Genomic DNA, 57,671 nt, shown 5'->3' with positions numbered 1-57,671 from the left:
CGGTCCTGCCGGTCACGGTGAGGTGGGCGTCCTCGGCAAAGATCCCCTGGCCAGCGGTATGCAGCAAGCCATCCGTCAACGGCTGCTGGCGAAGGCCCTCGGCTGGTCGTGTCTAGGGCCGCCGGTGGTAGTGGTTGCGGCGGGGGACCTGTTGGGGGTCGAGCCAGGCGGGTGGGATGAATTCGGGGTGGCCGTCGCCTGCCAACCGCACTGTCCAGTCGTTGTGGTGGAGGTGTCGGTGGTGGTGGCCGCAGAGCAGGACGGCGTTGGTCAGGGTGGTGGTGCCGCCGTCGGCCCAGTGGTGGATGTGGTGGGCGTCGCACCAGCGGGGTGGGCGGTCGCAGCCGGGGAAGGCGCAGCCGCGGTCGCGTAGGACGAGGGCGCGTCGCAGGGGGCCGGTGATGAGGCGGCGTTGCCGGCCGACGTCGAGGACCTGGCCGGTGCCGCCGAGGACGGCCGGGAGGATCGCGGCGTCGCAGGCGAGTCGGCGCACCGTGTCGGGGGTGAGGCGCGGGCCGGTGTCGAGTGCGCCGACACCCAACTGACGGGTCAGCTCGTCGTAGCCGGTGGTGACGACGATCTGGGCGTGGTCGCCGCCGCTGTCGGGCAGCTCACCCGTGCGCAGGGCGAGTCGGCACACGTCGGCGAGGGCGTCATGGCGGCGTTGGCCGGCGCAGCGGGTGTCGTCGGGCCCGGTGGGTGCGCTGAGGGGGTCGATGGCGGCGCGGAGCAGTGCCGCGGCTTCCGCGTCGAGGGTGCCGGTGAGTCGCAGCCGGCCGTCGGTCTGCTCGGAGAGGGTGAGGGTTCGGTCGCGGGCTGCCCGGGCAGCCTCGGCGTCCAGTGCGGCGTGGGCGGCGGCGTCGGCGATGTCGGGGGCGACGTGGTCGAGGATGCGGGCGCCGAGTTTGCGCATCAGGATGGGGTCGAACTGGCCGGCCCAGTCGGTGAGCACGCCGACGGCCTTGTCGGCGACCTCCGGCCCGGCGGCCGTCTGCACAGCAGTGACGGTGTCGACGATGACTCGGGCCTGCTCCACGCTGACCGCGCCGGTCGCCAGAGCCTCCCGCACGGCGGCCGGGGCCGCGTCGACGCGAGCCGCGAGATCGACCAGCCGGCGCGCGGCGGGGACTGTCAACCGCAGTCGCTCGCGCAGCCACACCGCGGTGCTGGACGCGCCCTGCGTCAGTGCGGTGCCGCGACCGTCCAACTCGCGCACCAACGCCAGCGTGACGGCGGCGAGGCGTTGCTCGACGCGGTGCGCGGCGTCGAGCGCGGCGATCAGCTCGTCTTCGGTGAGGGCCCAGGCGGCGTCGTCGACGCAGGCGGCGACCGCGTCGTCTGCCTGCGCCAACTCCTCGACCATGACGACATGCTAGAACAGGTGTACGACAATTTCCCCGGTCATGATCGACCGCTGGGCTCGGTGGTCAAGGCCGAGTAGGAGCCGGTCGACGGCCCCGGCAAGGCCAACGCCGACGCGGCCGACGCCGCCGACGCCGACGACGCGGACACGGACGACGCCGCGGACGCCCGACGACGCCGCGGCCGACGCCGACGACGCCGCGGAAGCCCGACGACGCCGCGGCCGACGCCGACGACGCCGCGGAAGCCCGCCGACGACGCGGACGCCGCCGACGCCGCGGACGACGCCGACCACAAGTGCGACGACGACAGCTCCTACGCCCACCGACACCAACCCGCCGCGCCCCGACCGGGTCCGCCATCCTCGCCGGGGCGCGGCGGTGTTGTCGCAGGACGCGCGGCGGTGTGGGGGAGCGGGCCTACCGCGTCAGGCGTCGGGCTGCGGCTGGCCGGCAACGCCCTCGGCACCGGAGCGGGGCTCGAGAATCACCACCGCGGTTTCGGACGGGCGCAGGGCCGCGAAGGCGTCCAGGTTGGTGTCGATGTCGCGCCAGCGGGCCCACAGACGGGTCCGCTCGTCCCCGGTCGCGGCGCGCCCACGGACCAGCCGCCGCCCGTCCACCAGGTCGACTGTCGCCTCCGGATGGGTCCGCAGGTTGAGCCACCAGGCGGGTTCACCCTCGCCCCAGCCGTTCATCGCCAACGTGAACAGGTTCGGCCCATCCTCCAGGTACGCGACGATGACACCGCGTTGCTGACCGGTACGGCGACCGGTCGTGGTCAGTCGCAGGGTGCCCCAACGGTCCGGGCGGGGCCGCCAGAGCCCGACTCGGCCGCGAAACACCCGGTAGAGCCCTCGGTGCACCGACCAGGCCGTCCGGATGAACCAGCGCGGCGGCAGCCTCGGCTTCCTTGCGCGATCCTCGATCGACACGACGACCTCCCACACGAGCGTGGCGATGGTACGAACAGCATGCCAGCCGCGCCCCCGGCGCGGAATGGCGCGCGCGGTGATCGTGGGAGCCAAGTCGCGAGGTATTCGGTACGGTTGTCGGGCACTGTGTGGAAGTAGTCGAGATCCTGGCTGAGTGGTGGGAGTGGGTGGTGGCTGTGTGGGCGGCAGGTAAGGTCATTCGGTTCGACGAGGCACGTGGTTACGGTTTCATCGCGCCGGCGAAAGGTGGCGAGGACATTTTCGTCCACGCCAACGACTTCGGCGAGCAGCGGCATCTGGTGCATCCCGGCATGCGTGTCGAGTACGAGGTGGAGGCCGGCGACCGTGGTCTGAAGGTGGCGGCGCTGCGGATCGTCGAGTCGGTCGCGGTCGCCCGGCCGGAACGGGCACCGGACGTGGTGCCGACGCGGACCGGGCAGACCGGGGAGGATGACGGGATGTGCGACGTCCTGTCGCCGCGCGAGTTCACCTACGAGGTGACGGAGTTGCTGATCGAGCGGGTGCCGACGCTGACCGGTTCCCAGATCTCCGCGATCCGGCAGTCTCTGGTCGACCACGCCAGATCGCACGGTTGGGTCGAGAGCTGAGCCGCTGGCCCGTTCGGTTCACCGGTGCCGTGCTGTCGTCATCGGCGTTCGGGTGCGAACGGCACCCGTAGGTCGATGCCCCGACGGGTCACGGCCAGGGCCTCACCGATGAAGCTGATGCCGATGGTGAGTTGGATCGGACGGGCCGGCGCCTGCATCCCGAGATGGTCGGCGAGCAGGCCGTAGCCGAGCATCGCGACGAGCGTGCCGGCGATGGCCGCGAAGGTGCGAAGGCGGTAGCGCTGCCAGAGGAAGCCGCGCTTCTCGTAGACGACGACGAGCGAGCCGCGTAGGTAGCCGAGGACGAGGCCCAGTGCGCAGCCACCGACGAGCCAGGCGTAGTCGACGGTGCGCAGGCCGTCGGTCCTGAGCAGGATGTAGAGGCCGATGGCGGTGAGGATGACCGGCGGTGCCCATAGATCGCGCTTGTTGAGGGGTTCGCCGACCAGCCGTTTCACCACGAGGACGATCAGCGCCAGGACGATGATCGCCGCCAGGACCCAGCCGTTCACTGTCGTACCTCCCGTATTTGGCACCGTCGTGCCAAATTATCATGGCATGAACGTGCTATAAAAACCCCATGCCAAAGATTGTCGATCCCGAGCAACGTCGTCGCGTGGTGGCCGACGCCGTGCACGCGGTCGTCGCGCGCGACGGCCTGGAGGCGGCCACGTTGCGCAATGTGGCCGACGAGGCGGGGTTGGCCATCGGATCGGTTCGGCACTACTTCACCGACCACGACGAGCTGATGATCTTCGCCGTCCAGGAGCTTGGCCGCCGCGTCGGCGAGCGGGTCTGGGCGCACGCCGAGTGCCTGCTCGGCGACTCCGCCGGCAGCCGCGCGGATCGACGCCGCCGCACCGAGGAACTCCTGGCCGAATTTCTGCCGCTCGACGACCTCAGACGCGACGAGATGCTCCTGCGGCACACGTTCACCGCGGCGGCCCGCACTCGTCAGTCGTTGCTCGTCCACGCCGAGGCGATGCAGCAGGCCCTGGACGAGTTGGTTCAGCGCACGTTGCGGGGCGCGCAGGCGGCCGGCGGTCTACCCGCGGACCTCGACGTGGAGGTGGAGAGTGTCCGCCTGCGTGCTCTGCTCGACGGGCTGGGGCTGCAGGCCGTGATGTTCCCACGGCGTTTCCCGCCGGGCCTGTTGCGCGAGGTTCTGCGCCGTCACCTGGACTCGCTCGTCGCCGCGCCGGACGGCGCGGCCGGGTAGGGTCCGCCTCACCTTGCCGGATCGCCGCCCGGACTCCGCCTCGGCTCGACCGCCCTTATGAAACGGGCCTCAGGCGTCTCTGCGCAGGTAGGCCTCGGCCAACTGACGCAGGCGGGTCCGGTCGAAGCTGCGCCCGTGGCCGGGATGGACGATGGACACGTCGAGGTCGGCGAGGAGCTCCATGCTGCGTCGGTAGTCGGCCACATCGGAGTTCGGCAGGTCGTCGATCAGCGCGCCCTCGTAGATGATGTCGCCGGAATACAAGGTCCCGGTGCGTTCCTCCAGCAGGGCGATGCTGCCCGGTGTGTGGCCGGGAAGGTGCAGCACGGTGAGTGTTCGCCCGCCCAGGTCGACGTGGTCGCCGTCGTCGAGCAGGCGGTGCAGGGTCATGGGTGCGATGCGGTAGTCGACCGGGTCGTAGTCGGGATCGGGCAGGGCGTCGATCATCAGCTCCGGGACGGGTGCGCCCGCCGCGTCGATCCCGAGCTTGTCGAAGAGTTCCGCGCCGTACAGGCTCGCCGGTACGCCCGCCGCCAGGAGGTCCGCCTCGGCGGGGTGCGCGGCCCGGTCCGCGAACTCGGCCGCCCCGCCGACGTGATCCAGGTGCGCGTGGGTGAGCAGGACCATCGGATCGCGCGCGAACATGGCCGGGATCGCCTCCCGGAGGGCGACGACCCCGAGCCCGGCATCGATCACCAGGTCCCGATCGTCGCCGCGCAGCCACCAGAAGTTCGCCGACAGGAGTTCGTTGACGTGCGGTTCCGAGAGCCGGGTGACGCCGCTACCGGCCTCGGCTCGGGTGTACCAGTCGACCATGTCGGCAAGTGTGCCAGCGCGGGATCCCGTTTTCGTGCCCGCCGGTTCGGCCACCCCGCCGACCGGCGGCTGCCCTGCGCCGTGTCGTCAGCGTCGAGGCGGGGTCGCGTACGGGGGACGGCTCAGGGCGCCGCGCGGGCGGCGCCCTGAGCGTCTGCGTCAGCCGATGCGGAACTGCTCGCCGTAGACGGCGAACGCCAGCGGCGTGTTCAGGTTGAGGTTGCCGTTGTTGAGGAACACCCGCTGGGCCGTGTCGACGCGGGACGTGTCCGAGTGGGCTTCCTCCTTCTTCATCTCGATGACCCGCTCGTCGAGGAACGCGTTGAGCCAGGTCCGCTCGTCGCCGCCCTGCGCCGGGGGCTTCGCGCGCGCGAGGGCGCGGCTGCGGATCTGGCGCATGCCCTCGTACCCGTGCATCACCGCCGCGTCGTAGTAGGCGAACTGACCGAGTGCCCGGACCTGGTCGTTCTTGCCGTCGCGTACCGACGGGTTGAAGTAGACCCGGTCCCGCTCGGCCTCCTGCGCGGCGCGGAACACCGAGTCGTTGGCCGCGGTCCGCCAGTCGCGGGGGAAGTTGGGGTCCAGACCCGCGTGCGAGGGGGTGCCGTCGACGGCGCGCAGCGCCGGCAGGTATCCGGCCAGCACGTTGCCGGGCTTGGTGCGCGTGTACGCCTCGACCAGCTCGAGCATGTCGCCGGTGCCGGAGCAGAAGCCGATGATGCCGGCGGTGTAGCCGCGGCCGTCGCCGATGTCCTCGATGTAGGAGAACTGCGCACGCCAGTCGAGCGAGGAGTTCTCCGCGGCCGAGACGAGCTGCATGGCGACGTCCTTCTTCGCCGGGTCGTCGAGGTTGGCGCCGGCCGGAACGGTGGCGGTGGGCGTGGGGCCGGGTGTGCCACCGCCGGGCAGCGTCCACTGCTGGTTCGTGGTGCCGCCGCAGGTCCAGATCTGCAACCGGGCGCCGTTGGCGGTGCTCCGGTCGGTCACGTCGAGGCACTTGCCCGAGGCGGTGTTGACCAGGGCGCCGTTGCTGGCCGTCCACTTCTGCGCGCCGGTGTTGTTGCAGTCGTACAACTGGATCTTGGCGCCGTTGGCTGTCGACGCGGCGGTGACGTCCAGGCACTTGCCGAGCGCGCGGATCGAGGCGTCGGTGTTGCCGACCGTCCAGGTCTGGGCCGTGCTGCCGTTGCAGTCGTAGAGCTGGACCGGCGTGCCGTTCGCCGGATTGGCCCCGGCGACGTCAACGCACTTGCCGCCCAGGCCGGTGATCGGGCCGGCGGTCGCGGCGCTGGCCGACGGCAGGCCGTAGCCGACCGCCGCGACGCCGGTCAGCAGGGTGCCCACGACGTAGGCGGCTGTTCTCTTGCGGACCATTGTGTTCCTCGGGGAAGGGGCGGCATGCCGCCGGCCGGTCGGTGCCCGGCGCGACGATCGGCCCCGGCGGGCACCGCGAGCATCTGGAAACTGTATTAACAGATATCAGTGCGTCGCGGTGCCGTCAATCGACGACAGCGGGCCGTGACGACGCGTGTTCATCTCGTCGTCGTCGGGCGTTGTGCGCGAGGACGGCTACCGGGGTGCGCGGTCGCCGGGGCGCCCAGTTAGATGGCGTGAGCAGTGCCGCGTCCCGGGCGGAACGACCCGGGACGGCACCGATACGCAAGGAGCAGTCCATGGCAGTCCACCTTCGCCGTACCCGGTCTCTGTGGGTCACGGCCGCCGCCGTGCTCGCCGTGGCGGCGTTGTCCGCCTGCGGTAGCGCCGACGCCGCCGACCCGGTCGCCGCGCCCAGCGCCGGCGCGCCGACCGAGGCCGCGCCGACGGGCGCCGTGCGCCCGGCGATCAAGGGCAAGTTGCGCGGGTACGGCACGGTGCGGCAGCTCAGCGAGGCCGCGGACCTGGTGGTCCGGGGTGAGGTCGAGGCGACCGGGTTCCGGGTGGACGAGGTGCTGCGCGCGGCGAACGGAACGTCCGTCGGGGCCGGGACGCGGATCACGCTCGCCAGCCTGGATCGCGGCGTGGCGGACATGGCCCAGATGTCCACGCTCACCGCGGGTCAGGTCGTGGTGCTCTATCTCGCCAAGGACCCGGCGGCCCCGACGTTCCGCACGCTCAGCGGTGACTTCGGGGTGTTCGACGTGGCCGGGGCCGGTGACGACGCGGTCGTGGTGTCCCGCTCGCAGGCCATGGCCGTCAGCGGCCTGGTCGACGAGGACCCGGCCGCGTCCGGCCACGGCTTCCGCACCACCCTCGGCCAGGTTCGCGCCGTCGCTACCCAGGTGAAGTAGGACGACGGGACGGGAACGCGGACGGCACCCCCGGCGGTGCCGTCCGCGTGCTCACCGCTCCCGGTAGGTGGCCAGGTCGAAGTCGGCGTACACCCCGTCGCCGCCGAGATCCTGCACCCAAAGGCCGACGAACGCTCCGGTGAAGCCCCACGCGGCCGGCTCACCGTCGATGATCAGTGCGGCGTGCTCGTCGGACAGGATCGTCGCGTCCAGGTCGACCGGGAGGCGCTGCCACCCGGCGCCCAGGTCGTAGTCGAAGCCCACCACCGGCCCGTCGAACACCGCCCGCAGACCGACCCGGGTGACGCCGCTGGCGTCGACGGTCAGCTCCGGGTGCGGGGTGCGCCGCCCGTTGTCGGAGCTGAGCAGCTCCACCACCGTCCGCCCGTCGTCGGCGCGGGTCAGGTAGAGGTGGTGCCAGTTGAGGGTGTTGTAGTAGGCGGTGATCCCGGCGAGCTGACGGTGGTCGACCGGGTCGAACTCCACAACCGTCTCCAGCGAGCAGTGCGTCGCTTCGACGCGGCGCGCGACCAGGCTGGGGGCCTGTCGGCCGACGGGCGACTGCCCGCCGTGCACCCGCAGGTACGACGGCCGCGACCGCAGGTCGATCCAGTCGTCGGTGGCGGGCCGGCGCAGCGTCGACCAGCACAGACCCAGCTCGGGGGCGTCGAAGTGGTCGGTGTCGGGCTCCGCCGGCCACGGGTGCGCGGGCAGGTCCGGCGCGACGACCTCCTCCGCGGGCACCCCGCCCGGGATCCGGGGCCAGTCATCCGCCGGCCACTCGACCCGCTGGATCGCCGTCTCCCGGCCCAGCACGCAGCTGCCCAGCGGTGAGTAGGGGCGACCCACCAGATGGGCCAGATACCACTCGCCGTCCTGGGTGCGCACCAGGCTGCCGTGACCGGCCTTCTGCAACCGCAGGTCGGGCCGACCCACCGAGCTGAGCAGCGGGCCGGACGGGTCCACCTCGTACGGCCCGAACAGCTCCCGGGACCGCGCCACGGTGACCTGGTGCTCCCAGCTGGTGCCGCCCTCGGCGGTGATCAGCCAGTACCACCCGTCGTGGCGGTACAGGTGCGGGCCCTCGGTGACCCCGACCGGGGTGCCGGTGAACAGGATGCGGGGCCGGCCGACCAGGCGGCGCGCGGCCCGGTCGTACTGCTGGATCTCGATGCCGCCGAAACGGTCCCGGCCGGGTCGCCAGTCCGCGCTCATGCTCAGCAGCCAGGTGGTGCCGTCGTCGTCGTGGAACAGGGCGGCGTCGAAACCGCGCCCGTGCAGTTTCACCGGGTCCGACCACGGCCCGGCGATGTCCTCGGCGGTGACCAGGAAGTTCTGGGGATCCCAGTAGCCGCTGGCGAAGCTGGCCACGTCGCTGTAGACGAGGTGGAACTGACCGTCGTGGTACGTCAGGTCGGGCGCCCACACGCCGTTGGAGTCACCGCAGCCGCGCAGGTCGAGCAGGCGGCGGTCGGTGATGATCCCGCCCAGGGTGCGCCAGTTCACGAGATCACGCGAATGGTGCACACGCACGCCCGGATACCACTCGAAGGTCGAGGTGGCCAGGTAGTAGTCATCGTCGACGCGCAGGATCGACGGATCCGGATGGAATCCGGCGAGGACAGGGTTGCGGATCGACCGGGCAGCGGTCACCACGTTAGCGATGTCGGTCGACACGAGGGCTCCTCTGGACGACTGTCTGGAACTTCCGGAAACTTGCGGTCCCGGATCACTGGAAGTCCTGCCTACGCTAGCCGGTCTTTTCGCAATAGGACAGAGGTCTTGACCGCTGCGGCCACAGCTCGTAGCGTGCCGGCCATCGACCGGTAATACCGGCGAAGCAATGAAAGTTCCGGAGATCCATAAGTCCCACCCGCCGGCTCGGCCGGCGTCCGAGCACCCCGTGAGTCCCCGAAGGGATGGATCATGACTACGCACCTTTCCCGCCGAACGCTGCTCGGCCTCGCCGGTGCCGGCGCCGGCGCCTACCTGCTGAGCGCCTGCAGCGGCGACGAGAAGTCCAGCGACCCCAACGCGCCGCAGACCATCAACTGGTGGCACATCCAGAACACCGAGCCGATGCTTCCGGTCTGGGCGGCGCTGGCCACCGAGTACAAGGCCGCGCACTCGAACGTCACCATCGACATCCAGCCCCTGGAGAACGAGGCGTTCAAGGCCAAGCTCACCACCGCCACCCAGGCGGGTGACCCGCCGGACCTCTTCCAGTCGTGGGGTGGTGGCGTGCTCAAGCAGCAGGTCGACGCGGGCCTGGTCAAGGACCTCACCGACGACGTGAAGGACCTGGTCGGTGGCATCCTGCCGGCTGCCATGGGGCCGTACACGATCGACGGCAAGATCTACGGCATCCCGTTCGACATCGGCATGGTCGGGTTCTGGTACAACAAGGAACTCTTCACCCGCGCCGGCATCACCGAGTCGCCCACAACCTGGGCAGCGCTGCTCGACGCGGTCCGGAAGCTCAAGACCGCCGGCGTCACCCCGGTCGCCATCGCCGGCAAGGACAAGTGGCCGGCCCACTTCTACTGGTCCTACCTGGCCATGCGCATCGGTGGCGTCGGCGCGCTGCAGAAGGCCGTCGACGACAAGAACTTCGACACCCCCGAACTGGTCGCCGCGGGTGAGCGGCTCAAGGAACTCGTCGACCTGCAGCCCTTCCAGAAGGGTTTCCTCGGCGCCGAGTACGGCTCTCCGGACGGGCAGGCCGCCACCATGGGCAACGGCGGCGCGGCCATGGAACTGATGGGTCAGTGGGCGCCGGCGGTGCAGGCCTCAAGCTCGACCAGCAAGAAGGGCCTCGGCGACAAGCTCGGCTTCTTCCCGTTCCCCGCGGTGGACGGCGGTAAGGGCACCTCCACCGAGGTCTTCGGCGGCGGCAACGGTTTCGCCGTCGGCAAGGACGCGCCGGCGGCCACCATCGACTTCCTGAAGTTCCTGCTCAGCGTCGACAACCAGAAGAAGTCCGCGCAGACCGGCGCGGTACTGCCCACGGTGAAGGACGCCACCTCGGCGATCAGCGACCCCAACAACAAGGTCGTCGCGGAGACGCTGGCCAAGAACACCGGCTTCCAGCTCTACCTCGACCAGGCGTACGCGCCCGCGCTCGGGCAGCAGATCAACGACAGCGTCGCCGAGATCATCGCCGGCAAGAAGGCCCCCTCGGCGATCCTCAAGGACATCACGCAGGTGGCAAAGACCGCCTGACCGTGACCCGTCAACCATCCGTAGCCGGCCGTAGAACCCGAGTGGAGTAGGCATGACCAGGCCATCGACCGTGTCGGACACGAGGCGCGGCGACACGGCGACCGATCCGCCGGCATCGGGGCCGGGCACCGCGCGCAAGCGCGGCCGCCAGCCCCGGCCGGGCCGGGGTGGCGTCCTCACCGTGTTCCTGGCGCCCGCCCTGGCGCTGTTCGTGCTCCTTGTCCTCGCCCCCATCGTGGTGGCCGGCTATGCCAGCCTCTTCAAGTGGAACGGCTTCGGGCTGCCGGAGAACTTCATCGGGTTGGACAACTACACACGTGCCTTCGGCGACCCGACGTTCCGCGGCGACCTGTGGCGTGGCCTGGTGTTGGTGGTGCTGTCCCTGGTCGTGCAGCTGCCGGTCGCGCTGGCCCTGGCCATGCTGCTCAACCAGCCACTGCGCGGGCGGGCCGTCTACCGGCTGATCTTCTTCGCCCCGTACGTGCTCTCCGAGGTCACCACGGCCGTCCTGTTCACCCTGGTGTTCTCTCCGAACCGAGGGTTGGGCGAGGGCGTCGCCCGGTGGTTGGGTGCCGACGCGGGCACCGTCTTCGCCGACCCGGACACCGTGCTGTACGCCGTCTTCCTGGTGGTGTCCTGGAAGTACTTCGGCCTCTACATGATGCTCTTCCTGGCCGCCCGTCAGGGCATCCCCAAGGAGTTGTCCGAGGCCGCGGTCACCGACGGCGCCAGCGCCTGGCAGGCGTTCCGGCACGTCACCCTGCCCCTGCTCGGCCCGACGATCCGGATCAGCATCTTCCTGTCGGTCATCGGCACCATCCAACTCTTCGACATGGTCTGGGTGCTCACCGGCGGCGGGCCGATCCACTCCTCGGAGACGCTGGCCGTCACTATGTACCAGTTCGGCTTCCGTCGCTTCGAGGTCGGCTACGCGAGTGCCATCAGCATCGTGATGTTCCTGTTGAGCCTCGTCTTCGCCCTGTTCTACCAACGCATCGTGCTGCGTCGTGACACGGCGGGCGCGGTCACCACCCAGGGAGGCCAGCGATGACCGCCACGGCGAGTCGCGCCCAGCGGACCCGCAGCGTCGTGCTGCACCTCGTCTGCATCGCCGTCGGTGTGCTCATCGTCGTGCCGGTGTACTTCGGCGTGCTCGGTGGCTTCAAGGACAACGGCCAGCTGTCCACCAACCCGCTGGGCTGGCCCGATCCCTGGGTGGGAAACTACCTCGAGATCCTCGGCGAGGGCGTGTTCTGGCGGCAGCTCGGCAACAGTGTGCTGATCGCCGTCAGCAGCACAGTCATCGTCGTCGGCGCGGCGGCGATGGCCGCGTTCGTCTTCGCACGCTATGCGTTCCGGGGCCGCGAGTTCCTGGTGACCCTCTTCGCGATCGGTCTGATGTTCCCGTTCGCGGTGGCCATCCTGCCGCTGTTCGTCCTGCTGCGCGGCATGGGCCTGCTGGACAATCCGCTCGGCGTCATCCTGCCCCAGGCCGCCTTCGGGCTGCCGATCACCATCATCATCCTGCGCCAGTTCTTCCGCACCATCCCGGCCGAGGTGGAGGAGGCAGCCGTCCTGGACGGCTGCAGTTCCTTCGGGTTCTTCTGGCGGGTCCTGCTGCCGATGGCCCGTCCCGCCCTGGCCACCGTCTCGGTGCTGGCGATCGTGACCAGTTGGAACAACTTCATGTTGCCGCTCGTCGTCTTCAGCGACCAGAGCTGGTGGACGCTCCCCGTCGGGGTCCAGGCCTTCCAGGGCCAGTACGCCGACGACACCGCGCGGGTGCTCGCGTACGTCGTGCTGTCCATGCTGCCGGCCCTGGGCTTCTACGCCGTGGCCGAACGGCAGCTCATCGGGGGCCTCACCGGCAGCGTCAAGGGATGACACCGCACCACCGCGAGCAGACCTGAAGCCTGCCTGCCAGACGAAGGAGCGACCGTGGGCGCGGAGAACGGCCGGAACGTCACCATCGCGATGATCGCGCGGCTGGCCGGTGTCTCGGTGCCCACGGTCTCCCGGGTCATCAACGGGCGATCCGACGTCGCTCCGGACACCCGGGCGCGCGTCGAGGCGCTGCTCAACCGGCACGGCTACCGCCGCCGCTCGCCGGCCCGGCGTACCGACGCCGCTCTCATCGACCTGGTCTTCAACGACCTGGACAGCCCGTGGGCCGTGGAGATCATTCGCGGCGTGGAGGACGTCGGCCAGACCAGCGGCGTCGGCACCGTCGTGTCGGCCATCCACTGGCGCATCTCCTCGGCGAAGCAGTGGCTCGACAACATGCGTACGCGCTCCACCGAGGGCATCATCTTCGTGACCTCGATGGTGAACCCGCCGTTGCAGGCCGAGCTGCGTCGCCTGCACCTGCCCGTGGTCATCATCGACCCGGCCGGCGTCGACCCGCAGGAGTCACCCACCATCGGCGCCACCAACTGGGCCGGCAGCCTGAGTGCCAACCAGTACCTGATCAGCCTGGGCCACCGCCGCATCGGCTTCATCGCCGGGCCGCCGCACCTGATGTGCAGCCGGGCCCGGATGGACGGCTACCGGGCTGCCCTCGGCGCCGCCGACATCCCCCTCGACGACAGCCTGATCCGTCCCGGCAACTTCTACCACGAGGCCGGATTCAGCGCCGGTACCCAACTGCTGGCCCTGCCCGACCCGCCCACCGCCATCTTCGCCTCCAGCGACCAGATGGCGCTGGGCGTCTACGAGGCGGTCCGCAAACGCGGGCTGCGGGTGCCCGACGACATCAGCGTGGTTGGCTTCGACGACCTGCCGGAGGTCAGGTGGTGCTCACCGCCGCTGACCACCGTGCGTCAGCCCCTGGCCGAGATGGGCATGCTGGCCGCCCGGACCGTGTTGCGCCTCGCCGGCGGGGAGAAGACCGAGAGCCCTCGGGTCGAACTGGCCACCGAGCTGATCGTGCGCGACAGTGCCGCACCACCGCGACGGCCGGTGTCGAAGGGGCAGCCCGGGTCGTGAGGCCGGCAAGGCTTCCCTCACGTGGCCGTCACCTGCTGCGTCTCGACGACCGACCCCTCCATTAGCACTGACCATCATCTATGGACATACGCGTCCTGTGAGCGCTAACGTGACGGACAGTCGCCGATTCTCCACTGGCTCCGGGGCGATCGTGAGCGCTGTGACTCCTGGTCCGGAGACGCCGACGGCGGCGTGGGGCGGGTGGATTGCGGCCGACGCGTGTCGGCCTCGGCGTGCGCGGCGAAGCGTCGCCCCGGCCCTCCCCGGGAATCGTCGGTCCCGGCCACGTGGTCGGGGCGCGTCTGGTAGTCCCGCTGTTCAGAGTCCGGGCCCGAGCAGCGGGACTCCAACCGCGCCGTGCGCCGCACCCCCGCGCTGAGCACCACAGCCTCGCGCCCTCGACGCCGCCAACAGCGGCTTGCGCCACCAGTGCGGCGCTCCTCGGACAACCAATGGCCCGGCTCGGGATCCCTCCCGCGCCGGGCCACCGACCGATCAGGCGACAAACGGGGTACGCCCCCGTCGGTCACCGCGTCAACTTCTGCTCCACCGCTGGGAGTTCGTGCCGTTGCAGGTCGAGAGGACCAGCTGGGCGCCGTTGGCGGTGCCGCCGGCGTTCGGCGCGAGGCACAGGCCGGACTGGACGCCGGTGACCGTACCGTCGGAGTTGATGTTCCACTGCTGGTTGGTGCCGCCGTTGCAGTCCCAGATGATCGCCCGGGTGCCCGACGTGGTCCCCGCGCCCTCGGCATCCAGGCACTTCGTGCCGTACACCTGGAGTTGTCGCGCGGCGGTCGGCGTCCACTGCTGGTTGGTGCCGCCGTTGCAGTCCCACAGCGCCACCTGGGTGCCGTTCGTCTGCGACCTCGCCGGGACGTCCAGGCAGCGACCGGCGTTGACGTTACGCAGCGGTGCGGCCGTGCCGCCCGGTGGCGGTGTGGTCGGGTTCGGCGGCGGTGTGGTGGGGTTCGGCGGTGGTGTGGTGGGGCTCGTGCCGTCCAGACCGAGGAACCGGACGGCCTGCGCGGCGTCGAACGGGATGGAGTGGCCGTACCCCTGGAAGCTGATGGCTTCGACCGGCGCCGTGCCGCCGGTGCCCCCGTACCGGGTGCGGGTGGCGCTGGCCTGCGGGGAGTCGGTGTAGGCGGGGGTCTGCGAGACGCCCTGGACGTTCGTCCATTGCTTGATCTGCTCGCCGAAGTTGACGTAGCTCAGCGTGGTGTCCGTGGTGCCGTGCCAGATCTGCATCCGGGGACGTTTGCCGGTGTAGCCGGGGTAGGCGTTGCGCACCAGATCGCCCCACTGTTGCGGGGTCCGGACGATGCGCCCGCCGGAGCACTCGCTGTTCCACTCGGCGCCGTTCGTGGTGGCGAAGCAGCCGAACGGAACCCCGGAGGAGCTGAACCCGGCGTTGAACAGGTCCGGGTAGAGGCCGGCCATGACGTTCGTCATCATCGCGCCGGAGGAGAACCCGCCCACGGCGATCCGGTTGGCGTCGATGGGGTAGCGGCCCCGGACGTAGTCGACCATGGACTTGAGGCCGATGGGGTCGCTGCCGCCGTCGCGCCGCAGCGCCTGGGGGGAGGAGACGTCCCAACACTTGCTGCTGCGGGTCACCGACGGGTAGATCACGATGAAGCCGTAGCGGTCGGCGAGGGTGCTGAGCCCGAAACTGGAGTGCACCGCCGGGCCGCTGCCGGTGCAGTAGTGCAGGGCGAGCAGGAGAGCCGGCTGGGCCGCGACCCGGTCCGGCACGTAGAGGTGCATCTGGAGGTTCGTCGGGTTGGTGCCGAAGTTCGTCACCTGGGTGAGCGTCGCGGCCGACGCCGGGGTGGCGGCCGTGACCACGGCCGTCATCGTCGCCAGGGCCGTCGCGAGCGCGGCGGCCAGCAGTGCGATCCTTGATCTCATCGGCGCTTCCTCTGGTACGGGGTCGGGGACTCGGCGGCAGCCCGGGTGCGGACGCGCGTCGTCCGCCGCACGTGGTCGGCGGCCGCTGTCGAATCCTGATGCGACGCCCGCTTGCCCGGCCGGACGCCGTGACGCCGAGGCCGATCAGCGAGGGCTCTCCCGCGAGCCGCGAACGCCGTTCGCCTCGACATCGACTGTGAGCGATAACATGCCGTTCGTCAAGTTGTAACGTATGACGTCAGTCGATCGGTCGGAGGCCTGTTTTTCGGTGGGGCGGGAGTGCCACAATGGCGGTGGTGCTCTGGCGGCTACCGCTCGGGCCCGGGGGAGGGCCTTCCGCAGAAAGCGGACGGTGGGCACGAACCCGGAGGCCGTTCATGGATCTTGTGACGCACTCTGACGCCATCTCCGGCCTGGTCGATCTGCTGGGCGCCGCACTCCAGTTGACCGCCGCGGTCGTCACCCTGCTGGCCGCCGGCACGGTGCGTCGACGCCGTGGTGGCCGGGGCGACGACGAGGACGCATCGTGAGATCTCCGATCCGACCGCGACATCGGTGCGTCGACGACAGGCCGTGCGCCGGGCCATGTCCGTTCAACGACGCTTGCCGGTCGTCAGTCGTCGGCCCCGCCCGACGGCCGCACAACTGTCAGGTCGGGCTCGCCGGCGATCGGTTCGAGGGCGTGCACGATCCGTAGACTGCCGGCGGCCGCGGCGTCCTCGTCCGTGAGCACCAGACCACTGCTGCCATCGGTGCTGACCAGCCGCCACCTGTCGGGGTAGAGGCTTCCGTCGTCGACCACCGCCCGGACCCCGAATGCGCGGGCCAGGGTGACCGCCAGCTCCACCTCGTCCTGACCTGTGGCATCGGCGAGCTCGGTGTCGCCGACCAGGACCCAGCCGAACTCCTCGTCGTGGTCGGGCGGCGTGAACATGGCGACCGGCCGAGGATCGTCGGCCGGGCGGTCCGCGACCCGTCCGACGTAGATCCCCGCGGGCGCGATGCCATAACTGTCCTGGAGAAACTGCCGCAGTCGGGCAGCGGGTATCTCCTTCTCGAACTGGATCTGATAGACCACCACTCACTCCTGGTACTTGCTGTGATGGCGGAAGACCTCCAGCGCGCGGGCCCGGTGCGCCGGCGTGTTGTAGGGGTCCCTGGACAGCTCGGCGTCGGCCGCATCGAGGTCGCCGTCAAACCTGATGTAGGCCTTGAGCGACTCGTACTCCTGATGGTCCAACGCCTCCAGGCCAGGCCCGGACTCGGGGACCATTCTCCCATCCTTGGGGATGTAGGTACGTCCGTTCACCACGTAGCGCTGGCGGCCGGCATCCCAGGTTGCCCGACCGCTGTTGATGTCGTCGATGTCCTTGGTGACGTCCGCGGTGGGGAGGACGACGGTGTTGGCCGCCTTCGTGCGGCTGCCCGGCTGGACTCTCTCCAGATTGTGGCGCGGGTGTGGAGGTAACTGCGGTTTCTTGCCGGCAGGTCCGGCGATGCGTCCGCTGGTCGTGCTCGAGGACGCTCCGGTGTCCGGCGCTGACCTTCGTGCGGCGTTCAGTCGCGTCGAGGTCAGTGTGGCGGCCCGAATCGCCGTGGCGCATCGACCCGCGGCCTCCTGGTAGAGGCCCTTCGCCTGAAGAGCAGCGGCCCGCGCCTCCTGGCGTTCCGCCTCGCACAGCCGCGCCGATCGGCCGACGGAGCTGGCCATCGAGTAGACCGGTTCACGTTCTCCGGACGCGTCGGACTCGGTGAGGCCTCGCCAGATCCCCGACCCGCGGGGACTCCGACGGGTCAACGCGCAGAACTGATCGAGCAGGCTGCGGTACTGACTGTCGGCCGCCATCCCCCTCTGCAGCGCGCTGCGGGACTGCCGCTGGACCCGCTCCAACTCGTCCGCGAACGAGGAAAGGGCTCGGGTGCAGGCCAGGTGGGCGTCCGCCAGGGCCTTCGCCTCAGCGGGAAGCAGCGCGAGCTCCTGCTCGACGGTCGCGGCGAAGTCGCCCCGTAGGGCCAGCGCGCCGCTGGCCGCCGCGATGGCGCGTAGTCGCGTGCCGTGCTCGTCGGCCTCCCCGACCGCGCGTCGGGAATCGGCCGCCATCGCACGGATCGAGGCCGGCTCACCGGGGGTCGGATCGCCGTCGTAGATGTCGAGGACCTGCCACTGTTCCACGTCGGTCGGGCGATCAGCCGTTGATGCCCCCGGCCAGCCTGGCGTCCAGGTCCTGGTGCTCGCGGACGACGCCGACCAGGAACGTGGACATGCCCTCCAGCCCGCCGATCATGTTCTGCGCACCGGTGGTCCACTGCTGGTAGGAGTCCTGGAAACGACCCGAGGCCAGTTGGGTGCGGAACTCGCTGTTGACCAGTTGGTCGATCATCGACTTCAGGGCGGTCAACTTCTGGGTCATCTCCTCCTGCCCCGTGGTCAAGGTGCGGGCGGCCGACTGGAGGCCCTCGTAGCCGACGCTGACGTCACTCATCGCTCGTCCCCTTTTGCTTGTTGATTTGTCGATAGTTCGTTGGCCAGTGCGCTGTCCAGCTGGGCGTGGCCCGTGACCACGTCGTTGAGCCCGTCCGCGGCGGCTGCCACCGCGGCCGCCAGGCGTGTCTGGTGGTGGACCGTGGCCTTGGTGAACTCATAGAGGGCCTGGTCGACGTCGTGGGAGCCGGTCTTGGGCAGTTGGCCGGTCTGCCGCCGGGCCGACTCCAGCTCGGAGCGCACATCCGTCAGCTGCCGCACGGCCTGAAGGACCGCGTCCCTGTCGAAGCCGAACCCGGTCGCCATCGCCCCGTCCCCCCTGAAAGCCGCGCCGTTCTCGGTCGAACCCAACCCCGTAGCCCGCGCGCACCAGGCGCGAGACGTAGATCGACTCCTATGTGGACGGACACCGCCGCGCGATCGCCCGGAGTATGGTTCGCACCGACTGTAATGCCCGATGGCAAGGAGCGCGAAGGTGCCGAATCCCCAGTCGCCGCACCAGCTCATCGCGGGGCGTTACCGGTTGGAGAGCGTCCTCGGCCGGGGCGGCATGGGGGTGGTCTGGCGGGCGACCGACGAGCTGATGGGACGCACCGTCGCGGTCAAGGAGGTCCGCGTTCCCCTCGGGCTTCCGACCGAGGAGCGTCTGCGGTTCGCGGAGCGGGCGCTGCGCGAGGCCCGCAGCGCGGGGCGCATCAACCATCCGGCGGTCGTGGCGATCCACGACGTGGTCCCGGCCAGCGGCGACGACGAGGCCGTCTACATCGTGACGGAGTTGGTGGAGGCTCCGACGCTCGCCGATCTCCTCGACCGGGAGGGGGCGCTGTCACCGGAGCGGGTGGCGACGATCGCCGTACGCGTGCTGGGCGCACTGGCCGCCGCGCACTCGGTAGGTGTGGTGCACCGCGACGTCAAACCCGGCAACATCATGGTGCTCCCCGGCGACGAGGTGAAACTTCTCGACTTCGGCATCGCGCACGTGGCGGGGGACACCCGCCTGACCCGTCAGGGGATGATGGGGTCGACCGGTTACCTCGCGCCGGAGCTGTTCCACGGCACCGACCCCACGCCAGCGGCCGACCTGTGGTCGGTGGGTGTGACCCTCGCCCAGGCCGTGACCGGTGAGCTTCCGTTCGAGGGGGCGTCCACCGCGGCCACCCTGCACGCGGTCCTCTACGACGACCTGCCGGCCATCCGGTGCGGCGAGCCGCTGGCCACGGTGATCGCCGGCCTGCTCACCCGGGACGTGGCCCAACGGCTCACCGTCGAGCAGGCCCGTGACCTTCTCGACGCCCCGGTCAACGCGGGCGTGCCCGGCCGGCGCGACAGCCCCGCCGCCGCGGTCGGGGAGCACGACCACACCGGCCCCGCTCGCCCCGCCCCCGAGGGCGAATCCTGGGAACGGCATGCCACCACCGTGCAGCCGGCGGGGCCCACGCCTCCTCGGCAACGCCCGGTCGCGCCAGACACGCCATCGACCGAGCAGCCGGCGGTCAACGTCCTCGCCGAGGTGCCGCGGACAACCGTCATCGTCAACATCGCCGCCCGGTTCGTCGTCGTGGGCCTCGTCCTGTGGGTGGCCGGCCTGCTCGCCAGCCTGCTGCTGATGACCGGCCGACCCGACTGGACGCTGTTCCCCGCGATCCTCCTGCCGCTGCTGGCCGGGGCCGGGCTGATGGTGAGCATCGTCAGCCCGCCGCACGGCTGGGTCCAGCTGACCAACCGTTCGATGCGGATGCACTTCCGGCGGCGGGAGCCGACGCATCTGCTCTGGGAGCACGTCGCCGCCGTCACGGTCGGGCCCGGTGCCGGCAGATCGGCCACGCGCTCCCGGCTCGGCATCGAGCTGACCTCGGACGCTCCGGCGGGCACGATCAACCGCTGGAAAGCACGCGGAGTACTGCGCGACCACAACGACAGCGGCCCGGTCTGGATCGTCGGCGACCTCGATGCCGAGCCTTCGGTAGTGGTGGACGACCTGAAAGCCAGCGCTCCCGGCCAGGTCCGCATCGCCGGTCCGACCGACGAGACGCCGGGCGGGTCCACCCGAGCCTTCCTGCCGCTCGGCCGTCGGTGGCCGATCCCGGTGCTGTCCTCCCTGCTGCTGGTCGTGCTCGTCGTGGCCGGCCACGTCTTCGTACGGCAGAGTCGGTCGGCGATGGTGGAGCTCGACGGCGATCGGGTCAGCACGCTGGCGTTCAGCCCGGACGGCGCCACACTCGTCAGCGCCGAGGACGAGACGTCGAGCATCACCTTCTGGAATGTCGCCGACCGTACGGCGACGGCCACCGTTCCCGCGCACACCAGGGGCATCGAGGTGCTCAGGTTCAGCCCGGACGGAAAGACTCTCGCCAGCGGCGGGCACGACGGCGTGGTCAAACTCTGGGACGTCGCCAGCCGGCAGCACAGGGCCGACCTCACGTTCGGCGACTACGGCAGCGTCGACCACGTGGTGTTCTCGCCACAGGGTGACAGCATCGCCGTCCTCGGCGGATTGCGGGTGATGATGTGGCGGCTGTCGTCCACGGACGCGCGCGTCGATCTCCCCATCGCTCCGGAGCCCGAGCCGATCGACTTCGACGAGCTCCGCTTCGACCAGGACGGGAAACTGCTCGTCGCCTTCAACTACCGGGGCGGTCTGCACGCCTGGGAGACCGCGAGTGGTCGCCAGACCTCCCAGGTGGACGCGCCCCTCACGCCGTGGGCGCAGACCACGTCCGACTCGAAGGTGGTGCTCCGCACGCCCGGCTCCAACCGGGTCGTGACCACACTGGTCGGTGACTCGAGTGGCACTTTCGGTTCCACCGCCTTCGGCCCGGGAGACCTGTTCGTGGCTGCGTCGGCGGGCGACATCCGGATCTGGCACACCACGACCGGCCGCACCGCGCATTTGTACAAGCCACGGGTAGTCCCCAGCCAGAGGGTGCCGGAGTCGGTGGTGGCAATCAGCTCCGCCGGCACCGTCGCCCTCGGCGGCTACTCCGGGCTGTGGCTGTGGGCGTACGACTCGGACCGCTGAGCCTGACGTCAACGCCTGTCGCACCGGCTGTGACGCGTTGACTGACGTCACTGTGGACGGACGTTGCCGCGCAACCGATCGGAGTATGGTTCGCACCGACTTCCGTGGACGATGGCAAGGAGCACGAGGGTGCCAGATCCGCAGCCGGCGCAGCGTCTCGTCGCCGGGCGCTACCGGCTGGAGAGCGTCCTCGGTCGGGGCGGCATGGGGGTGGTCTGGCGGGGGAGCGACGAGCTGATCGGGCGCACGGTCGCCGTCAAGGAGATCCGCGCCCCGCTCGGCCTGCCCGGCGAGGAGCGCGGGCTGTTCGGCGAGCGGGCGTTACGTGAGGCGCGCACCGCCGGACGGATCAACCATCCGGCCGTCGTCGCGGTCTACGATCTCGTGCCGGCGACGGCCGACGACGAGGCCGCCTACATCGTGACGGAGCTGGTGGACGCCCCGACGCTCGCCGATCTCCTCGACCGGGAGGGGGCGCTGTCACCGGAGCGGGTGACGGCCATCGCGGTACGCGTGCTCGACGCCTTGCAGGCGGCGCATTCGGTAGGTGTGGTGCATCGGGACGTCAAGCCCGGCAACATCATGGTGCTGCCGGGTGACGAGGTGAAGTTGCTCGACTTCGGCATCGCACGGGCTGTGGGGGACGCTCGCCTGACCCGTCAGGGGATGATGGGGTCGACCGGCTACCTCGCGCCCGAGCTGTTCCACGGCACCGACCCCACGCCGGCAGCCGACCTGTGGTCGGTGGGTGTGACCCTCGCCCAGGCCGTCACCGGTGAGCTTCCGTTCGAGGGGCCCTCCACCGCGGCCACCCTGCACGCCGTCCTCTACGACGACCTGCCGGCCATCCGCTGCGACGAACCACTGTCCACGGTGATCGCCGGCCTGCTCACGCGGGACGTGGCCCAACGGCTCACCGTCGAGCAGGCCCGTGCGCTCCTCGGCGTCCCGGTCAGCGCGGTCGCCACCGGCCGGCGGGACAGCCCCGCCGCCGAACGGCCCGGTCCTGCCGGCGGCGACCCCGAGGCAGAGGGTGAGGCCTGGGAGCGGCAGGCCACGACCGCGCAGCCGGGCGGCCCCGCACCACCTCGCCGGCGACCGGCGGCGACCCGGTCGACCGGCTCGTCGACGACCGGCTTCGTGGTCGCGGTGCCGGAGCGCGTACGCAGGATCAACATCGCCGCCCGCCTGGCCTTTCTCGCCGCCCTGCTCTGGGTCACCCTCCTGGTCGCCAACCTGGTGTTTGTCGTCGGCCTGCCGGAATGGACGGTCTTCCCCGCCGTACTCCTGCCACCGCTGGCGGGGGTCCTGATGCTGCGGAGCATCGTCGATCCTCCGCACGGCAAGCTGAGTGTGGGCAGCCGTTCGGTGCGCTTCGAACATGGTGGCGGATCACCGCAGGAGGTGCTGTGGAAGGACGTGCCCAGCATCGCGGTGTGGTCAGGAGCTGAGAAGCCCAGGATCGGCATCGAGCTGACAGGTGGCGTGCCGGCCTCCACCACCGACGTCTGGAGGCGCACCGGCGTTCTCCACGAAGAGGCCGGCAAGAAGCCGGTCTGGGTCGTCGGCGACGTCGTCGGTGTCAACCCGGCGCGGGTGGTCGACACACTGCGGGCCGCCGCGCCGAGCGACGTCCGGATCGCCGAACGGTCGCGCGAGCTGCCGGGTTGGTCACCGCGTGCCCTCCGGCCACTCGGCTCTCGGCGGCCGTGGGCGGTGCTGTGCTTCGTGGTGGTGGCCGGCCTGATCGGGGGCGGTCACCTCTACCTCCACCAGCGGCAGGCGGCGCTGGTGGCCCTGGGCGACGACCCCGTCAGCGCGGTGGCGTTCAGCCCGGACGGCAAGACCCTCGCCAGTGCGAACACCGCCACGTTCGGCATCACGCTGTGGAACGTCGCCGACCGTAGGGCCACGGTCGTCGTTCCGGGGCACACCAACAGGATCAACGTGCTGGCCTTCAGCCCGGACGGCAAGACCCTCGCCAGCGGTGGGGAGGACGGCGTCGTCAAGCTCTGGAACGTCGCCAACCTGCAGAACACGACCACGCTGACCGTCGGGCGCGGCGTCTCCACCCTGCTGTTCACCCCGCAGGGCACCAGCATGGCGGCCCTCGGCCACGGCGAGGTCAAGGTGTGGCCCCTGTTGTCTCCGGACAGCCGCATCGACGTGGCCACCCGACAGGCGGACGTCGAGACCATCCGCTTGAGCCAGGACGGCCGGGTGCTCATGACGCTCGACCAGCGGGGTTCCCTGCGCGCCTTCGAGACCACCAGCGGCCAGGACGCGGCCCGCATCGACGGACCGGTGACGCCGTGGGCGGAGGTCACGGGCGACGGTGAGGTGCTGATCCGCAGCACGGGCCCCAACCGGATCCTCGCCACCCTGGTCAGCGAGGCCGGCACTCCCGGTGCCACGGCATTCGGCCCGGACGACCTCTTCGTCACCGTCCGCCGGGACGAGGTCCGGATCTGGCGTACGACCACCGGCCGGACGGTGCACACCTACCGGCCCGGACCTTTCACCGGCACCGACCTGGCGTCCGACGTGGTGGCGCTCAGCCCCGCCGGAGCTGCCGCCCTGGGCGGGGACGCGGGGCTGCAACTGTGGACGTACGGCTCGGACAGGTGAGGGCACAGTCATGATCCTGCGGTTGACCGTGTGGGATCCCGGCACCGGGACCGCGCACGACGTCGAGGTGATCGCCGCGCCCACCAGCAGCGTGCGGTCTGTGCTCGCCGCGCTGCCCGCCTCCGTGGCCGGTCGTCGCTGCTTCGTCGGGGCCGTCGCGTTGGACCCGGCCGCGAGCCTGGGCGACAGTCCGCTGCTCAGCGGCTCGGTGATCAGCGTGGGCGGCCCCGGGCCGGTCGGTCGCCTGGCCACGGCTGGCGCGACGGGTGTGCTGGAGGTGCTGGACGGCCCGGACGCTGGCCTGGCCGTCGCGCTGCGCCCCGGGGCCCACCCGATAGCTCGTCGTTCCGCGGCGGCGCTGCCACTGCGGGACACCGACGTCTCCCGGAACACGCACGCGCTGCTGGACGTGGCACCGGACGGCACGGCCACGGTCACCGACGGCGGATCGAGCAACGGCACGTACGTCGACGGTGTGCGGATCGCCGAGCGGACCGCCGTCTCGCCGACCACAGTGCTCCAGATCGGCGGCAACGAGCTGCGGTGGACCCCGGTGCCGGCCGGGGCGCGGCGACTCGTCCGAGCCCCGGACGGTCGACTCGACTTCGACCGCGCCTTCGGCCGCGCCCCGGTGGTCCCCACCGCCGACGTGACCCTGCCGATCCAACCGAGCATGACCAGGGGTCCCGTGGTGGCCGCCTACCTGTTGGGCGCCGCGGGTTCCGTGGGGGCCGCTCTGCTCACCCAGTCACCCATCCTGTTGCTCGGCGCGGCGGTCTCCATCGGGGGGTTGCTGCTGCACCAGTCCGCACAGAAGAAGCAGGACGCCGAGCGCGAGGCCGAGTTTACCGCGGCGCGCAAGGTCGTCGAGGCGACGATCGCCACCCAGGTCACCGCCGAGCAGCAGGCACGCCGGGCGCTCGCCCCGAGCCGCGCCGAGATCGTCGACATCGCCAGGGGGGCCCGCTCCGATCTGTGGACGCGCCGGGCGGACTCCCCGCACGCACTGGCGCTGCGGGTCGGGGTCGCCGACGAGCTGGCGTCGGTGACCGTACGCGGTGAGCCCTGGCCGGATTTCCAGCCCCCGAAGCTGTCGGCCGTCCCGGTCACCGTGGACCTGCGTGCCGTCGGAGTGCTCGGTGTGACAGGTGACGACGAGCCGGTGCACGCCGTCCTGCGGTGGTTGCTGGTCCAGTTGGCCACCCTGCGCGGCCCTGACGACCTGCGGATCGTGCTGCTCAGCGCCGACGCGGCGGGCCGACTGGCCTGGGCGCGTTGGCTGCCGCACGTCGACGCGGGCGAGACGACGTCGTTTCCCTGCCGGGTCGGCAACACCACCGCCACCCGGGCCGACCGGGTACGGGAGCTGCGTACCCTCATCGCGTCGCGGCGTGCCGAACGCGGCCCGCAGCAGTTCGACGACGTGGTCGTCGTCCTCGACGGCGCGTTGGCGCTACGGGACCTGTCCGGCATGGACGAGGTGTTGCGGGAGGGGCCGGCGGTCGGGGTCTATCTCATCTGCGCCGACCGGCACAGCATGAACGAGTGCCGGGGTCTGATCGAGACCGCGGGTGACTCGGCGCAGCTCACCAGCAGTCCGCACGGCCCGGCGACGACGGTCTGGGTCGACCGCCTCGACGCGACGACCGCCGAGCGGCTGGCGCGGGCGTTGGCGCCGATGCGCGACCGGGCGACACTCGGCGCGGCCCAGAACGCCATCCCCGGCGCGGTGCGTCTGCTCGACCTCCTGGACCTCGGCGCGCCCACCGGCAACGACGTGCGCGCGCTCTGGGAGCGGGGGCGGGGCCCACGGACCCGCGTCGTGCTCGGCGCGGACGCCACCGGCCCGGTGTACGTCGATCTCGCCGGCCAGGGACCGCACACCATGTTGGGCGGTGCGACGGGCGCAGGCAAGAGCATCCTGCTGCAGACCCTCGTCACGTCGTTGCTGCTGGCGAACCGGCCGGACGAACTCAACCTGGTGCTTGTCGACTTCAAGGGCGGCAGCGCGTTTCTGCCCTTCGAACGGTGTCCGCACGTCGTCTCCCTCATCCGGTCCACCGGCGAGACTCCCGCCGACGTGTTCGACGACGCGGCGGCGGCCCGGGTGCTCGCCTCGATCCGGGCCGAGGTGAGCCGCCGGGAGTCCCTGCTGGCCCGGTACGACGGGGAGATCGACAGGTACTGGCAGAAGCGCCTGGCGGGGGCGGACCTGCCGCCGCTGCCCCGGCTGGTGATGATCTTCGACGAGTTCGGGCGGGTGCTCGACGCCGTACCCGACTTCGTCAAGGAGCTGGTGAACGTCGCCGCGAAGGGGCGGTCGCTGGGCATGCACCTCGTGCTGGCCACCCAGTCGTTGCAGGGCAAACTGTCGCCCGAGTTGAAGAACAACGTGTCGCTGCGGATCAGCCTTCGCCAGAACGAGCCGGCGGACAGCACGGAGGTGCTCGGAGTCCCCGACGCCGCCACCATCCCGGGCGCGTTGCGGGGGCGCGGCATGATCCTGTGCACCACCGCCGAGACCCGGATCCCACAGCCGTTCCAGTCGGGCTACCTCGGCGACCCCCCGCCCAGCGGTGGTGCAGCCCCGGCCGCCGTGCGCGTCCTGGCCCCGACCGACCTCGGCGCCCCTCGGCCCGTCGCGGCGCAGACGGCCGGCGCGGGGCCCACCGACCAGGAACGCGTCATCGCCGCGATCGAGGACGCCGCCGGTCGGTCCGGGCTGTCGGCGCCCTTCCGACCGATTCTGCCCCCGCTGCCGGCCACCCTGACGGTGGACGAGCTGCCGTCGCGGTGGACGGCCGCCGCGCCGGCGACCGCCGTGCCCTTCGGCCTGGCCGACGACCCGGCACGGCAGGCGCAGCCGGCGGACTACCTCGACCTGGCCGGAGTCGACCGCCTGCTCGTCGCCGGTGGCCCGCAGTCCGGGCGTACGACGTTCGCCCGCACCCTGATCACCGGACTGGCCGCCCGCTTCCGACCCGACCAGGCCCACCTGTACGTGGTGGAACGGCACCCGGCGGGCCTGGCCGAGTACGCGGCGCTGCCGCACTGCGGCGGGGTCCTCTCGGCGGCCGAGCCGGACCGGATCCGTCGCCTGGTCACCTGGCTGGATCAGGAGGTGCAACGCCGCGCCGCGACGGTGCCTCCGTCGGACGGCCCCCGCCCGCACATCGTCGTCGTCGTCGACGGGTGGGAGCACTTCGAGGACCACAGCGACCCCGCCTTCGTCGAGACGTCACTGCTCGTCACCCTGCGGGGCGTCATCACCGCGGGCGCTCCGCTCGGCGTGCACGTGGTGCCGCTCGGCGGCCAGGACATGCTCAACCACCGGCTGCCGACGCTCTACAACCGACGGCTGCTCCTACCGTTTCCCAAGGAGGAGACGCGCCGGATGCAGTTGCAGACCGGCATGGCCAGCCCACAGATCCTGCCCGGACGGGCCATCGACGCCGGCAGCGGCCGGCACGTGCAGGTGTGCCTACCGACGGGAGCCGACGCCGTCGCGCCGCACGACACACCCGCGCACCCGCTGCCCCGGCGGTTCCCCGCCCTGCCCGCGCGCATCGACCTGGCCGCGCTCTCCTCGAGTGCCGACACCGGGGCGCCGTCCACCTGGATACCGCTGGGCATCGGCGGGCCGGACCACACCACGGTGGGCATCGACCTGTTCCACGCCGACTCGCACCTGTTGCTGATCTCCGGCGCCGGCGGGACGGGCCGCACCACCGCGGCGGCCACCGTGGCGCACGCGCTGCGGCGGCGGGGGATCGGCGTACTCGCTGTCGCCCCGCCCCAGTCCCCGTTGCCGAAGCTGCTCCCCGACGACGCCGGGCTTCGGGTGCTCACCGGTGTCACGTTCCGGGACAGCGACCTGCGCGAGGCCGCCGCCGCGTTCGGGGACGAGCCGTACGCGGTGGTCATCGACGACGTCGACCGTATCACCGTGCTGCCCAGCGAACAGGGCTTCGCGAGCAGCCCCACGCTGCTCGACGACATCAGCAGCCCCGCCGCGCGCGGGCAGCGGGCCCTGGTCGTCACCGCGGACGCCGCCCCCCTGCTGACCGGTTTTCCCAGCCCGCTCACCCGTCTGGTCAACGCGATCGTGATGGCGGGGACACGTCTCGTGCTGGCCCCGGGCAACCGGTCGGCGGCGGTGGCCCACAACATCACTCTGGAACCCGACCAGTACCTCACCGGCCCGCCCGGTCGGGGCTACCTCGCCGCCGGCCGTACGCCGGTGTCGATGCAGGTGGCCGCGCCCTAGTCACCCGTACGTCCATCGCCGTGACCTGCGGTTTGTCACAGACGAACCACGTGGATCGACGTTCCCTTCGACAGACCATCTCGAAGGGGAGCACACCAGATGCGTATCGTCGTCCTAGGCGCGAACGGGGGCACGGGCCGTCGCCTCGTACAGCAGGCGTTGGCCGCCGGCCATGAGGTACGGGCGGTCACCCGGCAGCCGCAGTCGTTCCCGGTCAGCGGTCCCGGCCTGGAGGTGGTGGCGGCCGATCTCACAGTGGACGCCCCGTTGGGCGGCGCCGAGGTGGTGCTGTCGACGCTCGGAGTGCCGTTCACCCGGCAACCGGTTCTGCTCTACAGCCGCAGTACCGCGACGATCCTGGCGGCGATGCGCCGCGAGAGTGTGCGGCGGCTCGTGGTGGTCAGTTCCAGCGCCACCGAGCCACATCACCACGCCGAGGGTGGTTTCCTCCTCAACCGCGTCATCCAGCCGTTGGTCACCGCCACCATCGGCAGTACCACCTACGACGACATGCGCGCCATGGAGGCGTTGGTGCGCGACAGCGACCTCGACTGGACGATCGTGCGCCCGTCGGGGCTGTTCGACGGCGACACCATCACCCGCTACCGGCTCTCCGAGAATCGCTCCGACGGCATCTTCACCAGCCGCGCGGACCTGGCGGCCTGCCTGTTGGCCCAGGCTGGCGACACGGCGTGGGTCAAGCGGACCGTGGCTGTCACCACCGCGGACGGCGCCCCGACACTCTGGGCGATGCTGCGGCGGGAAGCGTTCGGGAGATAGACGAGATGGACGACCAACAGTGGTTCGTGGAGCAGTTCGCACAGCACCGCCCGCGTCTGCGGTCGGTCGCCTACCGGCTGCTGGGATCGGCGACCGAGGTCGACGACGCGCTGCAGGAGGCGTGGCTGCGCACCACGCGCACCGACCCGGCCACGATCACCAATCCCGCGGCCTGGCTGACAACGCTCGTCGGCCGGGTGTGCATCGACATGCTTCGGGCCCGGCAGGCGCGCCGCGAGTTCTTCGGCGCCACCTGGGAGCCGCTGGTCAGCGAGTACGGTGATCCGGAGGCAGCCAGCCTGCACACGGACGCGGTCGGCATCGCGTTGCTTGTGGTGCTGGACAGCCTCGAACCCGCCGAGCGGCTCGCGGTCGTGTTGCACGACATGTTCGGTATGCCGTTCGAGCAGGTGGCCGCAGTCGTGGGGCGTACACCAGCGGCCACGAGGCAACTGGCCAGCCGCGCCCGCCGACGACTGCGCGACCACGCCTCGCAGCCCAGGGCAGGTCTGCCCGCCCAGCGACATGTCGTCGACGCGTTTCTGGCCGCCGCCCGCGCCGGTGACTTCGACGCACTGCTGGCCCTGCTGGACCCCGACGTGGTGCTCCGTGCCGACCACGGACGCCGAGCGCGGCTCGCACCCGCCCTGCTCACCGGCGCCCACGCCGTGGCCGCCCGCGCCGCCGACGCGGGACCACGATTCGCGCGCCTCTGCGCTCCCGCGCTGGTCAACGGGCTCGCCGGCGTCGTCGCCCGCGACCGGCGCGGCAGGCTCGTCGCCGTTGTCGGCGTCACCATTCACGGCGATCGCATCACTGCCATCGACCTGATCCTCGACCCGGACAAGCTCTCCTCGGAACCTGCGCACCCGTCACCGCAGGCGTGACTGGTCGGCGACATCAGCTACGTAGCTTCCCGGGACAGCAGGTCGGGGAACGTCGCGTGGCCGACGCGCCGCACGCCCTCGTGGCGATCATCGTGAATGAGATCCGCCGGGCCGAGGGGCCGCCGCACGACGCAGGTCGCCGCCGCATCACCAGATCTTGGACACAGCCCGCCGCGCGAACGGAAAGTGTCCAAGATCTGCGCCGATGATCGCTGACGGCCCGGTGCGGACGCCTCTGCCGGGACTTGGGTCCGCGCTGGCCGCGTCGGTGGTGACACTCTGCTGTGGAGACCCTTACGCTCGGGAGGCGTTTCGCTCGATCGGGTCGAGCTGGCGAACGCACGCCGTCAGTGGCATGAGTAGTCGATCTTCCGGTTTGGGGAGCTTTGCATGGCCGACTTACCGCACCCGCTCGCCGCTTTCATCGTGAACGAGATCCGCCGGTCCCGAGGGGCCGCCGGGATGACGCAGGAGGCTTTCGGCCGGGGCGCCGGTTTCAGCGCCTCCCATGTCAGTGCCGTGGAGAGTGAGACGCGAGCGTTGACGATGGACTTCATCAAGGGCGCGGACCGGGCGGTCAAGAACGGCGGTCTGTTCCAGCGCATGGTGGCGGAGCTGGGCGCACCATCCTGGTTCCTGCCGTGGCTTGACGCCGAGCGCACCGCGACGCAGCTCAGGTCTTTCCAACCGACTCTGGTTCCGGGCCTGCTCCAGACCGAGAGCTACGGCCGGGCCGTTATCCGCTGCAACGAGACGCTGAGCGATGACGAGGTCGAGAAGCGGCTGGCGCACCGGATCGACCGGCAGGCGATCCTCACTAAGGCAAACGCCCCGCACCTGGTCGCGGTCATCGCCGAGGCGGTGCTTCGCCGCGCCGGTGCGGAGTTCCGCGACATAATGGCGGGGCAGATCAAGCAGTTGACCGCCCTCGCGGAGCGGCCGAACATCAGCGTTCACCTGCTGCCGGACGAGGTCAGCATGCACGTTGGCCTGACCGGGCCGTTCAGCCTGGCCCGGCTGCCGGAGCACAAATGGGTGGGGGAGATGGAGAACCAGCTCGGCGGGGTCGTCATCGACCGCGACGACGAGGTGGATACTCTCATGTCGAGGTGGGAAATGGTTCGCAGTGAAGCTCTTCCCCGCCGTCAGTCGATCGAGCTGATGAAGGACGTGGTGACGTCATGGACCTGACCGGCGCTACGTGGCGCACGTCCACCCGCAGCGGCTCTGGTGGCGGCAACTGCGTCGAGGTTGCGGACAACCTGCCCGGCATCGTCGGTGTGCGGGACTCCAAGGACCCGACCGGGCCGGCGCTTGTCTTCGGGCCGGCGGCCTGGCGCGCGTTCGTCACCGAGGTCACCCGGCGGTCGTAACCGTCCCCCAGCACACGCCGAAGCGCCCGCCCCCAACCACGGGGACGGGCGCTTTCGCGGTGCGGGATCGTCAGCCGACCACCGACCGCACCGGCACCTTTGCGTCGCGCAGCGCGCGTACCAGGTCCCTCGCGAACGGGTGTTCGTCGACCTGGAGGCCCTGCGGGTTGGGGATCACGACGTACGCCGAGCTGTCCTTCGCGGACGTCCGTGCGTCGGTGGTGAAGCGTTCGACGATGGCCCGGGTGCGCGGCAGGTCACTGGCCGCGACCTCGACGGTGATCGGCCGCCACCCGCCGCCGAGGTCCGGCGTGACCGGCGCGGCGGCGGCGCTGGCGCGCGCCGGGTCGACCCCGGCGGAGCGCCGGGCGTCCGGTGCGCCCGCCGGGTAGAGCAGCGCGTTGGCCACCAGGTGCAGGCCGTTCTCGTTGTACGCCCGGAAGAGCGGATTGAACGCGAACAGCACCGCCCGACCGGCGCCGGTCGGCTCGTCGACGACTGCCGCCGTGCCCTTCAGGGTGTCCGCGCCGACGGTGTAGCCGTTGGCCCAGAACGTGTCACCCGTCGGGTAGCTGAGCACGTTCGTGCCGGTGGTGCTCGGGTTGAGGATCGGGTCGCTGTTGTTGAACTCGAAGTCCTCCGCCGGGCGACCCAGGGCGACCGGGCTGGTGGTGTCCACGTCGACCCGCAGGTGCGAGCCGATCACCACATAGTCGGCCGGCCTGGTCTTCTCGGTGGTGGAGGTGAGCCCGGCCGCGCGGGCCAGCCGGGTGCCCTCGTTGCGCAGCCCGACGTAGGTGTGGCCCTGGGCGATCCAGGCACGCAGGTTGGCCTGGCCGGCGGCGGTCAGACCGCCTGTCGCGCTGCTGCCGTCCGGCACCACCAGCACGGTACGACCGGTGAACGCCTCGGTGTTGTCGTTGATGTCGGCAGTGGTGACCGGGGTGAGGTCGAGCCCCCACCGCTTGCCGAGCACGTAACGGGCCTCGCCGTGCGAGCCGGAGGTGGTGGAGATGCCGGTGCCCTGGAACAGCCCCACGTCGGGCAGGGTCACGGGCGTACCGGTGGCTGGACCGCCCGGTGCCAGGTTCACCCCGAGCGAGGTGGCGAGCTGGTCGATCTCCCGGGTCAGCGTCTTCGCCGGCAGGGCCACCAGGCTGCTGTCCGCGCTGCGCGTGAGCGGCACGCCGCGACCGAGCAGGCCGAACGTCAGCTCCGCGGCGGCTGCCGAGTCGAGCCGGTACGTGTACGAGCCCCACGGCCACGCCGGGGCGGTCCGGCCGCCGGCTATCGCGCGGACGAGCTGGGCCTTCGGTCGGACGTTGTCGCCGGTGTAGATGGTGGAGACACCCATCAGCAGCGGGTTGCTCCAGGACGACACGTCGTAGAAGTAGGGGAACGGCGTGTACGGATCCTCGCCCATGATGGCCTGGATCCAGTGCTTCTGCGGCTGGTCCATCGGGATCCAGTACGCGCCCCTGGGCACCGTCACGTTCGTGGCGCTCCGGCCGCCGAAGACGCGTGCGGTCGGCACCCGGGTCGGTGTCTGCACCTCGTACACCTCGACGTCCATCCGGCGCAGCCGCTCGACGAGCTGGCGGACGTCGGCGAGCTGCCGATCCGGCAGCAGGAAGTACGAGCGGATCTTGAGGTCGGGCACCGGGAACTGGACCTCGTTCGTGGGCTGCACGACCTCGTTCGGTTCGAGGGTGCCCGCCCGGCCCTGGGCGAGGGCGTCGGTCCAGATGTCGAAGTAGCCGTCGAGCACCTCGCGCTTGTTGGCGGCGGCCCAACCCAGCGTCGACCACTGGGTGTGGAACTGCTGCTGGACCCGGTCGGCGACCGCCGACGCGCTGCCCTTCTCGTAGGTCATGCCGGCCGCGCCAAAGCCGGTGGTCGGCACGGTGTCGCCGTAACCCATGAAGAACAGGTCGTACGTGTCGTAGTTGAAGTAGCACTCGGTGAAGGCGGTGTCGTCGCAGGCGCCGTTGTAGCCGAAGCCGGCCTTGTTGGCCTCGCCGATCCGGTTGATCCAGTCCACCGCCTCGCCGGCGATCTCGTGGTGGATCGGGTCGGCGTTGGGCGGGAAGAAGTACTGCTTGCCGCCCATCTCGTGGGCGTCGACGAAGACCTGCGGCGGGTAGCGGCGCAGCAGTTCGAGTTTGCCGTCGGTCTCCTGCTGGGTGCGGGCGAACCAGTCCCGGTTCAGGTCGAAGCCGAACTCGTTCTGCCGGCGGGTCGCGTCGCGACCGTCCGGGTTCTGGGTCGGGACGATGACGGTGACCAGGTTGTCGTTGCGCCGGGCGACCTCGCAGGACAGGCCCGCCGCCAACTCGTACAGCGTCTTGAGGGCCGCGTCGGTGCCACTCTTCTCGCCGCCGTGCACGTTCGCGGTGACCCAGACGATGGCCGGGCTGTCCTTCGCCGTCCGGGCGGCGGTCCGCGCGCTGGTCCGACGGGGATCACGCAGGTCCCGTACGTCGTCGGCGATCTTGCGCAGGGCGGACGGCCGGACGTGCCGTTCGTTGGACACCACCGCGTACGGCAGGGGTTGCCCGGCCACGCTCGTGGCCAGCACTCCGGTGACGACCCGGTCCGAGGCGCTGTCGACAGCCGTCAGGTAGGTGCGGACCTCCTCGTTGGTGACGACCCGTTCCTGGCCCACGCCGAGCGGGAAGCCGAACACGGCCTCCGGTGCGGGCACCGTGGCCAACCGTGCGGTCGGGTCGTCGCGGCACGGTGCGGGCCGCGCGGCGCTCGCGGCCGGCGTGCCGCCGAGCAGGGGAGTCAGGCCGAGCAGGAGCGCGATCGTGGCGATGCCCGCCAGCCGTCTCGGGGGGACCGTCCAGAACGAGCGCATCGATGGGGCCATGTATCGGGTTCCCTTCTCGGGGAAAGCCTCGCAGTGGCCGGAGCCTATGAACCGTTCGACACGTGGTCAAGGTCCGATCGACGGTGTTGACTACACGGCGTGCCGGTTCCGACGCGGAGTGGCAGGATGGTGGCAGCTCGTCGTCGTCTGGGGAGGAGGACACGTGCCAGAGATGATCACGCTTTCGGTCCATCCTGATCGGCCGTCCGCCGATGCGCGGCGCTCGCTGGCGTCCTGGCTGCGCGCCGAGGATCGGCTGCGCGACGGGGTGACCTCGACGCCGACCAGTCAGACGCCGACCGGTCAGACGCCGGCCGGTGAGCCGTCCGCTGGTGAGTCGCCGGCAGACGGCACGGACTCGCTGCGGGTGGCGGTCGACGACGCGGGCGCCGCCATGGTGCTGGTGCAGGCGGTCGCCGGCTGGCTCGTCCACCGCCGCGACGACGTGACGGTGCGGCTCGCCCGGCCCGACGGTTGGACGGCCGAGGTGGACGTACACCGTGCTCGTGACATGGACCAGGTGACCGCGCTCATCGAGGCCGCCGTGCGCGCGCTGGCCGATCGCCAACCGTCTGCCAAGACGAACGACAGCTGAGCCGCCCGACCCGGTCGACCGCGCCGCCCGCACCCCAGGGTCGTTCACGGGCCGACGGTCCGCCGGACGAACCTGACCGATATCGATCCCTGCGCGGACACCCGGCAACCCACTCCGAAGTGGAGTGATGTCGGGTTCTCGACCCAGCGCTACCGCCCGAATCCCCTTGCCCGGACAGTGCACTGCGCCGGAGGAGGTGGGGAAGGTGGGGCAGCCGACGGGCGAGACCGTCATGATCCAGGACTGGTTCAGTGTGCCGCGGGTGTCCGCCGAGAACCGGGCGGCGGTCTACGGCGTACGTACCCAGGATCCGCGGGTGGAGTTCGTCGCGCTGACCGTGCGGTACTGGATGGACGCGCACGCCACCCGCTCGATGACCCGCGACCGGGTGTTGCAGGCGATGACCGGCCGGATCTCCGCCGACAACGTCTGGGACCTGGTCGCGATGCTGGCGAGGCTCAGGCTGGCCGAGGAGTTCTTCGACCTGGCGGCCTCCGACGTCGACACCGACGGCGCGTTCCGCCGGTTCCTGCTCGGCCTCGACCCCGCGCTGCTCGACGCGATGCGCCACTACGCGGCCTGGAGCGGCGTCAATCCCAAGCTGTTCCTCGACGGCTTCCTGGTGGGCGTCGGGGAGTCGTTCGCGACGGTGGTGGTCGACCTCGGCAAACTCGTGCAGTTGGTCGGTCGCCTCCAGCAGGAGCAGATGACCACCCTGATCGTGCTCACCGTGGACCCCCGCGCCGGTCTGCACCGTCTTGCCGAGCAGGCCACCGTCGTCCGCGAGGCGCTGGCCGGCGTCGTGGCCGCGCTGGACCCGAGCACCGTGCCCGAGCGGCTGCTGACGCTCTGGCGCGGCTGGGCGGCGGAATTCGGACGACACCTGGAGGATCTCGACCCGTTCGCTGCCGGCCGGCTGCTCGGCCGGATCGCCGGCGACCTGTTCCAGGTGCTCACCGGCCTGGTCCACCTGGTCCGGCTACTCGGTGGCGTGGCGGTGCGCGCCGCGATCCGGTACGTGCCGCTGCTGATCGTGGGTGCCCGGGAGGCCGCCGCCGAGGTCCGTCTCCTGACCACCCAGATCGCCGCGCTGCTCGTCGCGATCGGCCGGGCGGCACTGCTGGCCACGCCGCAGGTAGGGCTGGCCGTGCTGCGTACCCTGTTTCCGCCGAAGGTGCTCGACGCGTTGTTCCGGCAGGGCCGGACGCTGCTTGTCGACGCCGAGCTGACCCTGACCGTGTTCAACCAGGCCGCGCACGCCGAGGCGTTCGCCGGGGCGGGTGCGGGCGCCCGGCTCAGCGCGCTGATCAGCGCCGACGGCAAGCCGGTCCTGATGGCGTGCATGTCGGAGACGGTGTCGTCGGCCGGTCGCTCGGCCAGCCGAGCGGAGCTGGACCAGGCGCTCGACGAGATCATCAAGCGAGTCGAGGACCTGCGCGAGCTCAAACCGCCCAAGACCCCCCGCGACATCGGGGCCGCCGCGGTGCGGGCCGCCATCGCCCGCCAGCTCGAGCAGCGCCTGACCACCGTGTTCAACCGGGCGTTGCAGACCGCCGCGTACGAGGAGTTCCGCGCGCTGCGCAAGGCCGGGCAGGCGCAACCCTGGCGGCTCGGCCAACAGGTGCACCGGCGGATGGCGGCCGAGACCGCCCAGTTGGTCGCTCGCTCACCGGGGTTGCAGCCGTTCGCGGAGAAGTCGCTCGCCACCGTCGTCGAGGCGGTCCGCGCGGCCAACCCGGAGCTGGCCGCGGCCCTGCGCGGCTCCGACGCGGTGCTCCGGCAGACGGTCGCCCAGCTCCTGCTCAGCCACCCGGACCGGGACCTGCTGCTGCGCCTCGTCGGGTTCACCCGGAGCCCGTCCGCGGCCGGCGCGGAGAAGGCGTTGGCCACCCACCTCGCCGAGCGGTTCGGGTGGAAGGCGTCCACGACCGTCGGTGAGCTTCGCAGCGACCTGCTGTTGGTCGACTCCGAGGCGGCCCGGGTCACAAACGTGGACTGGACCGCGTCGACGAAGCTGGAGCGCTTCGAGAAGACGTGGGGCACTGTCGCCGACGACCTCGGCGAGGCGTTCGACGGTCGCTGGGAGGCGATCGCGGACGCCTACCAGCGGGCCAGGAAGGGCGGGGTGCCGGCGGAGGTCGTCGCCGGCCTGGAGGAGCTGACGGCGCACGCCGTGCGGGAGACAGTCGTCCGTCAGGCCGCCCTCAGCCAGTTGTTTCCCGGGTTCTTCGTCACCTCGCACGAGATGACCTACCAGGGCCTGCAAACCCTGTTCAAACTGCCACTCTAGAGGAGCACCGATGGGTGAAGTCGTCGTCGCCGACGCGGATCTGGCGACGCTGGGGTTCAGCACCGCGCACTCCGACCGCTACGTCTACTCCAACTACTTCGTGCCGGTCCAACTCACCTTCGACGACGGCGAGACGCCCCTGCTGCCGTTCTACGTCAAGCAGGCGCTGATCGAGGCGATGCGGTACGGCGGGCTCTCCTCCGACCGGCTGCCGCACCTGCTCAAGGAACTCGGCCTGTCGGGGCTGTGGAAGGCCAACGACATGGACGCCGCCGAGGCGGCGCTGCCGGGGCAGGACTCGGGCATGACCAACCGTGAGCCAGCGGCCCGGCGCCAGAGCCTCCTCGGTGACCAGGAGGCGGAGTTCGTCGCCGGTCTGCTCCAGTCCGACGTGGGCATCGCGTTCCTCGACCGGACCCGGATCCGGCCGGTGGGCTTCGCGCTCGGCGAGCACGTCTACGCGCTGGCGCTTGCGCCCGGCGAGGAGGCGGTGCTGGAACAGCGCACCTACACCAAGCGCGAGCTGACGCTGGAGGAGCAGGACGAGACGGAGAAGCAGACCGACGTCGAGCTGACCAGCGCGCTCACCACGGAACTGCAGGAGGGCTTCGAGCGGCAGAAGTCACTCACCGACACCTGGGGGCTCAACGCCAGCCACACCGGCCAGTACACCAGCCCGACCGGCGTCTGGGGCACCTTCAACGCCAGCCACACGATCGGCTACACGCGCAGCGTGACGGCGGCCAGCCAGGAGACCAGTCGCCGTGCGGTCAAGGACAGTCAGACCGCCACGTCCAAGGTCGCCGCCCGCTACCGCACCCAGCACCGGACCGACTTCAAGCTGGTCAGCGAGACCGGCATGGAGTCGACCTCGAAGCGGACCGTCCGCAATCCCAACCGGGCAACGCCGATCACGCTGCACTACTTCAAGGTGCTGCAACGGCTGGAGCTGGCCCACGAGCGGTACGGCGCCCGGGTGTGCTGGGCGCCGACGGTGAAGGACCCGGCGCTGGCGTTCGCCAAGAAGATCACCGACGGGCGCCAGCGGATCAGAGACAACGCTCTCGCCGCGCTGCCCACCATGCCGGTCAAGCCGGTGCCCCCGGCGCCCGGCGTGCCGGCCGCCGTGGAGACCCGCACCATCCACTCCCCGGTGGTCACACTCGACAAGTGGGGATTCACCGGCGACATGAGCGCCGACTACGACATCGACGTCGTCTTCGACAGCGGTTGGGAGTGGGACGGCGACATCGAGACCATTCGGCAGAACCTCACCCTGATCACTCGCCGGCCGCCGTCCGGCATCGCGGCTCGGGTGGTCGGCGTTCCGGTGGTCACCGACGCCGACGGTCAGCCGGCGCTGCGGGTACGCATCCACGTCGGCGCGGCGAGCTGGCTCGCCGGGCCCGGCGCCGACGTGCAGCTCGCCGCCACGTTCCGGCGTACCCCGACGCCTGTCGCCGAGAACGCCGACGACGCCGCCTACAACGCGCTGGTCGCGGGCTATCTGACCGACCTGCAGGACTGGCAGGACAGGCGCGACGCGGCGCTGGCGGCAGCCGCGGAGGCCGCGGACGAGTTCGAGGCGCGCCTGCGCAGCGGCTTCTCGCCGGTCAACGAGATGGTCTCGCAGATCGTCGAGGCGCACTTCCCGGCCAGTGTGCGGGACGAGGCGTGGGAGATCGAGTTCTGGCACCGCGTCTTCGACTGGGAGCGCGCCTCGTTCGTGTCGTACCCCGGTTGGTGGTCGGCCGGCGAGGCCCGCGCCCCCGAGCGCGACCCGAGTGACTTCCTCAATGCCAGCTGGGCAAAGCTCTACCTCCCGGTGCGGGCCGGTATGGAGCTGGCGGCGCTGCGGTGGATCTTCGGCAAGGTCGTGGCGACCCGGCTCGCGCCGGCGGTGGAGCAGCAACTGGCCGCGTTCGTCGACGAACTGGGCGCGTTTCGCACCAGCCACCTCGGCACCGGTGACGAGATGCCGGACCTGACCAGCGAGTGCCAGGAGGTGCCGGAGCGGGTCTACTGCCTGGCCAGGTGGGCCGAGCTGATGCCCACCGACGGCACTCACCTGGAGGTCGTGCAGGGTGCGACGACCGCGGCCGACGCGGTGACCAGCAAGGAGATCGCGGACGCGGAGGCTCTGCGGGCGGCGCTGCTCGACGGCGAGCTGCAGACCAACCGGCTCAGAACCAAGGCGTACGACCAGATGACCGAGCCCGCCGATGTCGACGTCCACCTCGGCACGTCGGGTAACAGCATCCCGACGGCGTGACGCAGCGGCAGTTGCCGGCACGGTCCCGCCGGCCCGCCGCCAGCCGAGGAGTCGGCCGGCGGCGGGCCGGGTGGATCGAATACGCCTACCAGGTGGTGAGGCCGAGGCCGATGGTCCTGGTGAGCGTGGCGTTGTCGTCGTCCCCGTCCAGCGACCAGATCATCGCGCCACCCAGACCGGCCCGGCGGATGTAGAGCGTCTTCTGCAACACGACCGCCGGGTCGTCGTACGTCCAGAACGTCGTACCGTCGAAGAGCCAGGCGTGCCCGGCGCGCAGGTCGCGGTGCACGGCGTAGCCGTTGCCGGCCAGGGTCCTGAGCTTCTTGTAGTCCTCGTAGCCGGCCTCGAAGGTGGCCGGTGCGGGCCCGGCGGCCGGCCCGAAGAGGCCGTTGCCGCCGCCGGTGACGCCGGTCCAGCCCCGGCCGTAGTACGGGATGCCGAGAACGAGCTTGTCCCGCGGCGCGCCCCGGGCGATCCAGCCGTCGACGGCCACCTCGACGGAGAAGTCCGGGTTGTCCGGTGATCCCGCCGGTACGCGCAGCGCCGACTGCTGGTTGGCCACCGCCTCCCAGCCGCCGTGGAAGTCGTACCCCTGCACGGTGGCGAAGTCCAGGTACGTGAAGATCTTGCGGCCCTCGTAGCCGGCGTCCATGGTGGCCGGGTTGGCGGGCAGGAACGCGGTCAGCGGGTGGTGCGCCCGGGTCGTGCGCCCGTACGCGTCGAGCTGCCGGCGGAACTCGGCCAGCAGCTTCGTGAAGTTCTCCCGGTCCTCCGGGCGGATGACGTTGCCGGGCTCACCCGCCCAGTTGGGCCACTCCCAGTCCAGGTCGATGCCGTCGAAGACGCCGGCGGCGGCGCCCGGGGCGCCCGGGAGGTTGCCCCTGAGGTAGAGGTCGACGCAGGACGCGACGAACGCCCGGCGGGAGGCGTCGGTGCGGGCGGCGTTCGAGAAGTACGTCGACCAGCTCCAGCCGCCCAGCGAGATCAGCACCTGGAGTTGGGGGTGCTTGGCCTTCAGTTTGGCGAGTTGGCCGAAGTTGCCGTTGAGCGCCTGGCCGGGGGCGTCGGCGACGCCGTCGACGCTCTCCTCGGCGGGGACCGGTCGCTGGTAGTCGGCCCAGGCGTCGCCCTCGCCCGGCCCGCCGTCCAGGTAGCAGCGTCCGTCCTCGCTGACGTTGCCGAAGGCGTAGTTGACGTGGGTGAGGCGGCTCGCCGCCCCGGAGGTGTCGAGCTTCTTGACCGGGAAGGCCCGCCCGTAGATGCCCCACTGAGTGAAGTAGCCGACCCGGTGGTAGCCGGTGCGGCGCTGCTGGTGCTCGGCGGCGCTGGCGGCGGTGGGCGGGCTGGCGGTGATCAGCAGGGTCGCCAGGGCGACGACGGCGGTGAGACGGCGGTGGCGGAGTTGTCGCATCGGCACACTCCCACGTCGGGTGGACGCACAATCAGTAAAGACACTTATCTGATTGATGAAGTTAAGCCGATCACCCTCCACGGTCAAGAGTCAGCCGTCAGCCGACCTGGTCGTTGTCCTTGAGCGAACCCCAACCGTGCCACCTGTCGATCTCGATCAGGGCACTGACCCGGGCGCGCTCGCGCCGCGGGTACGCGTTGCCCGTGTAGTGCAGGGACAACCTGTCGATGTCCGCCAGGTCCTCGTCGGCGCGCAGCTCGGCGACGTGCCCGACGATGCTGACATGGGTGTACCAGCCGGCCTCGTCGAGCACGGTCAGGGACACCCGCGGGTCGTTGCGGATGTGCTCCAACCGGCGGCGGCTCTCGTCCAGGTTCACCAGGATCCGGCCGTCCTCCCACAGGTACCAGGTGGCGGCGGACACCGGTTGACCACCGTTGCGAAGCGTGGTCATCACGGCCGGGTTCGGCTTCCGGAGCATGGCGATCGCGGCCTCGGGAAGCGGTGGCTTGGACATGCAGTCTCCTCGTCGCGTCAACGTTTACCCCTGCACGTTACGCACCCGCGGGCCCGGCCACGCGCGGACCGGCAGGTACATCGCAGGGAGTACCTCGTGCAGCAGATGTGAGATCCACCCGGTGGTTCGTACGGTCTGCGGCATGAACGGCACACCTGCTCCGCTGCTCGTCAGCCGCCGCCTCTGGGCCGGGCTGGCCATCGTCCTCGTCGGGCTCGTCTTCAACCTCGGTTGGTTCTTCGTCCCCCCGCAGGTGTGGCTGGACGACCCCGGTTTCGTCCCGATGCCCGAGGTGCTGCTGGGCTGGTGGGTGATCATCATCGGCCTCGCGCTCATCGCCTGGGCCGTGCGCCGCCGGGTCCGCCGGTGATCAGCCGCCGCCGGGTGCTCGGCTGGCTCGGCGCGGTGGGCGGGCTCGTCGTCGTGCCCGCGGCCGGCTTCGCCGGCTACCTGTACGCGGACTCGGGCCGGAGCAACGTCGGCACGCTGACGTTCCGGAACCGGCTCAGGATCCCGCCGATACTTCCTCCGTCGGTGGCGGCGGACGGGGTTCGGCGATTCCAGCTCACCCTCGCCCCGGGTCGAATCGAGGCGTTGCAGGCCGGGGCGAGTGGGTTTCTCGCCAAGACCGCGAGCCGGGAGGAGCTGTGTCGGGCCGTCCACGTCGTGGCGGAGGGGGAGGCCCTGTTGAGCCCGAGCGTGACCCGCACCGTGATCGCCGAGCTGGCCCGCCGCCCACGCCCGCCGCAGCGCTCACCCGAGCGGTTGGCCCCCGTTGACGGCCCGCGAACGGGAGGTGCTGGCCTCGGTCGCCACGGGATCGAGCAACGCGGAGATCGCCGAGGCGTTGCGGATGAGTCCCCTGACGGTGAAGACCCACGTCAGCCGCATCATCACCAAGCTCGGCGTTCGAGACCGCACGCAGCTCGTGGTCCTGGCGTACGAGAGCGGGCTCATCACCCCCGGCGGTTAGTGCGGCACCCGCGTGCGGGCCACCCGCCGCTGCCGGCGAGGATGTGGTGATGACCAACTCCGCACTGCCCAGGCGTGTCGTCGTCACCGGTGCCACCGGCAAGCTCGGCCGTGCCGTGGTCGCCCACCTGCGCGCCGCGGGCGTCGACGTGCTGGCGGTGGACCGTGCCGGCGGCCGTGACCCGCGCGACGTCGACGGCGAGTTCCTCCTGGTCGACCTGACCGACTACGGGCAGGTGGTGGAGGCGTTCACCGGGGGCGCCGACGAGCACGCCGGCGGGGTGGAGGCGATCGTGCACCTGGCGGCGGTGCCGGCCCCCGGGCTGATGTCGAACGCGACCACGTTCGCGAACAACTCCGCCGCCACGTACAACGTCTTCGCCGCGGCCCGGGCGGCCGGGATCAGGCGGGTGGTGTGGGCGTCGAGCGAGACGGTGCTCGGGCTGCCGTTCGACACCCCGCCGCCGTACGCGCCCGTCGACGAGGAGTACGCGCCGCGACCGGAGTCGACGTACTCGCTGAACAAGGTCCTCGAGGAGGAGATGGCGCGGCACTTCTGCCGCTGGGACCCGGAGCTGGTCATGGTGGGTCTGCGCTTCTCCAACGTGATGGACGTCGAGGACTACGCCCCGTTCCCCTCCTTCGACGCCGACCCCCAGGCCCGGCGGTGGAACCTGTGGGGTTACATCGACGCCCGCGACGGCGCCCAGGCGGTCGAGCGCGCGCTCGCCCACGACCGGCCCGGCGCCGACGTGTTCATCATCGCGGGCGTCGACACCGTCATGAGCAGGTCCAGCGCCAGCCTGCTGGCCGAGGTCTACCCGGGCGTCGAGGTCCGCAAGGAGTTGGGCGAGCACGAGACCCTGCTCAGCATCGACAAGGCACGCCGGGTGCTGGGGTACGAGCCGCGGCACTCCTGGCGGGACCACGTGGACCCGGTTCAGCGCGCGGCCTGGTAGGCGCGGCCCACGGCGGTCACCTCGCTGCCGGTGCGGAAGAGCCCGGTCTGGTCCTTGTCGGTGGCCGGCAGGCCGAACCACGCGTACCGGTGCAGCCAGGACAGGCCGCCCAGCATCCGGGTCGCCGCGGTGAGGAACGCGGCCTGCTGTGCCTGGGTCGGAAAGCGAACGCCGTTGGCGAAGTCGATCAGGGCGAACTCGGTGAGCCAGATCGGCAGTTGGTAGCGGTCGTGCACCGCCTGGAGATACGACCTGAGCTGGTTGACCGCGTTGTCCGTGGTGAAGTCGCCGCCGTACCAGTGCAGGGCGATGAAGTCGACCCGGTGACCGCGCTGCTTCGCCCCGGCCAGGAAGCGGTCGAGCCACTCGCCCGGCCGGTCACCGCCCCAGGCCACGGCCGGGCTGCCCAGCGGCAGACCTGTCGCTTCGAGCTGCGGCCACAGCTCCAACGCCTGCTCCACGGTCATCTCCGCCTGACCCTTCAGGTCCGGCTCGTTGAACCCGAGCAGGTAGCGGCCGTTCTGCTTGGCCTTCTGCAGGTTGCCGGCGGTGACGCTCTTCGCCCCCCAGATCATCGGGACGAACTCGGCGGTCTTCGGGCTGGTGACTCCCGGGTGGGCCACGTCCCAGGTGTAGTACCAACTCGCCCCGGAGCTGGCCAGCGCCGCGCTGACCCCGTCGAAGGTCCACACCCCGACACCCTTGCGTTTCGAGGTCACGGCTGTCGCCGCCGGGGCGACCGGACGCCGAGTCGTCGGCGTCGCCGTCGGCCTGGTCGTCGGCGTCGGGGTCAGCCCGGTCGGGCTCGTCGTGGCGGCGGGCGTGGTCGCGGTGGGTGGGCCGGCCTCCGGGGCCGTCGGCTGCGGCGGGTCGAGCGCCTGCGTCGCGGCGGGAGCGGGCGTCGGCCCGGTCGGTTGCACCACGACGATCACCCCGGTCACCAGTACGGCGACCACGGCGGCCACGGCCAGGGGCCACAGCAGACGCCGCACGCCGATCGGAAGCCTCAGGCGTCGGGGCTCCGCGTGGACTCCACGGGACCCTTTCGGGGTGTCCGCTTCACCCGGGCCGGTTGCGCGCATCGTCTCGACTCCTTCGTGTGGTCACATCGCTACTCGACGAAGGACGGTGCCCGATCGCCAGCAGCGCCCCCCTCAGGAGACTCGCCGACCGCTGCGGGATAACGATTTTCTCGGCGGTCCACCCTTCGGGCCCGGGCTGACCCGGCGGCGACCGGTCCGCTCAGCGGCGGAGGGTCGCGGACGGCGACTCGCCGAACCGGGTCCGATACTCGGTCGCGAACCGACCGAGGTGCACGAACCCGTGCCGTAGCGCGACGGTCGTCACCGAGACCCCCGGCTCGGCCGCCCGCAGCGATCGCTGCGCCGCGTCGAGGCGACACGCACGCAGGTACGCCGTCGGGGTGGTCCGCAGCTCCCGCCGGAAGCAGTCCTGCAACGTCCGTACGCTCACCCGCAGCGCCTCCGCGACGTCACCGACGGTCAGCGCCTCGCCGTGGTGGTCGGCGATCAGCGTGCAGGCCCGGCGGACCAGCCGCCCGGGGTTGGCGTGGTGGCCCGGCTCGGCGAGCAGGTCGGAATGGCTGTGCCGGTGGGCCAGCAACAGTTGGCCGATGAGCCCCTGCTCGAAACGGGCGGCGACCTGTGGGTGGTCGAACAGGGACGCGTCCGTCGGCTGTGCCAGCTCGTCGGCGAGGAACGCCACCCCGCGCGCCCACGCCTGCGCCCTCGGCGTGGTCATGGCCATGCCGATGTCCAAGCGGACCGGGTCGTCCACCGGGTGACCCAGCAGGCGGGCGATCTCCCGGTCGACGGAGCGCCGGTCGGCGTAGAAGATCCGGTGTGGGGATCCCTCGGACCACCGCATGTCCGAGGGGTCGTACGGGGACAGGACCGAGGCGACGTCGGGCGTCGAGGTCACCGTGTCTCCGGCGTGCCGGACCTCGGTGCTGCCGGCCTGGGGGATCTGGACGAGGTAGAAGCTCTCCAGGGCGGGCGGTTGGATCCGTACCGCCTGCCCGTAGTCGAGGTCGATGACACCGACCCCGCCGACCCGGTGTGCCGCCATCCGCAACTGGACGGCGTGCACTCCCGTCTGCGGGGTGAGTCGATGCGGACAGAAGACCCGGCCGACCTCGGCGCGGGCCTGGTCGACGTCGTCCGTCCGGACCGTCACCGCATCCATCCGACCCCTCCCGGTCGTCCTGGTGCGCTGACCGTAAGGCGCGACCCGGACGGACCGTGTCGGAAAGCCGTGCACCCGACACGGAACGGTCGGCCGCGCGATGCGGACACACCTCGCGCGCAGCGGATAGCGACAGCCGCGCCCCGCTCGTTAGCGTGCGCTCACCACCGCTGCCGCAGTGGTTCACGCGCTTCGGAGGATGCCATGAGGATCGCCATCGTCGGTGCCGGATTCGCCGGTCTGAGCGCAGCCAAGGTGCTGCGGCAGAGCGGGTTCGACGTCACCGTGTTCGACAGGTCGCCCGATGTCGGTGGGGTGTGGAGTCGCACCCGGCGATATCCCGGTCTGCACACGCAGAACAACAAGGGCACCTATCACCTGTCCGACCTGCCGATGCCCGCCGACTATCCGCAGTGGCCGTCGGGGGAGCAGGTCCAGCGCTACCTCGAGAGCTACGTGGAGAAGTTCGGGCTCGCCGGCGTGCTGCGTCTGTCCACGGAGGTCGCCTCCGCCGAGCTGATCAACGACGACACCGGGTGGCTTGTCACGTCGCGGCCGGCGGGGGCCCAGGACCCGGTGACGGTGCAGCGGTACGACCACCTGATCGTCGCCAACGGCATCTTCTCCGACCCGGTCGTTCCGTCGTACGACGGGCACGCGGCCTTCACCGCCGCCGGTGGGCGGGTCCTGGCCACGGGGGAGTTCCACGACCTCGAGGCGGCCCGGGGCCGCAACGTCCTCGTCGTCGGGTACGGCAAGTCGTCGTGCGACGTGGCGGTCCCGCTGAGCGACCTCGCCGCCCAGACCCACGTGGTGGCCCGGGAGTTGCTCTGGAAGATGCCCCGCAAGCTCGGCGGCGTGCTCAACTACAAGTACCTGCTGCTCAGTCGGATGGGTGAGGCGCTGTTCCGCTACCTCAACCTGAAGGGCTTCGAGCGGTTCCTGCACGGTCCGGGCAACGGCCTGCGCCAACGGATGGTCGACAGCGTCGGCTCGGTCGCGACCCGGCAGCTCAAACTGCGTGAGTTGGGTCTGGTGCCCAACGGCAGCTTCGAGGACATCGCCCGCAGCACGGTCAGCCTCGCCACCGAGGGCTTCTTCGAGCGCGTCGCCGACGGCCGCGTCGTCGTGCACCGCGACCAGGTGATCACCGAACTGCTCGTCGACGACGACGGTCGGCCCGCCGCCCGCCTGGCCGACGGCACCGTGCTCCCCGCCGACCTGGTGATCTGCGGCACCGGCTTCCGTCAGCACGTGCCGTTCTTCGACGACGCGCTGCACGCCCGGCTGCAGGACGACGCGGGCAACTTCCAGCTCTACCGCCAGATCCTGCCGCTCGGCGTGCCACGGCTGACGTTCGCCGGCTACAACTCGTCGTTCTTCAGTCCGCTCAGCGCGGAGATGGCGGCGGTGTGGACGGCCGCGTACCTGCGGGGTGGGATCACCCTGCCCGCCGAGGACCGGATGCGCGACGAGGTGCGCACCCGCCTGGCCTGGATGGCGGCGCGCACCAACGGGCGGCACGCCCGCGGGACGAACATCATCCCGTTCTCGATGCACAACATCGACGAGGTGCTCGACGAGGTGGGGCTCAACCTCGGCCCGCTGACCCGCGCCCGGCAGTGGCTGTTCCCCGTCGACCCGCGCTCCTACCGGGGGGTGACGGCACGCATGATCGCCCGTACCGCCGATGGGGGCGCGACGGGCGAGGCCGCACCGGCCGGACCCGTACACGGGGGTATCCGGCAAAATCACGAAGAATCTCACATACCCGGATAAGGTACGCAGAGCAGGAAGCAGGCGGCACGGTCGGCGAGAGGGCCCGGGACGATGGCAGCGGAGCAGGTCGTCGAACACCGTCACCGCCCCGGCGTGCCGGCGGCTGTGGCCGGCTGAGCTGTCCCGCCGTCCGTGCTGACGCGCCCCAGGATCATGCGTGGGCTCGGCGACAGCAGGAGCCCCGACTCGGCGACAGTCCTGGAACTGCTGTTCGACATCGTCTACGTCTTCGCGCTCGCCCGCCTCGCCGGGCGGGTGGCGGATGACCTGACAATCGTCCGGCACACGCTGCTGTCGGAGGCGGGGCAGACGGTCCTGTTCTTCGCGGCGATGTGGATGATCTGGTCACTCAACGCCCTGCTGGCGAGCACCTACGACCCTCGCCGAGCGGACCTCCAGGCCGTCCTGCTGGTGACGATGTTCGGCACGCTGGTGCTGGCCGTCTCGTTGCCGGAGGCGTTCGGCAGGCGCGGCGTGGTCTTCGCCTGCACGTACGTCATCATCCAGATCGGCCGACCGCTCTTCCTGACACTCGCCCTGCGGGGCCACCCCGGTCGGAGGCTCGCGGCCCGGGTGCTGACCTGGCACACGGCCTCCGCCGTGCTGTGGATCAGTGGCGGCATCAGCGGCGGCCTCGGTCGGGGCGTCTTCTGGACCCTCGCCCTCGCCATCGAGCTGACCGGCACCGCCGCGGCCTGGCCCGTGCCGTGGCTCGGCTCGGGGTGGTTCGGCAGGGCGGGGGTCGCGGTCTCCCACGTCCACCTCGCGGAGCGGTACAACCAGTTCTTCATGATCGCCCTCGCCGAGGTGGTGCTCGAAGCCGGCGCCGCCGTCAGCTTTCCCGGCTTCACGATGGCGGGGATCATCACCCTCGTCGCCGCCTTCGTGACGGCTGTCTCGTTCTGGCGGATCTACTTCTACCACGTCCGGTCCGGTCAGGCCGCGACCCCGGGCGGGCAGGGGATCCAACTGTCGCGGTGGGCGAGCTACAGCCTGCTGATCATCGTCGGGGGCATCATCTGTACGGCGGTCGGCTTCGGGCAGGTCATCGAGCACCCGCACCCGCCGATCGACTGGGCCCTGGTCGTCATCATGTTCGGTGGCCCGGTGCTGTTCCTGCTCGGACGGAGCTTCCTGGAGAAGGAGAGCCGATCCGCGCCACGCTGCCGGATGCTGTACGTCGGTGCGGGGGCGCTGGTCGTGGCGGCACTACCGATGGTGCTGCTTCCGCCGGTCGCCGTGGCGGCCTCGGCGGCGGTGATCCTGGCCGGCATCGCCGTGTTCGACCAGCGCGCCCACCGGCGTGGGTCGGAGACCAATCCGACGTTGTGACACACCGTTGCGGCCCGACGGCTGGCGCGCGTATGGTGCCCTGGCACGCCGTCGAGCTGGAAGGAGGTCAGAACAATGTCCGATGTTCTGCGCCCCCTCCGCGCTCCGGCGTCCGCGCGGATCTGATCCGGGGCGCGCGCTTCCCGGAGGCCCCACCCATGACCGATCTGGTCATCCGTCCGCTCGTCGCGGGCGAGGAAAACCTGTTCGACTCCATGCCTGATCCGCTGCCCCAACTGCGCCAGGTCGCCTACGCCGACGGAATCGCCGGCGGCGGCTACCGGCCCGAGACGACCTGGGTCGCCCTGCGCGCCGGCCGGGTGGTCGGCCGGGCCGCCTGGTTGCAACCGCCGGGCGCCGTCGGAGCGCCCTGGCTGGACCGGTTCGACCTGGACGCCGAGCCGGAGGTGGGTGCCGAGTTGCTGCACGCCGCCCACGATGCGCTCGGCGGTCCCGGCCTGTACTACGCCGCGCTGCCGGCGCACTGGCGGCGTCGCGCGGAGGTGCTGGCCGTGGTGCGGGCGCCGATGGAGGCCGCCCGGCTCGCCGGGCTCGTCGAGCGGGGGGAGCGGCTCAGGTGTTCCTGGGCGGGCACCCCGCTGCCCGCGTCCTCCGGGCGCTACGACTTCCGGCGGCCCACCGACGTGGCGGAGATCAATGCCCTGGTGGGCCGGATCGCCGAGCCGGACGTGCTGACCGGCGTCGAGATCGCGCGGGCGGTCGCCGGCGTCGACCTGGCCACCGACCCGCTGGCCTGGCTCGGCGACGCGACCGAGGAATGGCGCGTCGCCCTGGATGCGGGGGAGCCGGTGGGTCTGGTCGGCACGGCCGGAGACGCCTGCTACCCGCTGCTGGCCTATCTCGGCCTGCTCGACGAGGCGGCCCGACCCGAGTTGCTGGCCGAGGCGGTCCGGGTGCTGGCCGCCGGCGGGGCCCGGGAGGTCATCGCCGACGTGGACTCCCACCAGGTCGCGGTGCTCGCGGAACTGGAACGGACCGGGTTCCGGCAGTTGCGCGCCCGGGTCGTCTTCGCGCCGGGGGACGCTCAGGGATAGCTGACCGGGGTGCGCCCTGTCACCGGGGCGCACCCCTCGGCACAGCCCGACCCGCACTCCTGTCAGCATCGGCGCATGCCGGAGATCATCGCCCTCGCCCTCGGTGGGTCGGCGCTGGTCGTGGCGCTGGTCGCCGGGTTGTATCTCTGGCCGCCGCGCCGCCGTGGGCTACGCGTCGCACCGTCCGAACCGCTCGACTTCGACACCGCCACCCGCGCCGCCGAGGCCGTCATCGCGGCCGAGGCGGCGGACCCGGCGGTCCGGCCGGAATCGCGCAGCCGCCTGCTGAGCCACGGCTCCCGTACCGGCCGGGTCGTCCTGCTGCTGCACGGATACACCCTCGCGCCCGAGCAGTACGACGGGCTGGCCGAGGAGTTCTTCGACCGCGGGTACACCGTCTGGATCCCCCGGGCTCCTCACCACGGGACCGTCGACGAGCGGGCCCACCACCGGGTCGAGGCCGAGGAGCTGACGACGTACGCCGCGCGGGCGCTGGCCGTGGCAGCGGGCCTCGGCGACGAGGTGGGCGTCGTGGGGATCTCCGGCGGCGCGGTGCTGGCCGCCTGGCTGGCCCAGGTGCCCGGCGACCTCGTACGGCATCTGCTGTTGCTCTCGCCGTTCTTCGGCCCGGATCCGCGCCAGGCGCCGGCCTTCGCGGTCCGACCGCTCGTCACCCTGTACGGGCGGCGCATCCTCCCGGATCGCGTCACGTCACGCGGCTACTCGCTCTCCGCCGTCACCCAGTACCTGACGATCGCGCGGAGCCTGCCGAAGCCGTCGCGCCGGACCGGTCTCCGGACCGCCGCGGTCGCCATCAGCCCGCTCGACGGCGTGGTGGACCTCGCCACGGCGGTGACCGTGCCCCGCCGGATCGCCGACGCGAACGCGATCCCGCTGCGGGTCTGCACCCTGCCCGAGGCGTGGGGCGTCGGCCACAACATCCTCAACCTCGCCGCGCTCGGCGCGCAGGCGTCCGAGCTGCGTCGGCGGTACGTGGCGCTCTACGAGGGCGATCCGACGCCGACGCCAGGGCTGAGCCGGGTGGCCGGCGTCGACGAGTGAGGTGGGCCGCGCGCCGCGTCGGCGTCTAAACTGCGCCCGTGTCGTGCCACGAGTGGGCGCGGCGCCCCGGTCCGGCACTGCGCACCTGCTATTGACCGGGCAGAATGTTAGCGCTAACGTGCCGCGGCACCGCGTCGCGCCGCGTCGGATGCCACCCCCACCCGAAAGGCGTCACCTGCAATGAGTACGGCCGGATCCACCGACTTGCGCGCCGCAGTCCTCGCCGCGAACCGCCTCATCGCCCAGGCCGGCCTGGCCGAGCTGACCTGGGGCAACGTGAGCGGGGTCGACCGCGAGGCGGGCATCTATGTCATCAAGCCCTCCGGCGTGGCGTACCAGGATCTCACCGCCGACCTTCTGGTCCCGGTGGATCTGGAGACCGGGCAGGTCGTCGCCGGAGAGCTGCGGCCCTCCGTCGACAGCGAGACCCATCGCGCGTTCTACCTGCACTGGCCGTCCGTCGGCGGGGTGACCCACACCCACTCGACGCACGCCGTGGCCTTCGCCCAGGCCGGCCGGGACGTGCCGGTGCTCGGCACCACGCATGCCGACACCTTCGCCGGTCCGATCCGGGTGACCCGCGACCTGACCGCCGACGAGTGCGCCCACGACTACGAGTTCAACACGGCTCGGGCGATCATCGAGCTGATCGGGGGAGAGGCCGAGGCGCTGGCCAACCCCGTCGCCCTCGCCGCCAACCACGGCCCCTTCACCTGGGCGAAGGACCCGCTCAAGTCGGTGGAGAACGCGATCGTCTGCGAGGCGGTCGCGGAGATGGCCCTGAAGACGCTGTCGCTGAACCCGGCGGCGGCCGCGCCACAGTGGCTGCTGGACCGCCACTTCACCCGTAAGCACGGCGCCGGCGCCTACTACGGCAACCAGCTTCCGGAGCAGAGCCGGCCGTGACCGTCGCCGTCCGGTGACACCGGTACGGGCGCTGCGCGCGCGGCGCCCGTACCGGTGGTCCGCAGGGGCACTCACGTCGTGGGCTGGGTGGTCCCGTTGAACACCGGCGGGGTGTAACCCGCCGGCTTGTCGCCGATGCCGAGGCCGGGGCTCACCACCCAGGACTGGTACTGCGGCGTGAACATGCCGTACGGCAGCCCGAGGTCAGGAGCGCTGGCCTCGTCGAGCCGGCGACGGGCGTCGGCCGGGATCTCGAAGTCGAGCGCGCCGACGTTGCTGGCGAGCTGCTCGGGGCTGCTCGCCCCGACGATCACCGAGGCCACGGCGGGCTGGGTGGCCACCCAGTTGATCGCGACCTGGGCCATGCTGCGGCCCAGGTCGTCGGCCACGCTCTCCAGCGCCTCGATCACCCTCCAGTCGCCGGGGTTGATCTCCCGACCCGCGGCGTCGGGGTTCGTCAACCTGCCGGTCCCGCTCAGGCCCTCGCCGGTCCGTCGGTACTTGCCGCTGAGCAGCCCGCCGCCGATCGGGCTCCACGCGGTGAGCCCCATCCCCAGGCTCTGCGCCATCGACACGAACTCGGCCTCGATGCCCCGTGTCACCAGGGAGTACGGAAGCTGCACATTGATCATCGGGGCCAGCCCGTGTGCCTCGGCGTAGCTCTGCGCCCGGGCCGCGTACCAGGCCGGTACGTCGGAGAGGCCGGCATACCGGATCTTGCCGGCGCGCACCAGGTCGTCGAGGGTGTGCACGACCTCCTCGACCGGCGTGATCCGGTCCCAGGTGTGCACCAGGTACAGGTCGATGTAGTCGGTGCCGAGCCGGCTCAGCGAGCCTTCCACGGCCCGCACGAGGTGCTTGCGGCCATTGCCGCTGGCGTTCGGGTCGGTCGGGTCGACGGTGTTGGTGGCCTTGCTGGTGAGCACGAGCCGTTCGCGGACGCCGGCCCGGTCGATCAGGCGGCCGAGGATTCGCTCGCTCTCTCCGGCGGTGTAGAAGTCCGCCGTGTCGATGAGGTTGCCGCCCGCTTCCAGGTATTGGCGGAAGATCGGCTCCGCCTCCTCCTCGGTCTTGCCGTACGCGGCGTGGAACCCGTCGACACCGAAGTTCATGGTGCCCAGCGCCAGCCGGCTCACCCGCAGGCCGGACCGCCCGAGCAGGTAGTAGTGGTTCACGGTGGTGCCCCTCCCGATCGTGGTGTCGGCCCGGATCGGACCGCGCCGCAAACCTTTGCTCGCCAAATTTGGACCTGCAAGTCCAGAAAATTGGATAGGGTTGGGTCCGCAGGTCCAGACCAGGAGGTCTCATGACACGGGCATTGACCCGCAAGGGCGAGGCCACCCGGGCGCGGATCGTCACCGGCGCCGCCGCCGAGATCCGCGAGCGCGGCGTCGACGAGGTACGCCTCGAGGACGTGCTGGCCCGCACCGGCACCAGCAAGGGGCAGCTCTTCCACTACTTCCCCGACGGCAAGGAGGAGTTGCTGCTCGCGGTGGCCCAGCACGAGGCCGACCAGGTGCTCACCGACCAGGAGCCGATGCTCAGCAACCTCACCTCCTGGCCGGCCTGGCTGGCGTGGCGCGACCGGCTCATCGAGCGCTACCTCGCGCAGGGCGTGAAGTGCCCGCTCAACGGGCTGCTCGGCCAGACCGGCCGGCGCGCACCGGGCGCGCAGGCGATCGTGACCGGGCTCATGTGGCGCTGGCAGGAAGCGATCACCGAGGGAATCCGGAACCTGCAGTCGACCGGGGACGTCGCCGCGGACGTGGACGCCGAGCGCGCCGCCGCGGCGCTGCTGGCCGGAATCCAGGGTGGCGTCCTGCTGCTGCTCTCCACCGGCAAGATCGATCATCTGGAGGCGGTCCTCGACCTCACCATCGACTCGCTGCGGGCGAGCGCCCGGACGTAGGAGGGTGAGGCAATGACGGACGACATGCGCCCACCGTTGGTGCTGCTGCACGGCCTCACCTTCGACACGCGGCAGTGGGACCCGGTCCGCCGCGAGCTGGCGGCGATCGAACCGGCCCGGCCGGTCCTCGCGCTGAACCTTCCCGGGCACGGCGACGCACCCCGGCTGCCGTCGTACGACATGGCGGAGGTGGCCGACGTCGTGCACGAGCAGGTGACCGGGGCGGGTCTCGTCCAGCCGATCGTGGTGGGACATTCCGTCGGCGCGGTGGTCGCCACCGCGTACGCGGCCCGCCACCCCGTGCGCGGCGTGGTGAATCTGGACCAGATTCTGCTGCCCGGCCCGTTCGGTGCGGCCGTACGCCAGGCCGAGCCCACGTTGCGCGGCCCGGACTGGCGACGGGTGTGGGACGGCATGCTCGCCGGGATGGGCATCGAGGCCCTGCCGGCCGAGGCGCGCGAGATCGTGACCACCGCGACCGATCCCCGGCCGGACCTGCTGCTGGGTTACTGGGGCGAGATCCTGCGCGGGTCCGACGAGGGGATCTCCGCCGAGCGGCAGCGTGATCTGCGGTCCATCGGCGAGCGGGGGATCCCCTACCGCTGGGTGACCTCCTCCGAGCCGCCGCCCCGCTATCTGACCTGGCTGACGGAAACCCTGCCGGAGGTCATGGTGACAGTGCTCCCCGGTAGCCACTTCCCGCACCTGGCGGAGCCGGCGACGATCGCCCGGCTACTGACGACCGTCTGAGGACGAAGGCACATCGGCCGAAACAAGGACAGCACCGCTGGACGGCAGGCGAGGCCCGGTCCGTTGGCGTGAGTTAACCTCGATCCGAGTTGCCAGAGATCGGAGCAGCGTGGCAGGTGACGACGACATCTCCGGGTGAGCACCCGGACCGGCCGCCGACGGGCGCGTGATCGCGCCGCCGTCGCCGCGGCCCCTGTCGTCATGTCCGCTCCCGCCGGGCCACCCGTGTGCGCCCGGATCTCTGTTCCCCGAGGTCCCATGTCTGTTCGACCTGCTCTCATCGCCCACGACCTGGTGCGGATCCGTGGTACCCGCCGGGTGCTCGACGGTGTCTCGCTGACCGCCGCGCCCGGTCGCCGGATCGGCCTCATCGGCGAGAACGGCACCGGCAAGACGACCCTGTTGCGGGTCCTGGCCGGCGTCGACGAACCCGACTCCGGCGCCGTCGTACGCCCACCGGGCCTCGGCTTCCTGCACCAGGAGCTGCCTTTCGTCCCGTCCGCGACCGTCGCTGGGATCCTCGACGACGCGCTCCGCGAGGCCCGGTCCGACCTCGCCGAGTTGGAGCGGATCGGTGTGGCGCTCACCGACTCGCCGGAGGGCACCGAGGAGCACGACCGGCTGCTGACCGCGTACACGGAAGTCCTGGAGCGGGCGCAGGACCGCGACGCCTGGGATGTCGACCGGCGCGCCCAGATGGTGCTCGCCGGCCTCGGCCTCGGCGGGATACCTCACGACCGGACCCTGGCCGCGCTCTCCGGTGGGCAACGTGGCCGCCTCGCCCTCGCGGCGATGCTGATCCGCCGGCCGGACGCGCTGTTGCTCGACGAGCCCACCAACCACCTCGACGACACGGCCGCCGCGTTCTGCGAGGACCAGCTCCGCGCCATGCCCGGAGTGGTCGTGGTCGCCAGTCACGACCGCGCCTTTCTGGACGCGGTATGCACCGACATCATCGATCTGGACCCGGCGGGCGACGGGCCGGTCCGCCACGGTGGCGGCTACACCTCCTACCTGGCGGCCAAGCACGCCGAGGCACAACGCTGGCGCCGACGCTACGAGGACGAGCAGGCGCTCCTCACCGAGCTGCGCGAGACCGCCGCCGTGACCGGGCAGCAGGTCGCCCACGGCCGGGGCCCACGCGACAGCGAGAAGATGGGGTACGGGCACACCGCCGGTCGCGTACAGAACCAGATCTCCCGCCGTGTACGCGACGCCACCCGTCGACTGGCGGCGCTGGAACGCGAACAGGTCCTCGCGCCGCCCGAGCCGCTGCGTTTCCACGCCCCGGTCATCGCCACCGGGGACGGCACCGACGCCATCGTCACGGCAGACCGGTTGGAAGTTCCCGGCCGACTGCGGCTGGCACACCTGGAGATCATGGCCCGGGACCGGCTCCTGGTGAGTGGCCCCAACGGCGTGGGCAAATCGACTCTGCTCGCCGTCATCGCCGGCCGCCAGACCCACGGCGGAGCCGTCTGGCGGCGACCGGATCTTCGTATCGGACTGCTCAGCCAGGACAGCATCTTCGCGGATGCGCGGCGGACGGCCCGGCAGGTCTTCGACGCGGCGGTCGGGACAGAACGGGCCGAAGCGGCGCCGCTGTCGGCGCTCGGGCTGCTCGCGTCGACGGACCTCGACCGTCCGGTAGCCGAACTGTCGGCCGGGCAGCGTCGTCGCCTCGGTCTGGCGGTGGTCGTCGCCAACCCGCCGGAACTGCTGTTGCTGGACGAGCCGACCAACCACCTCTCGCCGCGGCTCTGCGACGAGCTGGAGGAAGCCCTCGGCACCGGACCGGGTGCCATCGTCGTCGCCAGCCACGATCGGCGGCTCCGGTCCCGATGGTCGGGCCGGGAGGTGACCCTCGCTGCCGGGAACGCGCTGCCGCCGACGTTCGCGTAGGACCGCTCCGCTGATCGTCGGCGGGGGTGAACGGTGGCGTCGACCCACGTCGTCGCGCTGCCGAGCAGCCATCACGGCCGGTCCAACCGTCCAAGCCCGGCGAGGTCGGCGTCTCCCGTCCGGACGACCGCCGAGGCCAACGCCGTGGTCGCGGGGTGGGTTCCAACCCGCTGCTCGGCGGTGGCGATGCGGATCGCCTGGTCCAGGTGCGCCCGTACGTGCTGGCTGGCCCGCCGCTGAAACGCGGCCCCGGTGGCCGACCGCAACGCGGCCAACTCCTCGTCGGTGACCATGCCCGGCATGTCGTGGCCCTCGTGCGGGTTCGTCGCCGGGGCGCCGGACTCGGCGAGCAGCCGTCGCGCCGTGCGCAGATCGGCGCGATGCGCCGTGCCGAGCCGAGCGGTGAACGTCAGCCACGCCGAGTCGGTGGTCCGGCTCGACACCAGGTCCAGCACCGGCAGGAGGCGTTCGTTCATCGCCACCGTCAGTTGGAGCCACGCGACGTCGGTGGCGCTGAACGGGCCCGCCGAGCCGCTCGGCGAAGCCGACCCGACCGGTGCGGCGGTAGCGGTCGTAGCGGTGGATGGCGCCGTGGTGGATGACTCGGTGGCCGCGCTCGCAGCGGCCGATGTCGCGGGCTCGGTCGGTGACCCGCTTGTGCACGCGGCGACGAGCAGCAGCGCCGCGAGGAACAGGCAACCGGGCGTACGCACGGGGGTTCTGCTCATCCGGCCTCCTCTCGCCCGGACGGCGGATCCGGCATGACCGGACCCGCCGCCGCGGGTGCGACTGTCGGCTCAGAGCGGACGCCCGTCGGCACCGCACTTGATGACGGGACGGATGCAGTCCTGGACCCGCCGGGCCATCTCCGCGACCGGCCAGGCGTTGAAGAAGTCGCCGTGCATCGTGTAGCCGGGCCCGGAGGCCAGCCGGAACCGCGACGGGTCACCGTTGACCGGGTACCGCAGCACCTGCCGCAGCTTCGGCACGTGCACCGGGTGGGTGCTCGGGCAGGCCTGGTTCACCGGGTACGCCAGGTGGCTCTTGTGGTCCGGCGAGTCCAGGTCGCGGCCGTTCCAGCACTGCGGGAAATCCAGGTACGACTCCAGCATCGTGCCGGACGGGCAGGTGACGAAGTTCTTCGACGGCGGCACCTGTCCCGCGTGCAGACACGACCACCGGGCGATGCTGTCGTTCGACCCGGTGGCCTTCGCGTTGCCGGCGACCAGTCGCAACCCGAGCGGGAACGGCTGGGTGTTCGCGACGACGTCGGAGCGTACGCCCTCGCCCAGGTAGTAGAACGTGGCGATCGCCGGCTCCACCGGCACGTTGTCGCGGTAGAGGGTCGGCACCCAGTAGGACGAGACGTCCACCCGCGGGTTGCAGGTGCTTTGGGAGTTGACCAGGTCGGACACCGTGGTGTTGGCGTTCGTCACCGTGCTGCCGAAGAAGCTGTGCATGTGCGACGCCCCGGGCAGGCCCGGGAAGACGATCGGGTCGTCCGGCAGCCGGTGGCTGTAGGTGCAGTCGGCGGGGAACTCGGCCACCCGGATGGCGTTGGCGCCGAAGTCAGCGCCGGCTCCGCCGGGGGCGGCGTCGGCCCGGTTGGTGGTGGACACCAGGTACGTGCCGAGTAGCAGTAGCAGTGCGCCGATCGCCGTGGCGAGGCGCAGTCGGCGGGGGATGCCGGAGAGGGGTGCGGCCCTGTCCATCGTGACTCCTGTCGGGGACGGGTCAGGCACAGCTCCGGTGCCGCCGCCGAAGGCATCGGAGTTGTGCCTGGCCAGACTGGGTGGTGGCCGGTTGGGGCCGGTGCGAGAGAGCGCTCTCACTGCCCCTCAGCCTCATGCCGAAGTCGACAATTGTCAATACGTGCCGCAGTTGGTGGAAAAGTCGACGAAGGGCCGGACCCCGTGGTGGGGTCCGGCCCTTGCGGTGGTGCGGTGGTGCGTCCTTGCCGTGGTGCGGTCTTGCCGTGGTGCGGCCTTGCCGTGGTGCGGTGCTGCGGTGGTGCGTCCTTGCCGTGGTGTGGGTCAGCTGGTGGCGTAGCCGCGGGTGGCGATCCAGTCGGCGAGGTGCTCGACGCTGATCTGGTACGCGGC

The 57,671-nt window shown here is 71.2% G+C and carries 48 protein-coding genes; 29 read left to right on the top strand and 19 right to left on the bottom strand.

Translation table 11 applies throughout. From position 1 onward, the window contains the following. Positions 1–112 precede the first annotated feature (112 nt). Together ACGFH8_RS00240 and ACGFH8_RS00235 are read right to left on the bottom strand one after the other, a co-directional pair. Entirely contained in the window at positions 113–1,363 is a 1,251-nt protein-coding gene (locus ACGFH8_RS00240; protein ID WP_393361015.1) for a DUF222 domain-containing protein, read from the bottom strand. Positions 1,364–1,789: 426 nt separating this feature from the next. Further along, on the bottom strand, positions 1,790–2,296 hold the full coding sequence (locus ACGFH8_RS00235; RefSeq protein WP_393361013.1) for a nitroreductase/quinone reductase family protein: 507 nt from the start codon (positions 2,294–2,296) through the stop codon (positions 1,790–1,792). 176 nt (positions 2,297–2,472) lie between these two features. On the opposite strand from ACGFH8_RS00235, the gene ACGFH8_RS00230 reads away from it, so the two are divergent. Continuing rightward, positions 2,473–2,904, top strand: coding sequence for a cold-shock protein (locus ACGFH8_RS00230; RefSeq protein ID WP_393364391.1), 432 nt, complete (start codon positions 2,473–2,475; stop codon positions 2,902–2,904). 38 nt (positions 2,905–2,942) lie between these two features. On the opposite strand, the gene ACGFH8_RS00225 is transcribed toward ACGFH8_RS00230, so the two are convergent. After that, complete coding sequence (locus ACGFH8_RS00225) at positions 2,943–3,416, bottom strand: DUF1453 domain-containing protein (protein WP_393361010.1); 474 nt, start codon at positions 3,414–3,416, stop codon at positions 2,943–2,945. A gap of 68 nt (positions 3,417–3,484) precedes the next feature. On the opposite strand from ACGFH8_RS00225, the gene ACGFH8_RS00220 reads away from it, so the two are divergent. Then, positions 3,485–4,123: a TetR/AcrR family transcriptional regulator gene (locus tag ACGFH8_RS00220; protein WP_393361007.1), complete on the top strand. Its 639-nt coding sequence runs from the start codon at positions 3,485–3,487 to the stop codon at positions 4,121–4,123. A gap of 69 nt (positions 4,124–4,192) precedes the next feature. On the opposite strand, the gene ACGFH8_RS00215 is transcribed toward ACGFH8_RS00220, so the two are convergent. Both ACGFH8_RS00215 and ACGFH8_RS00210 read right to left on the bottom strand, forming a co-directional pair. Next, positions 4,193–4,939, bottom strand: coding sequence for an MBL fold metallo-hydrolase (locus ACGFH8_RS00215; protein ID WP_393361004.1), 747 nt, complete (start codon positions 4,937–4,939; stop codon positions 4,193–4,195). 159 nt (positions 4,940–5,098) lie between these two features. Continuing rightward, positions 5,099–6,313 (bottom strand): chitosanase, encoded by a 1,215-nt coding sequence (locus ACGFH8_RS00210; protein ID WP_393361001.1) that lies wholly within the window; start codon positions 6,311–6,313, stop codon positions 5,099–5,101. Positions 6,314–6,612: 299 nt separating this feature from the next. On the opposite strand from ACGFH8_RS00210, the gene ACGFH8_RS00205 reads away from it, so the two are divergent. Continuing rightward, positions 6,613–7,227 carry a hypothetical protein gene (locus tag ACGFH8_RS00205; protein WP_393360998.1) on the top strand — a complete coding sequence of 205 codons (615 nt, stop codon included), beginning with the start codon at positions 6,613–6,615 and terminating at the stop codon, positions 7,225–7,227. Between the two features lie 51 nt (positions 7,228–7,278). On the opposite strand, the gene ACGFH8_RS00200 is transcribed toward ACGFH8_RS00205, so the two are convergent. Beyond that, a complete protein-coding gene (locus tag ACGFH8_RS00200; protein WP_393360995.1) occupies positions 7,279–8,904 on the bottom strand; it encodes a glycoside hydrolase family 43 protein in 1,626 nt (541 codons plus the stop codon). 249 nt (positions 8,905–9,153) lie between these two features. Between ACGFH8_RS00200 and ACGFH8_RS00195 the strand changes: the two genes are divergently transcribed. The 4 genes from ACGFH8_RS00195 to ACGFH8_RS00180 are packed head-to-tail and all read left to right on the top strand — an operon-like array spanning position 9,154 to position 13,434. Further along, positions 9,154–10,449 carry an extracellular solute-binding protein gene (locus ACGFH8_RS00195; protein ID WP_393360992.1) on the top strand — a complete coding sequence of 432 codons (1,296 nt, stop codon included), beginning with the start codon at positions 9,154–9,156 and terminating at the stop codon, positions 10,447–10,449. Positions 10,450–10,501: 52 nt separating this feature from the next. Beyond that, positions 10,502–11,500, top strand: coding sequence for a carbohydrate ABC transporter permease (locus ACGFH8_RS00190; RefSeq protein WP_393360989.1), 999 nt, complete (start codon positions 10,502–10,504; stop codon positions 11,498–11,500). Continuing rightward, the gene (locus ACGFH8_RS00185; RefSeq protein WP_393360986.1) at positions 11,497–12,333 is read left to right on the top strand and encodes a carbohydrate ABC transporter permease; all 837 of its coding nucleotides are present in this window, start codon (positions 11,497–11,499) and stop codon (positions 12,331–12,333) included. Before ACGFH8_RS00190 ends, ACGFH8_RS00185 begins: the two co-directional genes overlap by 4 nt. 54 nt (positions 12,334–12,387) lie before the next feature. Beyond that, complete coding sequence (locus ACGFH8_RS00180; protein ID WP_393360983.1) at positions 12,388–13,434, top strand: LacI family DNA-binding transcriptional regulator; 1,047 nt, start codon at positions 12,388–12,390, stop codon at positions 13,432–13,434. A gap of 534 nt (positions 13,435–13,968) precedes the next feature. Here ACGFH8_RS00180 and ACGFH8_RS00175 read toward each other — a convergent pair. Beyond that, positions 13,969–15,345 carry a PHB depolymerase family esterase gene (locus ACGFH8_RS00175; RefSeq protein ID WP_393360980.1) on the bottom strand — a complete coding sequence of 459 codons (1,377 nt, stop codon included), beginning with the start codon at positions 15,343–15,345 and terminating at the stop codon, positions 13,969–13,971. 377 nt (positions 15,346–15,722) lie between these two features. On the opposite strand from ACGFH8_RS00175, the gene ACGFH8_RS00170 reads away from it, so the two are divergent. After that, complete coding sequence (locus tag ACGFH8_RS00170) at positions 15,723–15,875, top strand: hypothetical protein (RefSeq protein WP_393360977.1); 153 nt, start codon at positions 15,723–15,725, stop codon at positions 15,873–15,875. Positions 15,876–15,958: 83 nt separating this feature from the next. On the opposite strand, the gene ACGFH8_RS00165 is transcribed toward ACGFH8_RS00170, so the two are convergent. Genes ACGFH8_RS00165 through ACGFH8_RS00150 form a run of 4 tightly spaced genes read right to left on the bottom strand, consistent with a single transcriptional unit; the run spans position 15,959 to position 18,133 of the window. Further along, complete coding sequence (locus tag ACGFH8_RS00165; protein ID WP_393360974.1) at positions 15,959–16,423, bottom strand: hypothetical protein; 465 nt, start codon at positions 16,421–16,423, stop codon at positions 15,959–15,961. Between the two features lie 3 nt (positions 16,424–16,426). After that, a complete protein-coding gene (locus ACGFH8_RS00160) occupies positions 16,427–17,518 on the bottom strand; it encodes a hypothetical protein (RefSeq protein ID WP_393360972.1) in 1,092 nt (363 codons plus the stop codon). A gap of 13 nt (positions 17,519–17,531) precedes the next feature. After that, positions 17,532–17,828, bottom strand: a complete 297-nt coding sequence (locus ACGFH8_RS00155; protein WP_393360969.1) for a WXG100 family type VII secretion target — start codon at positions 17,826–17,828, stop codon at positions 17,532–17,534. Continuing rightward, positions 17,825–18,133 (bottom strand): hypothetical protein, encoded by a 309-nt coding sequence (locus tag ACGFH8_RS00150; RefSeq protein WP_393360966.1) that lies wholly within the window; start codon positions 18,131–18,133, stop codon positions 17,825–17,827. Before ACGFH8_RS00150 ends, ACGFH8_RS00155 begins: the two co-directional genes overlap by 4 nt. Before the next feature lie 169 nt (positions 18,134–18,302). On the opposite strand from ACGFH8_RS00150, the gene ACGFH8_RS00145 reads away from it, so the two are divergent. The 7 genes from ACGFH8_RS00145 to ACGFH8_RS00115 all read left to right on the top strand — a co-directional run bounded on the left by ACGFH8_RS00145 (position 18,303) and on the right by ACGFH8_RS00115 (position 30,781). Beyond that, the gene (locus ACGFH8_RS00145; RefSeq protein WP_393360963.1) at positions 18,303–20,846 is read left to right on the top strand and encodes a protein kinase; all 2,544 of its coding nucleotides are present in this window, start codon (positions 18,303–18,305) and stop codon (positions 20,844–20,846) included. A 129-nt stretch (positions 20,847–20,975) separates the two neighbouring features. After that, entirely contained in the window at positions 20,976–23,474 is a 2,499-nt protein-coding gene (locus tag ACGFH8_RS00140; protein WP_393360961.1) for a WD40 repeat domain-containing serine/threonine protein kinase, read from the top strand. A gap of 10 nt (positions 23,475–23,484) precedes the next feature. Next, positions 23,485–27,741, top strand: coding sequence for an FtsK/SpoIIIE domain-containing protein (locus ACGFH8_RS00135; protein WP_393360958.1), 4,257 nt, complete (start codon positions 23,485–23,487; stop codon positions 27,739–27,741). Positions 27,742–27,840: 99 nt separating this feature from the next. Continuing rightward, a complete protein-coding gene (locus ACGFH8_RS00130) occupies positions 27,841–28,521 on the top strand; it encodes an NAD(P)-dependent oxidoreductase (protein WP_393360955.1) in 681 nt (226 codons plus the stop codon). Positions 28,522–28,526: 5 nt separating this feature from the next. Continuing rightward, positions 28,527–29,408, top strand: a complete 882-nt coding sequence (locus ACGFH8_RS00125) for a sigma-70 family RNA polymerase sigma factor (protein WP_393360953.1) — start codon at positions 28,527–28,529, stop codon at positions 29,406–29,408. A gap of 390 nt (positions 29,409–29,798) precedes the next feature. After that, on the top strand, positions 29,799–30,599 hold the full coding sequence (locus ACGFH8_RS00120) for a helix-turn-helix transcriptional regulator (protein ID WP_393360950.1): 801 nt from the start codon (positions 29,799–29,801) through the stop codon (positions 30,597–30,599). After that, positions 30,590–30,781, top strand: a complete 192-nt coding sequence (locus ACGFH8_RS00115; RefSeq protein ID WP_393360947.1) for a DUF397 domain-containing protein — start codon at positions 30,590–30,592, stop codon at positions 30,779–30,781. Before ACGFH8_RS00120 ends, ACGFH8_RS00115 begins: the two co-directional genes overlap by 10 nt. A 70-nt stretch (positions 30,782–30,851) precedes the next feature. Here the strand turns inward: ACGFH8_RS00115 and ACGFH8_RS00110 are convergent, their stop codons facing one another. After that, entirely contained in the window at positions 30,852–33,653 is a 2,802-nt protein-coding gene (locus ACGFH8_RS00110; RefSeq protein ID WP_393360944.1) for a M14 family zinc carboxypeptidase, read from the bottom strand. Positions 33,654–33,825: 172 nt separating this feature from the next. On the opposite strand from ACGFH8_RS00110, the gene ACGFH8_RS00105 reads away from it, so the two are divergent. The 3 genes from ACGFH8_RS00105 (at position 33,826) to ACGFH8_RS00095 (ending at position 38,810) form a co-directional block, all read left to right on the top strand. Beyond that, the gene (locus ACGFH8_RS00105) at positions 33,826–34,248 is read left to right on the top strand and encodes a hypothetical protein (protein ID WP_393364388.1); all 423 of its coding nucleotides are present in this window, start codon (positions 33,826–33,828) and stop codon (positions 34,246–34,248) included. A 205-nt stretch (positions 34,249–34,453) separates the two neighbouring features. Further along, positions 34,454–36,538, top strand: a complete 2,085-nt coding sequence (locus tag ACGFH8_RS00100; RefSeq protein WP_393360941.1) for a hypothetical protein — start codon at positions 34,454–34,456, stop codon at positions 36,536–36,538. A gap of 10 nt (positions 36,539–36,548) precedes the next feature. After that, entirely contained in the window at positions 36,549–38,810 is a 2,262-nt protein-coding gene (locus ACGFH8_RS00095; RefSeq protein ID WP_393360938.1) for a hypothetical protein, read from the top strand. 85 nt (positions 38,811–38,895) lie between these two features. Here the strand turns inward: ACGFH8_RS00095 and ACGFH8_RS00090 are convergent, their stop codons facing one another. Together ACGFH8_RS00090 and ACGFH8_RS00085 are read right to left on the bottom strand one after the other, a co-directional pair. After that, a complete protein-coding gene (locus ACGFH8_RS00090; protein WP_393360935.1) occupies positions 38,896–40,221 on the bottom strand; it encodes a glycoside hydrolase family 18 protein in 1,326 nt (441 codons plus the stop codon). A 97-nt stretch (positions 40,222–40,318) separates the two neighbouring features. After that, positions 40,319–40,738 (bottom strand): PPOX class F420-dependent oxidoreductase, encoded by a 420-nt coding sequence (locus tag ACGFH8_RS00085; protein ID WP_393360932.1) that lies wholly within the window; start codon positions 40,736–40,738, stop codon positions 40,319–40,321. Between the two features lie 142 nt (positions 40,739–40,880). Here ACGFH8_RS00085 and ACGFH8_RS00080 point away from each other — a divergent pair, with 142 nt between their 5' ends. From ACGFH8_RS00080 to ACGFH8_RS00070, 3 genes are all read left to right on the top strand, one after another. Further along, positions 40,881–41,108 carry a hypothetical protein gene (locus tag ACGFH8_RS00080; RefSeq protein ID WP_393360929.1) on the top strand — a complete coding sequence of 76 codons (228 nt, stop codon included), beginning with the start codon at positions 40,881–40,883 and terminating at the stop codon, positions 41,106–41,108. A gap of 405 nt (positions 41,109–41,513) precedes the next feature. Beyond that, positions 41,514–41,711: a response regulator transcription factor gene (locus ACGFH8_RS00075; RefSeq protein WP_393360927.1), complete on the top strand. Its 198-nt coding sequence runs from the start codon at positions 41,514–41,516 to the stop codon at positions 41,709–41,711. Positions 41,712–41,760: 49 nt separating this feature from the next. Beyond that, complete coding sequence (locus ACGFH8_RS00070; RefSeq protein ID WP_393360924.1) at positions 41,761–42,669, top strand: NAD-dependent epimerase/dehydratase family protein; 909 nt, start codon at positions 41,761–41,763, stop codon at positions 42,667–42,669. On the opposite strand, the gene ACGFH8_RS00065 is transcribed toward ACGFH8_RS00070, so the two are convergent. Together ACGFH8_RS00065 and ACGFH8_RS00060 are read right to left on the bottom strand one after the other, a co-directional pair. After that, on the bottom strand, positions 42,651–43,661 hold the full coding sequence (locus ACGFH8_RS00065; RefSeq protein ID WP_393360921.1) for a glycoside hydrolase family protein: 1,011 nt from the start codon (positions 43,659–43,661) through the stop codon (positions 42,651–42,653). The two genes, ACGFH8_RS00070 and ACGFH8_RS00065, sit on opposite strands and share 19 nt — an antisense overlap. Positions 43,662–43,911: 250 nt before the next feature. Then, a complete protein-coding gene (locus ACGFH8_RS00060; RefSeq protein ID WP_393360918.1) occupies positions 43,912–44,874 on the bottom strand; it encodes an AraC family transcriptional regulator in 963 nt (320 codons plus the stop codon). A 204-nt stretch (positions 44,875–45,078) separates the two neighbouring features. Between ACGFH8_RS00060 and ACGFH8_RS00055 the strand changes: the two genes are divergently transcribed. The 5 genes from ACGFH8_RS00055 to araD all read left to right on the top strand — a co-directional run bounded on the left by ACGFH8_RS00055 (position 45,079) and on the right by araD (position 51,008). Beyond that, positions 45,079–46,653 carry a flavin-containing monooxygenase gene (locus ACGFH8_RS00055; protein ID WP_393360915.1) on the top strand — a complete coding sequence of 525 codons (1,575 nt, stop codon included), beginning with the start codon at positions 45,079–45,081 and terminating at the stop codon, positions 46,651–46,653. 132 nt (positions 46,654–46,785) lie between these two features. After that, on the top strand, positions 46,786–47,985 hold the full coding sequence (locus ACGFH8_RS00050; protein WP_393360912.1) for a low temperature requirement protein A: 1,200 nt from the start codon (positions 46,786–46,788) through the stop codon (positions 47,983–47,985). A gap of 158 nt (positions 47,986–48,143) precedes the next feature. Further along, positions 48,144–49,040, top strand: a complete 897-nt coding sequence (locus ACGFH8_RS00045) for an acetyltransferase (protein ID WP_393360909.1) — start codon at positions 48,144–48,146, stop codon at positions 49,038–49,040. A 75-nt stretch (positions 49,041–49,115) separates the two neighbouring features. Continuing rightward, the gene (locus tag ACGFH8_RS00040) at positions 49,116–50,102 is read left to right on the top strand and encodes an alpha/beta hydrolase (protein ID WP_393360907.1); all 987 of its coding nucleotides are present in this window, start codon (positions 49,116–49,118) and stop codon (positions 50,100–50,102) included. A 180-nt stretch (positions 50,103–50,282) separates the two neighbouring features. Then, the gene (gene araD, locus ACGFH8_RS00035) at positions 50,283–51,008 is read left to right on the top strand and encodes an L-ribulose-5-phosphate 4-epimerase AraD (protein WP_393360904.1); all 726 of its coding nucleotides are present in this window, start codon (positions 50,283–50,285) and stop codon (positions 51,006–51,008) included. A 71-nt stretch (positions 51,009–51,079) separates the two neighbouring features. On the opposite strand, the gene ACGFH8_RS00030 is transcribed toward araD, so the two are convergent. After that, positions 51,080–52,183: an aldo/keto reductase gene (locus ACGFH8_RS00030; protein WP_393360901.1), complete on the bottom strand. Its 1,104-nt coding sequence runs from the start codon at positions 52,181–52,183 to the stop codon at positions 51,080–51,082. A 131-nt stretch (positions 52,184–52,314) separates the two neighbouring features. Between ACGFH8_RS00030 and ACGFH8_RS00025 the strand changes: the two genes are divergently transcribed. From ACGFH8_RS00025 to ACGFH8_RS00015, 3 genes are all read left to right on the top strand, one after another. After that, positions 52,315–52,917 (top strand): TetR/AcrR family transcriptional regulator, encoded by a 603-nt coding sequence (locus tag ACGFH8_RS00025; RefSeq protein ID WP_393360898.1) that lies wholly within the window; start codon positions 52,315–52,317, stop codon positions 52,915–52,917. A 12-nt stretch (positions 52,918–52,929) separates the two neighbouring features. Then, entirely contained in the window at positions 52,930–53,667 is a 738-nt protein-coding gene (locus tag ACGFH8_RS00020; RefSeq protein ID WP_393360895.1) for an alpha/beta fold hydrolase, read from the top strand. A 258-nt stretch (positions 53,668–53,925) separates the two neighbouring features. After that, a complete protein-coding gene (locus ACGFH8_RS00015) occupies positions 53,926–55,569 on the top strand; it encodes an ABC-F family ATP-binding cassette domain-containing protein (RefSeq protein WP_393360891.1) in 1,644 nt (547 codons plus the stop codon). Positions 55,570–55,640: 71 nt separating this feature from the next. Here ACGFH8_RS00015 and ACGFH8_RS00010 read toward each other — a convergent pair whose 3' ends face one another. Next, a complete protein-coding gene (locus ACGFH8_RS00010) occupies positions 55,641–56,297 on the bottom strand; it encodes a DUF305 domain-containing protein (protein WP_393360888.1) in 657 nt (218 codons plus the stop codon). 69 nt (positions 56,298–56,366) lie between these two features. After that, entirely contained in the window at positions 56,367–57,281 is a 915-nt protein-coding gene (locus ACGFH8_RS00005; RefSeq protein WP_393360885.1) for a DUF1996 domain-containing protein, read from the bottom strand. Positions 57,282–57,671 lie beyond the last annotated feature (390 nt).

Source organism: Micromonospora sp. NPDC049175 (genome assembly GCF_043197345.1).
Classification (GTDB): Bacteria; Actinomycetota; Actinomycetes; order Mycobacteriales; family Micromonosporaceae; genus Micromonospora.
Note: the sequence above shows the minus strand (reverse complement) of the source record. Positions and strands in the feature narration are given on the sequence as shown.

Coding starts and splice junctions, on each gene's coding strand:
- ACGFH8_RS00175 (WP_393360980.1), bottom strand. CDS start 15,345: ATGAGATCAAGGATCGCACTGCTGGCCGCCGCGCTCGCGACGGCCCTG.
- ACGFH8_RS00020 (WP_393360895.1), top strand. CDS start 52,930: ATGACGGACGACATGCGCCCACCGTTGGTGCTGCTGCACGGCCTCACC.
- ACGFH8_RS00215 (WP_393361004.1), bottom strand. CDS start 4,939: ATGGTCGACTGGTACACCCGAGCCGAGGCCGGTAGCGGCGTCACCCGG.
- ACGFH8_RS00045 (WP_393360909.1), top strand. CDS start 48,144: ATGACCGATCTGGTCATCCGTCCGCTCGTCGCGGGCGAGGAAAACCTG.
- ACGFH8_RS00190 (WP_393360989.1), top strand. CDS start 10,502: ATGACCAGGCCATCGACCGTGTCGGACACGAGGCGCGGCGACACGGCG.
- ACGFH8_RS00055 (WP_393360915.1), top strand. CDS start 45,079: ATGAGGATCGCCATCGTCGGTGCCGGATTCGCCGGTCTGAGCGCAGCC.
- ACGFH8_RS00115 (WP_393360947.1), top strand. CDS start 30,590: ATGGACCTGACCGGCGCTACGTGGCGCACGTCCACCCGCAGCGGCTCT.
- ACGFH8_RS00240 (WP_393361015.1), bottom strand. CDS start 1,363: ATGGTCGAGGAGTTGGCGCAGGCAGACGACGCGGTCGCCGCCTGCGTC.
- ACGFH8_RS00150 (WP_393360966.1), bottom strand. CDS start 18,133: ATGGCGACCGGGTTCGGCTTCGACAGGGACGCGGTCCTTCAGGCCGTG.
- ACGFH8_RS00210 (WP_393361001.1), bottom strand. CDS start 6,313: ATGGTCCGCAAGAGAACAGCCGCCTACGTCGTGGGCACCCTGCTGACC.
- ACGFH8_RS00185 (WP_393360986.1), top strand. CDS start 11,497: ATGACCGCCACGGCGAGTCGCGCCCAGCGGACCCGCAGCGTCGTGCTG.
- ACGFH8_RS00155 (WP_393360969.1), bottom strand. CDS start 17,828: ATGAGTGACGTCAGCGTCGGCTACGAGGGCCTCCAGTCGGCCGCCCGC.
- ACGFH8_RS00090 (WP_393360935.1), bottom strand. CDS start 40,221: ATGCGACAACTCCGCCACCGCCGTCTCACCGCCGTCGTCGCCCTGGCG.
- ACGFH8_RS00005 (WP_393360885.1), bottom strand. CDS start 57,281: ATGGACAGGGCCGCACCCCTCTCCGGCATCCCCCGCCGACTGCGCCTC.
- ACGFH8_RS00130 (WP_393360955.1), top strand. CDS start 27,841: ATGCGTATCGTCGTCCTAGGCGCGAACGGGGGCACGGGCCGTCGCCTC.
- ACGFH8_RS00195 (WP_393360992.1), top strand. CDS start 9,154: ATGACTACGCACCTTTCCCGCCGAACGCTGCTCGGCCTCGCCGGTGCC.
- araD (WP_393360904.1), top strand. CDS start 50,283: ATGAGTACGGCCGGATCCACCGACTTGCGCGCCGCAGTCCTCGCCGCG.
- ACGFH8_RS00080 (WP_393360929.1), top strand. CDS start 40,881: ATGAACGGCACACCTGCTCCGCTGCTCGTCAGCCGCCGCCTCTGGGCC.
- ACGFH8_RS00205 (WP_393360998.1), top strand. CDS start 6,613: ATGGCAGTCCACCTTCGCCGTACCCGGTCTCTGTGGGTCACGGCCGCC.
- ACGFH8_RS00135 (WP_393360958.1), top strand. CDS start 23,485: ATGATCCTGCGGTTGACCGTGTGGGATCCCGGCACCGGGACCGCGCAC.
- ACGFH8_RS00060 (WP_393360918.1), bottom strand. CDS start 44,874: ATGGATGCGGTGACGGTCCGGACGGACGACGTCGACCAGGCCCGCGCC.
- ACGFH8_RS00170 (WP_393360977.1), top strand. CDS start 15,723: ATGGATCTTGTGACGCACTCTGACGCCATCTCCGGCCTGGTCGATCTG.
- ACGFH8_RS00085 (WP_393360932.1), bottom strand. CDS start 40,738: ATGTCCAAGCCACCGCTTCCCGAGGCCGCGATCGCCATGCTCCGGAAG.
- ACGFH8_RS00110 (WP_393360944.1), bottom strand. CDS start 33,653: ATGGCCCCATCGATGCGCTCGTTCTGGACGGTCCCCCCGAGACGGCTG.
- ACGFH8_RS00015 (WP_393360891.1), top strand. CDS start 53,926: ATGTCTGTTCGACCTGCTCTCATCGCCCACGACCTGGTGCGGATCCGT.
- ACGFH8_RS00025 (WP_393360898.1), top strand. CDS start 52,315: ATGACACGGGCATTGACCCGCAAGGGCGAGGCCACCCGGGCGCGGATC.
- ACGFH8_RS00105 (WP_393364388.1), top strand. CDS start 33,826: ATGATCACGCTTTCGGTCCATCCTGATCGGCCGTCCGCCGATGCGCGG.
- ACGFH8_RS00070 (WP_393360924.1), top strand. CDS start 41,761: ATGACCAACTCCGCACTGCCCAGGCGTGTCGTCGTCACCGGTGCCACC.
- ACGFH8_RS00120 (WP_393360950.1), top strand. CDS start 29,799: ATGGCCGACTTACCGCACCCGCTCGCCGCTTTCATCGTGAACGAGATC.
- ACGFH8_RS00040 (WP_393360907.1), top strand. CDS start 49,116: ATGCCGGAGATCATCGCCCTCGCCCTCGGTGGGTCGGCGCTGGTCGTG.
- ACGFH8_RS00095 (WP_393360938.1), top strand. CDS start 36,549: ATGGGTGAAGTCGTCGTCGCCGACGCGGATCTGGCGACGCTGGGGTTC.
- ACGFH8_RS00125 (WP_393360953.1), top strand. CDS start 28,527: ATGGACGACCAACAGTGGTTCGTGGAGCAGTTCGCACAGCACCGCCCG.
- ACGFH8_RS00220 (WP_393361007.1), top strand. CDS start 3,485: ATGCCAAAGATTGTCGATCCCGAGCAACGTCGTCGCGTGGTGGCCGAC.
- ACGFH8_RS00010 (WP_393360888.1), bottom strand. CDS start 56,297: ATGAGCAGAACCCCCGTGCGTACGCCCGGTTGCCTGTTCCTCGCGGCG.